Source organism: Streptomyces flavochromogenes (genome assembly GCF_000717595.1).
Lineage (GTDB): Bacteria > Actinomycetota > Actinomycetes > Streptomycetales > Streptomycetaceae > Streptomyces > Streptomyces flavochromogenes.
In genome coordinates, this window is sequence record NZ_JNZO01000042.1 from 1 (window position 1) to 56,392 (window position 56,392).

Annotated in this window: 52 protein-coding genes (1 of these 52 cut by a window edge); 29 read left to right on the forward strand and 23 right to left on the reverse strand. The window is 72.8% G+C overall.

What is annotated here, in order from left to right:
- Positions 1-250: 250 nt before the first annotated feature.
- The 3 genes from IF00_RS0136395 to IF00_RS0136405 form a co-directional block, all read right to left on the reverse strand.
- Positions 251-763, reverse strand: coding sequence for a DUF3291 domain-containing protein (locus IF00_RS0136395; protein ID WP_030325662.1), 513 nt, complete (start codon positions 761-763; stop codon positions 251-253).
- A 32-nt stretch (positions 764-795) separates the two neighbouring features.
- The gene (locus IF00_RS0136400; protein ID WP_037639932.1) at positions 796-1,503 is read right to left on the reverse strand and encodes a helix-turn-helix transcriptional regulator; all 708 of its coding nucleotides are present in this window, start codon (positions 1,501-1,503) and stop codon (positions 796-798) included.
- A 98-nt stretch (positions 1,504-1,601) separates the two neighbouring features.
- Positions 1,602-2,207 (reverse strand): GOLPH3/VPS74 family protein, encoded by a 606-nt coding sequence (locus IF00_RS0136405; RefSeq protein WP_030325665.1) that lies wholly within the window; start codon positions 2,205-2,207, stop codon positions 1,602-1,604.
- A gap of 433 nt (positions 2,208-2,640) precedes the next feature.
- On the opposite strand from IF00_RS0136405, the gene recA reads away from it, so the two are divergent.
- On the forward strand, positions 2,641-3,774 hold the full coding sequence (recA, locus tag IF00_RS0136410; protein WP_030325667.1) for a recombinase RecA: 1,134 nt from the start codon (positions 2,641-2,643) through the stop codon (positions 3,772-3,774).
- Between the two features lie 4 nt (positions 3,775-3,778).
- The gene (recX, locus tag IF00_RS0136415) at positions 3,779-4,345 is read left to right on the forward strand and encodes a recombination regulator RecX (RefSeq protein WP_030325669.1); all 567 of its coding nucleotides are present in this window, start codon (positions 3,779-3,781) and stop codon (positions 4,343-4,345) included.
- Between the two features lie 44 nt (positions 4,346-4,389).
- Here the strand turns inward: recX and IF00_RS0136420 are convergent, their stop codons facing one another.
- The 8 genes from IF00_RS0136420 to IF00_RS0136450 all read right to left on the reverse strand — a co-directional run bounded on the left by IF00_RS0136420 (position 4,390) and on the right by IF00_RS0136450 (position 10,925).
- A complete protein-coding gene (locus IF00_RS0136420; RefSeq protein WP_037639935.1) occupies positions 4,390-4,806 on the reverse strand; it encodes a rhodanese-like domain-containing protein in 417 nt (138 codons plus the stop codon).
- Positions 4,803-5,396 carry a cupin domain-containing protein gene (locus IF00_RS0136425; protein WP_030325673.1) on the reverse strand — a complete coding sequence of 198 codons (594 nt, stop codon included), beginning with the start codon at positions 5,394-5,396 and terminating at the stop codon, positions 4,803-4,805. Before IF00_RS0136425 ends, IF00_RS0136420 begins: the two co-directional genes overlap by 4 nt.
- A 103-nt stretch (positions 5,397-5,499) precedes the next feature.
- On the reverse strand, positions 5,500-5,586 hold the full coding sequence (locus tag IF00_RS48135; RefSeq protein ID WP_311605579.1) for a putative leader peptide: 87 nt from the start codon (positions 5,584-5,586) through the stop codon (positions 5,500-5,502).
- A 32-nt stretch (positions 5,587-5,618) separates the two neighbouring features.
- Entirely contained in the window at positions 5,619-7,388 is a 1,770-nt protein-coding gene (locus IF00_RS0136430; protein ID WP_030325675.1) for an FAD-dependent monooxygenase, read from the reverse strand.
- Positions 7,389-7,581: 193 nt separating this feature from the next.
- A complete protein-coding gene (locus tag IF00_RS0136435; protein WP_030325677.1) occupies positions 7,582-8,472 on the reverse strand; it encodes an amino acid ABC transporter permease in 891 nt (296 codons plus the stop codon).
- A complete protein-coding gene (locus IF00_RS0136440) occupies positions 8,469-9,143 on the reverse strand; it encodes an amino acid ABC transporter permease (protein WP_030325679.1) in 675 nt (224 codons plus the stop codon). Before IF00_RS0136440 ends, IF00_RS0136435 begins: the two co-directional genes overlap by 4 nt.
- A gap of 120 nt (positions 9,144-9,263) precedes the next feature.
- Positions 9,264-10,085, reverse strand: coding sequence for a glutamate ABC transporter substrate-binding protein (locus IF00_RS0136445; RefSeq protein ID WP_030325681.1), 822 nt, complete (start codon positions 10,083-10,085; stop codon positions 9,264-9,266).
- A gap of 54 nt (positions 10,086-10,139) precedes the next feature.
- On the reverse strand, positions 10,140-10,925 hold the full coding sequence (locus IF00_RS0136450; RefSeq protein ID WP_030325683.1) for an amino acid ABC transporter ATP-binding protein: 786 nt from the start codon (positions 10,923-10,925) through the stop codon (positions 10,140-10,142).
- Positions 10,926-11,198: 273 nt separating this feature from the next.
- On the opposite strand from IF00_RS0136450, the gene IF00_RS0136455 reads away from it, so the two are divergent.
- On the forward strand, positions 11,199-11,912 hold the full coding sequence (locus IF00_RS0136455) for a response regulator transcription factor (protein ID WP_030325684.1): 714 nt from the start codon (positions 11,199-11,201) through the stop codon (positions 11,910-11,912).
- Between the two features lie 18 nt (positions 11,913-11,930).
- Positions 11,931-13,364 (forward strand): sensor histidine kinase, encoded by a 1,434-nt coding sequence (locus tag IF00_RS0136460; RefSeq protein ID WP_030325686.1) that lies wholly within the window; start codon positions 11,931-11,933, stop codon positions 13,362-13,364.
- Between the two features lie 168 nt (positions 13,365-13,532).
- Here the strand turns inward: IF00_RS0136460 and IF00_RS0136465 are convergent, their stop codons facing one another.
- The 4 genes from IF00_RS0136465 to IF00_RS0136480 all read right to left on the reverse strand — a co-directional run bounded on the left by IF00_RS0136465 (position 13,533) and on the right by IF00_RS0136480 (position 18,479).
- Positions 13,533-14,531 (reverse strand): TAXI family TRAP transporter solute-binding subunit, encoded by a 999-nt coding sequence (locus IF00_RS0136465; RefSeq protein WP_030325688.1) that lies wholly within the window; start codon positions 14,529-14,531, stop codon positions 13,533-13,535.
- A 320-nt stretch (positions 14,532-14,851) separates the two neighbouring features.
- The gene (locus IF00_RS0136470) at positions 14,852-16,042 is read right to left on the reverse strand and encodes an RCC1 domain-containing protein (protein ID WP_030325689.1); all 1,191 of its coding nucleotides are present in this window, start codon (positions 16,040-16,042) and stop codon (positions 14,852-14,854) included.
- A gap of 24 nt (positions 16,043-16,066) precedes the next feature.
- On the reverse strand, positions 16,067-17,236 hold the full coding sequence (locus tag IF00_RS0136475; protein ID WP_030325690.1) for an RCC1 domain-containing protein: 1,170 nt from the start codon (positions 17,234-17,236) through the stop codon (positions 16,067-16,069).
- Between the two features lie 16 nt (positions 17,237-17,252).
- Positions 17,253-18,479, reverse strand: a complete 1,227-nt coding sequence (locus IF00_RS0136480) for an RCC1-like domain-containing protein (RefSeq protein WP_030325691.1) — start codon at positions 18,477-18,479, stop codon at positions 17,253-17,255.
- A gap of 669 nt (positions 18,480-19,148) precedes the next feature.
- Between IF00_RS0136480 and IF00_RS0136485 the strand changes: the two genes are divergently transcribed.
- From IF00_RS0136485 to IF00_RS0136495, 3 genes are all read left to right on the forward strand, one after another.
- The gene (locus IF00_RS0136485; RefSeq protein WP_030325692.1) at positions 19,149-19,631 is read left to right on the forward strand and encodes a hypothetical protein; all 483 of its coding nucleotides are present in this window, start codon (positions 19,149-19,151) and stop codon (positions 19,629-19,631) included.
- A 61-nt stretch (positions 19,632-19,692) separates the two neighbouring features.
- A complete protein-coding gene (locus IF00_RS0136490; protein ID WP_030325693.1) occupies positions 19,693-20,646 on the forward strand; it encodes a hypothetical protein in 954 nt (317 codons plus the stop codon).
- Positions 20,647-20,665: 19 nt separating this feature from the next.
- Positions 20,666-22,048 carry a hypothetical protein gene (locus IF00_RS0136495; RefSeq protein WP_030325694.1) on the forward strand — a complete coding sequence of 461 codons (1,383 nt, stop codon included), beginning with the start codon at positions 20,666-20,668 and terminating at the stop codon, positions 22,046-22,048.
- 45 nt (positions 22,049-22,093) lie between these two features.
- On the opposite strand, the gene IF00_RS0136500 is transcribed toward IF00_RS0136495, so the two are convergent.
- Positions 22,094-23,827 (reverse strand): glutamate--tRNA ligase, encoded by a 1,734-nt coding sequence (locus IF00_RS0136500; RefSeq protein ID WP_030325696.1) that lies wholly within the window; start codon positions 23,825-23,827, stop codon positions 22,094-22,096.
- A gap of 218 nt (positions 23,828-24,045) precedes the next feature.
- Between IF00_RS0136500 and IF00_RS0136505 the strand changes: the two genes are divergently transcribed.
- The 13 genes from IF00_RS0136505 (at position 24,046) to hemL (ending at position 38,734) form a co-directional block, all read left to right on the forward strand.
- Positions 24,046-25,350 (forward strand): MFS transporter, encoded by a 1,305-nt coding sequence (locus tag IF00_RS0136505; protein ID WP_030325697.1) that lies wholly within the window; start codon positions 24,046-24,048, stop codon positions 25,348-25,350.
- On the forward strand, positions 25,347-26,264 hold the full coding sequence (locus IF00_RS0136510; protein WP_030325699.1) for a TIGR03619 family F420-dependent LLM class oxidoreductase: 918 nt from the start codon (positions 25,347-25,349) through the stop codon (positions 26,262-26,264). The genes IF00_RS0136505 and IF00_RS0136510 overlap by 4 nt, the downstream gene beginning before the upstream one ends.
- Before the next feature lie 32 nt (positions 26,265-26,296).
- Positions 26,297-27,322 (forward strand): LysR family transcriptional regulator, encoded by a 1,026-nt coding sequence (locus IF00_RS0136515; protein ID WP_037639945.1) that lies wholly within the window; start codon positions 26,297-26,299, stop codon positions 27,320-27,322.
- 218 nt (positions 27,323-27,540) lie between these two features.
- Positions 27,541-28,470 (forward strand): DMT family transporter, encoded by a 930-nt coding sequence (locus tag IF00_RS0136520; protein WP_030325703.1) that lies wholly within the window; start codon positions 27,541-27,543, stop codon positions 28,468-28,470.
- Between the two features lie 104 nt (positions 28,471-28,574).
- The gene (locus IF00_RS0136525) at positions 28,575-29,189 is read left to right on the forward strand and encodes a LuxR C-terminal-related transcriptional regulator (protein ID WP_030325704.1); all 615 of its coding nucleotides are present in this window, start codon (positions 28,575-28,577) and stop codon (positions 29,187-29,189) included.
- A gap of 148 nt (positions 29,190-29,337) precedes the next feature.
- Positions 29,338-29,757, forward strand: a complete 420-nt coding sequence (locus tag IF00_RS0136530) for a tautomerase family protein (RefSeq protein ID WP_030325706.1) — start codon at positions 29,338-29,340, stop codon at positions 29,755-29,757.
- Between the two features lie 181 nt (positions 29,758-29,938).
- Positions 29,939-30,766: a maleate cis-trans isomerase family protein gene (locus IF00_RS0136535; protein WP_245234727.1), complete on the forward strand. Its 828-nt coding sequence runs from the start codon at positions 29,939-29,941 to the stop codon at positions 30,764-30,766.
- Positions 30,763-32,043 (forward strand): FAD-dependent oxidoreductase, encoded by a 1,281-nt coding sequence (locus IF00_RS0136540; protein WP_030325709.1) that lies wholly within the window; start codon positions 30,763-30,765, stop codon positions 32,041-32,043. Before IF00_RS0136535 ends, IF00_RS0136540 begins: the two co-directional genes overlap by 4 nt.
- Positions 32,012-32,812 (forward strand): aspartate/glutamate racemase family protein, encoded by an 801-nt coding sequence (locus tag IF00_RS0136545; RefSeq protein WP_030325711.1) that lies wholly within the window; start codon positions 32,012-32,014, stop codon positions 32,810-32,812. The genes IF00_RS0136540 and IF00_RS0136545 overlap by 32 nt, the downstream gene beginning before the upstream one ends.
- 109 nt (positions 32,813-32,921) lie before the next feature.
- Positions 32,922-33,941: a porphobilinogen synthase gene (gene hemB, locus IF00_RS0136550; RefSeq protein ID WP_030325713.1), complete on the forward strand. Its 1,020-nt coding sequence runs from the start codon at positions 32,922-32,924 to the stop codon at positions 33,939-33,941.
- 4 nt (positions 33,942-33,945) lie between these two features.
- Positions 33,946-35,376: a glutamyl-tRNA reductase gene (hemA, locus tag IF00_RS0136555; RefSeq protein WP_030325715.1), complete on the forward strand. Its 1,431-nt coding sequence runs from the start codon at positions 33,946-33,948 to the stop codon at positions 35,374-35,376.
- Positions 35,373-37,436, forward strand: a complete 2,064-nt coding sequence (locus IF00_RS0136560) for an acetate--CoA ligase family protein (RefSeq protein WP_030325717.1) — start codon at positions 35,373-35,375, stop codon at positions 37,434-37,436. Before hemA ends, IF00_RS0136560 begins: the two co-directional genes overlap by 4 nt.
- Positions 37,433-38,734, forward strand: coding sequence for a glutamate-1-semialdehyde 2,1-aminomutase (gene hemL / locus IF00_RS0136565; RefSeq protein WP_030325718.1), 1,302 nt, complete (start codon positions 37,433-37,435; stop codon positions 38,732-38,734). Before IF00_RS0136560 ends, hemL begins: the two co-directional genes overlap by 4 nt.
- Before the next feature lie 142 nt (positions 38,735-38,876).
- On the opposite strand, the gene IF00_RS0136570 is transcribed toward hemL, so the two are convergent.
- Complete coding sequence (locus tag IF00_RS0136570; RefSeq protein WP_030325720.1) at positions 38,877-39,293, reverse strand: organic hydroperoxide resistance protein; 417 nt, start codon at positions 39,291-39,293, stop codon at positions 38,877-38,879.
- A gap of 152 nt (positions 39,294-39,445) precedes the next feature.
- Between IF00_RS0136570 and IF00_RS0136575 the strand changes: the two genes are divergently transcribed.
- On the forward strand, positions 39,446-40,555 hold the full coding sequence (locus IF00_RS0136575; protein WP_030325722.1) for a CaiB/BaiF CoA transferase family protein: 1,110 nt from the start codon (positions 39,446-39,448) through the stop codon (positions 40,553-40,555).
- A gap of 75 nt (positions 40,556-40,630) precedes the next feature.
- Here IF00_RS0136575 and IF00_RS0136580 read toward each other — a convergent pair whose 3' ends face one another.
- The 4 genes from IF00_RS0136580 to IF00_RS0136595 all read right to left on the reverse strand — a co-directional run bounded on the left by IF00_RS0136580 (position 40,631) and on the right by IF00_RS0136595 (position 45,567).
- Positions 40,631-42,847, reverse strand: coding sequence for an MMPL family transporter (locus tag IF00_RS0136580; protein WP_078944994.1), 2,217 nt, complete (start codon positions 42,845-42,847; stop codon positions 40,631-40,633).
- 124 nt (positions 42,848-42,971) lie between these two features.
- On the reverse strand, positions 42,972-43,616 hold the full coding sequence (locus IF00_RS0136585) for a response regulator (protein ID WP_030325726.1): 645 nt from the start codon (positions 43,614-43,616) through the stop codon (positions 42,972-42,974).
- Positions 43,607-44,764, reverse strand: coding sequence for a sensor histidine kinase (locus tag IF00_RS0136590; RefSeq protein ID WP_051820794.1), 1,158 nt, complete (start codon positions 44,762-44,764; stop codon positions 43,607-43,609). The genes IF00_RS0136585 and IF00_RS0136590 overlap by 10 nt, the downstream gene beginning before the upstream one ends.
- Positions 44,765-44,895: 131 nt before the next feature.
- Positions 44,896-45,567 (reverse strand): DedA family protein, encoded by a 672-nt coding sequence (locus IF00_RS0136595; protein ID WP_030325730.1) that lies wholly within the window; start codon positions 45,565-45,567, stop codon positions 44,896-44,898.
- 356 nt (positions 45,568-45,923) lie between these two features.
- On the opposite strand from IF00_RS0136595, the gene miaB reads away from it, so the two are divergent.
- From miaB to IF00_RS0136610, 3 genes are all read left to right on the forward strand, one after another.
- Positions 45,924-47,453, forward strand: a complete 1,530-nt coding sequence (gene miaB / locus IF00_RS0136600) for a tRNA (N6-isopentenyl adenosine(37)-C2)-methylthiotransferase MiaB (protein WP_051820795.1) — start codon at positions 45,924-45,926, stop codon at positions 47,451-47,453.
- 25 nt (positions 47,454-47,478) lie between these two features.
- Positions 47,479-47,757 (forward strand): hypothetical protein, encoded by a 279-nt coding sequence (locus IF00_RS0136605; RefSeq protein ID WP_030325738.1) that lies wholly within the window; start codon positions 47,479-47,481, stop codon positions 47,755-47,757.
- Positions 47,758-47,929: 172 nt separating this feature from the next.
- Entirely contained in the window at positions 47,930-48,679 is a 750-nt protein-coding gene (locus tag IF00_RS0136610; protein ID WP_030325740.1) for a class III extradiol dioxygenase subunit B-like domain-containing protein, read from the forward strand.
- A 97-nt stretch (positions 48,680-48,776) separates the two neighbouring features.
- Here the strand turns inward: IF00_RS0136610 and IF00_RS0136615 are convergent, their stop codons facing one another.
- A complete protein-coding gene (locus tag IF00_RS0136615) occupies positions 48,777-49,187 on the reverse strand; it encodes an antitoxin (RefSeq protein ID WP_030325742.1) in 411 nt (136 codons plus the stop codon).
- 51 nt (positions 49,188-49,238) lie between these two features.
- A complete protein-coding gene (locus IF00_RS0136620; protein ID WP_051820797.1) occupies positions 49,239-49,541 on the reverse strand; it encodes a hypothetical protein in 303 nt (100 codons plus the stop codon).
- Positions 49,542-49,695: 154 nt separating this feature from the next.
- On the opposite strand from IF00_RS0136620, the gene miaA reads away from it, so the two are divergent.
- From miaA to IF00_RS0136645, 5 genes are all read left to right on the forward strand, one after another.
- A complete protein-coding gene (gene miaA / locus IF00_RS0136625; RefSeq protein ID WP_030325746.1) occupies positions 49,696-50,634 on the forward strand; it encodes a tRNA (adenosine(37)-N6)-dimethylallyltransferase MiaA in 939 nt (312 codons plus the stop codon).
- Positions 50,635-50,742: 108 nt separating this feature from the next.
- The gene (locus tag IF00_RS0136630; RefSeq protein WP_030325750.1) at positions 50,743-51,243 is read left to right on the forward strand and encodes a hypothetical protein; all 501 of its coding nucleotides are present in this window, start codon (positions 50,743-50,745) and stop codon (positions 51,241-51,243) included.
- A gap of 89 nt (positions 51,244-51,332) precedes the next feature.
- Positions 51,333-52,211, forward strand: a complete 879-nt coding sequence (dapF, locus tag IF00_RS0136635) for a diaminopimelate epimerase (protein WP_030325752.1) — start codon at positions 51,333-51,335, stop codon at positions 52,209-52,211.
- Positions 52,212-52,414: 203 nt separating this feature from the next.
- Positions 52,415-54,811, forward strand: coding sequence for a RelA/SpoT family protein (locus IF00_RS0136640; protein ID WP_030325753.1), 2,397 nt, complete (start codon positions 52,415-52,417; stop codon positions 54,809-54,811).
- Positions 54,812-55,018: 207 nt separating this feature from the next.
- Positions 55,019-56,392, forward strand: partial view of a M1 family metallopeptidase gene (locus IF00_RS0136645; protein WP_030325759.1) — the 5' portion only. 117 nt of this gene lie beyond the right edge of the window; 1,374 of the gene's 1,491 nt are visible here — the first part of the coding sequence; its start codon is at positions 55,019-55,021; the stop codon falls past the right edge of the window.

Here is a 56,392-nt window from a genome sequence, read left to right on the forward strand (position 1 = left end):
CGTCGGGGGCGGGGGCGGGGGCGGGGGGCGGGCTCGGACCTGGACATGGACCCGAGTCCGGACCACGGCCCTGACCGGGGCCCGGACCACGGCCCTGACCGGGGCCCGGTGCGCGGCCCTGACCAGGGCCGTACGGAGTCCTAGGCGGCCGTGAGGGGAGTGGGCGCCGGAAGAGGCCGTCCACCGGGCGCGGCGCCTCAGCCCGTGTGTCGCGTCAGCGCGTGTGTGACCTCAGCCCGCGTCCGACGCGTCAGCCTGCGTGCGACTTCTCGGCTGCCGCCGCCTCGATGTGCTGGGCGGCCTCGGTGGCGCTGTAGGAGGAGGCGAAGGTGAACGCGCGCGGGGACGGGCCGTTCGCCCGTAGCTCCGCCAGCCGTTCCAGGGCCTCGTCGACGCTCGGGACGTGTCCGGCGGGGACCCACCACAGCACCAGGTGCGACTCGACGTGCCGTGCGAACCATTCGCGGCGCCGCCGCATCACCTCCAGGTGCCCGCTGCGGTAGGCGAAGTCCCACAGGGCCTCCTGGGTCTCCCAGACGGACAGGTTGACGATGACGTCCTCGCCCGCCGGGCGCAGGGCGGTGGCGTCGGCCGCGCCGTCCTCCACCAGCCGCCACACGAAGCCGGGTGTGCCGTCGGCGGCGGCGTTGACCGGATCGAGGAGCTCGACGAACGGCGCGAGGCGCGGGTCGTCGAGGGGGTGGAGGAGCGTGGCGACGTTGAGCTGGGCGAGGTGGGCGACGGCGTGCGGGGATGCGGTCATGGCCTCATCCCAGCACGGCGTGGTTTTCTATGTCAATGATCGTTGTTTTTAGAAGCTTCGACCACCACGCAGCACGCGCCCGGCCGGGCGTCCATGCGGGCGCGTACGGCGCCGTCCACGCCCAGCAGGCCCTCCAGGAGTGCGAGGTTCATGCCGCAGACCAGGGGTGGGAAGCGCTCGGCGACGGCGTGGAAGGGGCAGTTGCGCATACGGAGGGTCGTGCCGGCGGCGCCTTGGGTGCCCTCGGCGCGCTCGGCGTGTTCGGGGGCTTCCAGGTGCGGTTCGTAGCCGCGTGCCGCCAGCGTCTTCATGGCCTCCTCCAGGCCGCCGCAGGGCGCCGCCGAGCCGCGCAGCTCCTCGCCCCGGCGGCGGGCGGCCGCGCACAGCCCGGCGTCGAGCCCGGCCTGCTCGGCCGCCTCGGCGAGCAGCTCGGCGGCGGTGCGGTAGTCGCGGGCCGGCAGGGACACGGACCGCTCGGCCCGCGCACGCGTGTAGACCTTGGCGGGGCGGCCGGCCCCTGGCCCCGAGCGGCCTGTCAGGCGGCGGCTGCCGCTCTCCAGGAGCCCGACGTCGGTCAGCTTGTCCAGGTGGTGCGCGGCGAGCGTGCGCGCCACCCCGGCGGCCTCGGCTGCCTCGTTGCGCCCGACCTCGCGGCCCTGTGCCACCACGTACTCGTACAGGCGGCGCCGTACCGGATCCTGCAGCATGGCGATCGCGTCGATGTCCTGCGTGTCCTCCATTCGGCCATTCTAGGAACAACGCAGGTTGGAGATAGAACGTCTCCACGCCGGGGCCCCGCGCCGTGGGGCCGAGAGCGGGACGGGGGCCGGGGCCGGGATCACGGCCCGCGCCAGATGTTGGCGAAGGCGGTGTTCTCGATGGTCCGCCTCTGGCGTACGGCTTCGAGTTCCATCACCGCGTCGTGGACGACGGCGACCACGGTCGTCACCGCCTCGTCCTCGAGGCCGGACTCGTCGTCGGACCGTCCGCTGTCGATGCCCACGGTCGAGGCGAGGGCGGCCAGGACGGGTTCGTTCTCGTCCCAGCGGTCGGCGGCCCGGCGGCTCGCGGGCGTGTCGGCCGGTTCCAGGCGTTCCGGCCCGAAGGGCAGCAGGCCGCTCCGCTTCCGTGTCAGCTCGCCGGCGCCCTCCAGGGCGGCCCGGTACGCGTCCGCGAGGTCGCGGCCCCGGCGCCACAGCCAGTCCTCGACGAGCTCGTACGGCTCCTGGCGGGAGAGCTCCGCCGCGGCCTCGCCGAGGAGCCGGTCGTCCGGCGCCGACGGCTCGCCCGGCACGATGCGGTCGTCCTCCACGGTGACGGCCCCGGCGCCGAGGAGATCGATCAGCTCGGCTCCCGCGAGTGCGAGCGACAGGTCCCCCTGGCCCACGGAACGGTCCGGCCTCGGGTCCGTGGCGATGATGAACAGGTCTTTCGCCGTGGTCATGAAGGCTCCCCTCGGAGACGTCGACAAAGGTGCGCTCCCGCCCCGCCGGCCGGCCCCGTCCAGGGTCGGTCGGGTGACAGGCGGCTGCCACGATCAGTATCGCCCCCTGCCCGCACGCCCGAAGCCCCTTCGCGGGAACGGGAGTTCCGCCCGGCGGTCGGGCGCGCGTGCCTCTGGTCGTCGCGCTCGGGATTCGGTCGCGCGCTACCGGGGGCCGGTGGTGCCGGGGCGTCGCGACACGTCGGCGTGTCGACCGGCGAGCGTGCTTGACACCAAAATCGAACATCCATTCTCATGGAAGCCCGGCCCCTGGAATCTCGGGCTCGTCGCCGAGTTGTCCACAGGCTGGAGGGGACGTCGGGGCCCATTGTCAGTGGCAGGGGTTAGCGTCTTTCACATGAAGCGATCGACTCAAGCAAACCGGGTGGAACCCATGGCAGGAACCGACCGCGAGAAGGCGCTCGACGCCGCGCTCGCACAGATTGAACGCCAATTCGGCAAGGGCGCCGTGATGCGCATGGGCGACCGCACCCAGGAGCCGATCGAGGTGATCCCGACCGGATCGACCGCCCTCGACATCGCCCTCGGCGTCGGCGGCCTGCCGCGCGGCCGTGTCGTCGAGGTCTACGGCCCGGAGTCCTCCGGCAAGACGACCCTGACCCTGCACGCGGTGGCCAACGCCCAGAAGGCCGGCGGCCAGGTGGCCTTCGTGGACGCCGAGCACGCCCTCGACCCCGAGTACGCCAAGAAGCTCGGCGTCGACATCGACAACCTCATCCTGTCCCAGCCGGACAACGGCGAGCAGGCCCTCGAGATCGTCGACATGCTGGTCCGCTCCGGCGCCCTCGACCTGATCGTCATCGACTCCGTCGCCGCGCTCGTCCCGCGCGCGGAGATCGAGGGCGAGATGGGCGACTCCCACGTCGGCCTCCAGGCCCGACTGATGAGCCAGGCGCTCCGGAAGATCACCAGCGCGCTCAACCAGTCCAAGACCACCGCGATCTTCATCAACCAGCTCCGCGAGAAGATCGGCGTGATGTTCGGCTCGCCGGAGACCACGACCGGTGGCCGCGCCCTGAAGTTCTACGCCTCGGTGCGCCTCGACATCCGCCGTATCGAGACCCTCAAGGACGGCACGGACGCGGTCGGCAACCGCACCCGCGTCAAGGTCGTCAAGAACAAGGTCGCGCCCCCCTTCAAGCAGGCCGAGTTCGACATCCTCTACGGCCAGGGCATCAGCCGCGAGGGCGGTCTGATCGACATGGGCGTGGAGCACGGCTTCGTCCGCAAGGCCGGTGCCTGGTACACGTACGAGGGCGACCAGCTCGGCCAGGGCAAGGAGAACGCCCGTAACTTCCTGAAGGACAACCCCGACCTCGCCGACGAGATCGAGAAGAAGATCAAGGAGAAGCTGGGCGTCGGCGTCCGGCCCGAGGCCGCCAAGGCCGAGACGGCGACGGACGCGGCCGCCGCGGACACCGCCGGCACGGACGACGCCGCCAAGAGCGTCCCGGCACCCGCGAGCAAGACCGCGAAGGCGACCAAGGCCACCGCGGTCAAGAGCTGAACCAGTGACCGGTCGCACCGAATGGCCGGGTGACAGCCCCGACTCGTCGAGGGCCGAGAAGGAGCTGTCACCCCAGGACCCGGCTGAGCGGGCGCGGGCGATCTGCCTGCGCCTGCTCACCGGGAACCCCCGCACGCGCAAGCAGCTCGCCGACGCACTGCGCAAGCGGGAGATCCCCGACGAGGTGGCCGAGGAGGTCCTCTCCCGCTTCGAGGACGTCGGGCTCATCGACGACGCCGCCTTCGCGGGGGCCTGGGTGGAGTCCCGCCACCACGGCCGGGGCCTCGCCCGGCGGGCGCTCGCCCGCGAGCTGCGGACCAAGGGCGTCGAGCCGGCCCTCATCCAGGAGGCGGTGGAGCAGCTCGACTCCGACCAGGAGGAGGCCACCGCGCGGGAGCTCGTCGCCCGCAAGTTGCGCGCCACCCGCGGTCTCGACCGCGACCGGCGCCTGAGACGGCTCGCCGGGATGCTGGCCCGCAAGGGCTATCCCGAGGGCATGGCCCTCCGCGTCGTCCGACAGGCGCTGGAGGCCGAGGGCGAGGACACGGACGGGCTCGACGAGTCCTTCTGATCCCCGGGGGAGATCAGAAGGACACGTCCCGTCCCGTCCGGGGCTCAGCCCCGTGTCGTCGGCAGCAGGACCGGGAGGCCCGCCGCCTTCCAGGCCTGGAAGCCGCCGATGAGGTCGGTCGCCCGGTTCAGGCCCAGGCGGCGCAGGGACTCGGCCGCGAGGGAGGAGGCGTAGCCCTCGTTGCAGAGGACCACCACCAGCAGGTCGTGACCGGTCGCCTCCGGTGCCCGGTGGCTGCCCAGCGGGTCCAGCCGCCACTCCAGTTCGTTGCGCTCCACCACCAGCGCGCCCGGGATCAGACCGTCCCGTTCGCGCAGGGCCGCGTAGCGCGTGTCCACCAGGAGCGCTTGACCCGTCTCGTACGCCTCGTAGGCGGCCCGCGGCTCGATCCGGTCGAGGCCGGACCTGACCCGCTCCAGGAGCTCGTCGATGCCGACGCGGTCGTTGTCGCTGTCGCTCACTGCCAGTCCTCCGGGCGTTCGACCTGCTCGAGGCGGAGCACCGCGCCCGTCCGGCTGAAGCGCCGGATCAGCGGGAGCGGCGGATAGTAGGCGTGCACCGACACCGCGTGGGTGTCGGGGGACCCGTTGAGCACCTCGTGCACATGGTGACGGCCGAAGGCGCGGCCGCCGCCCTCCCCGAGCCGGCGGGAGCGGTCGAGGCCGTCGGCGAGTTCCAGGGTCCTCCAGCCGCTCGCCGGCAGCCGGACCGCCAGCGCGTTCTCGGTCAGGGTGCCGCGCGCGGTGGCGAAGGCGCCCAGTGACTCGGCGTGGTCGTGCCAGCCCGTGCCCGTGCCGGGCGGCCAGCCGATGAGCCAGGCCTCGCTGCCACCGGGGCCTTCGAGCCGTACCCAGGTGCGGCCCTCGGGGTCGAGCGGCAGGGAGTCGACCAGGTCCCGGTCCGCCGCCGTGCGCCGGACGAAGTCGAGCAGGTGGGCCGCCGTCGGTGCGCCGGGGGGCGGGGTGGCGGGAGAGGAGGGGGAGTCGGCTGAGGCGTCGGGGGAGGGCTCGGCCGGGGCACTCAGGGGGCGTGCGGGGGCGGGTTGAGACACGGGTGACCGTCCTGGATTCGCTGAGAGCGCGCGGCGGCAGCGCGGCACACGGGCGTACCTGGACGTACGGCGGTGGCGGGGCGCGCGCGGGGAAGGGGCGAGATCAGCAGGACGGGCGACACACGCAGCCCGCATAGCGGACGAGGTCCATATGGACCCTCCGCCACAGGCGCACATCGGTGTCGGTCACGCTCCGGAGTACACCATGCGCGCCGATGGGAATCAATGGATGTCCGCTGTGCGGTCACTCCCCGTGGACACTCCGGTGGCCCCCACCTTCGCCGCGGACTTCGCTCCGGACTTCGTCCCGGCCTTCGACGCCGCCTTCGTCCCTGCCTCGGCTCGGGGGTCCGTCCCGGTCTCCGGACCCTCCTCCGGCTCGTCGGTCGGCGAGCCGCCCCGGGCCGCGTCGGCGGCAGCGTAGAGCTCCGCAGGGTGGACCCCGGCGAAGGCCGCGACGAGATGACCGTCGGGCCGTACAAGCAGGACGGCGTGGGCGGGGGCACCCGGGTAGGCCTCCGTCACCAGGACCTCGGCCTTCGCCGGGAGGGCGGCGACCGCCTCTTCGAGCCGGGGCATCACCCCGGCGCCGCGCCAGTGCCGCCGGTCCCACACCCCGGTGCCGGGGGCGACCAGGAGGACCAGGAGGCGGCCCTGACCGAGCCGGTCCCGGAGCCGTACGGTCGTGCCGTCGGGGGCGGTCACGCGGACGTCCTCGACCGGGGCCCCCTCCGGGGTCCCGACCGGGGTCCGGCCCTCGGTGTACGGAGGCGCGAGGGGGGAGTGGGGGTACGCCGGGGGCGCGCCGAGCGGGCCGCGCCCCACGTGGCCGTCGGTGAGGAGCGCGTCATGGCCGCGCGTGGCCCCCGGAAGGTACGTCCGCAGGCCGCCACCGCCCCGCAGCACCGGCAGCGACTGGTCGGCGCCGCGCAGCCGGTGGGCGACGGCCGCGCGTCGCTCGCTCTGGTAGCTGTCGAGCAGCCGCTCGGAGGCGCCGTGGTGCCAGGTGTGGGCGAGCTTCCAGGCGAGGTTGTCGACGTCCCGCAACCCTTCGTCGAGGCCCTGGGTGCCGACCGCGCCCAGCAGGTGCGCCGCGTCGCCGGCGAGGAGGACACGGTCGACCCGCCAGCGCCGGGCGAGCCGGTGGTGGAGGGTGTGGACGCCGGTGTCGATGAGTTCGTACGGGGGTGTCACGCCGTCGCACCAGCCGGCCAGGGTCTCGCGGATCCGGGCGACCAGCGCGTCGGGAGTGACGAGGTCGCCCCGGGGCGGCAGCAGCCAGTCGATCCGCCACACCCCGTCGGGCAGCGGGCGGGCGGTGATCTCGTCGGAGGCGCCGCGCCACGACGGCTGACGGTGCAGCAGGGCCTCGCCGGGCCAGGGGAGTTCGGTGCGGAGCGCGGCGACCGCGTGCCGTTCCACGGCCGTACGGCCCGGGAAGCGGATGCCGAGCAGTTTGCGCACGGTCGAGCGGGCGCCGTCGCAGCCGACGAGATGGCTCCCGCGCCACCAGGTGCCCGCCGGGCCCCGGGTGTGGGCGACGACGCCGTCGCGGTCCTGCTCGATGGTGTCGAGCCGGGCCTCGGCGACGAGCCGGATCAGCTTCTGGTGGGCGATGGCGTCGCGCAGCCCGCGCGCGAGGGCGTGCTGCGGGATGTGCAGCGGCGCGGCCGGGGCCGAGGGCGCGGCGGGGTCCTCGGACCACTCCTCCGTACCGCCGAGTCCCAGGTCGAGGGTGAGGTGGCGGACGACCTGGCGGCGGCGCATGCCGCGCCAGCCGACCCAGCGGACACCCTCGTCACGCAGGGTGGTGCAGCCGAGCCGCTCGACCATCGCGGCCATGTCGGCGCGCAGCACGACGCTGCGGGCGGGGCGTGGTTCGTCCTTGCCCGAGCCCTCGTCGAGGACGATGCTGGGCACGCCCTGCGCGGCGAGCGCGAGGGAGAGCGCGAGGCCCACCGGCCCCGCGCCCACGATGATCACCGGGTCCACGGCGCGGCTCCTGAAGGCCGGACGGTCATGGGGGCAGCACATCTGAGTGTGGCACGAGCCCGGTGCTTGATCACAGACCGTATGCAACCCACTGAGGGTGCTTGCGTCAAGCGACGGGGTGGGCGCGGTGCGGCTGACCTGAAGTCAGTACCGCTCCGGCCCACCCCTGTTGTCCCACGGACCCCGGGAGGGGTCAGGCGCCGCTGACGGCGTCGCTCTTCACGTCGGTGGGTCCGCCCTGTGCCGGGATGGCCACCGCGGCGGACTTCCTGCCCCGGCGCAGGCGCCTCTCCAGGCGCCCGGCGAGGTGGGTGACGATCGCGTTGATGATGATGTAGATCAGCGCGATGACGGTGAAGGTGGCGATCGTGTTGGCGCCGTAGTTGGCCGTGATCTGCCGGTTCTGGCTGAGCAGCTCGGCGTATCCGAGCAGCGCGCCGCCGAGCGCCGTGTCCTTGACGATCACGACGAGCTGGCTGACCAGTGCGGGGAGCATGACGGTGACGGCCTGCGGCAGCAGGATGTACGTCATGGTCTGGCCCTTGCGCATGCCGAGCGCCTCGGCCGCGTCGCCCTGGCCGCGGGGCAGCGAGAGCACACCGGCCTTGACGACCTCGGCGATCACGGAGGCGTTGTAGAGCACCAGACCGGTGACGACCGCGTACAGCGGGCGGAAGTCGGAGCTGACCGTCGTGAACTCGCGGTACAGAGCGGCCGCGAACATCATCAGGAGCAGCACCGGGATGGCGCGGAAGAACTCCACGACCGCGCCCACGGGGACCCGCACCCAACGGTGGTCGGAGAGCCGGCCGATGCCGAGGAGGGCTCCGAGGGGCAGCGCGATCAGGATGGACAGCGCGGCGGCCTTGAGGGTCTCCGTCAGGCCGGGCAGCAGATAGGTCGTCCAGACCCGGGAGTCGGTGACGAACGGACTCCACTTGTCCGCGGCCAGCTGGTTCTTGTCGTTGAGGGCCGCCAGGACCCACCACGCCACCAGGGCGAGGACCGCGAGGAAGACGATCGTGAAGAGGACGTTGCGCCGCCTTGCGCGCGGTCCGGGGGTGTCGTACAGGACGGAACTCATCGCTTCACCGCCAGTCGCTTGGCCGCCCAGCCGAGGAACAGGCCGGTGGGAAGGGTGAGAACGATGAACCCGAAGGCGAAGACGGCGAAGACGGCGAAGAGCGCGTCGGCCTCGTTCTCGATCATCTCCTTCATCAGGACGGCCGCCTCCGCGGCGCCGATGGCGGCCGCCACGGTGGTGTTCTTCGTGAGGGCGATGAGGACGTTGGCGAGCGGGGTCACCGCCGCGCGGAACGCCTGCGGGAGGACGACCAGGGTCAGGACCTGGATGAAGTTCAGGCCCAGCGCGCGGGCGGCCTCGGCCTGACCGGGCGGCACGGTGTTGATGCCCGAGCGCAACGCCTCGCAGACGAAGGTGCCGGTGTAGGCGATGAGTCCGAGGATCGCGAGCCGGAAGCCGATGTCCTCGGAGCGGTCCGCGCCGAGCGTGATGTTGAGCGTCTGGTCGAGGCCGAACGAGCAGGCCACGATGACGACGGTCAGCGGGGTGTTCCGGACGAGGTTCACGTATGTGGTGCCGAAGCCCCGCATGAGGGGTACCGGGCTGACTCGCATGGCGGCGAGGGCGGTGCCCCAGATCAGGGAGCCGATCGCCGAGTAGAGGGCGAGCTTCGCCGTCACCCAGAAGGCGCCGAGCAGGTCGTACTGCCCGGAATCAAGAAAGTCGAACACGATGCCCCGCGCTCTCCCCTGGTGGTCGGTCGGTGTGGAGGCCGGTGCGTGGGCAGCGGCCGGTGCCGGTGTGACGGCCGCCGTCGAGCGGGGCGGCCGTCACGGGCCGGGCGGGGTGGTTCAGCCGGCGATCTTCGGCGCGGGGTCGTTCTTGTAGCCCGAGGGGCCGAAGTGCTGCTTGACGAGCTTGTCCCAGGTGCCGTCGGAGACCATCTTCTCCAGGGCCTTGTTGATCTTGCCCTTGAGCTCCGAGTCGCCCTTCTTGACGCCGATGCCGTAGTTCTCGTCGCTCATGGAGAGACCCGCGAGCTTGAACTTGCCCTGGTGCTCCTTCTGCGAGGCGTAGCCCGCGAGGATGGAGGCGTCCGTGGTCAGGGCGTCGACACGCTTGTTCTCCAGACCGGTCAGGCACTCGGAGTAGCCGCCGAGCTGCTGGAGGTCGGCCTTCGGGGCCAGCTTCTCCTTGACGTTCTGCGCGGAGGTCGAGCCGGAGACCGAGCAGAGCTTCTTGGAGTTGAGGTCCTCGACCTTGGTGATCGAGGAGTCGTCGGCGCGCACCAGCAGGTCCTGGTGGGTCACGAAGTACGGGCCGGCGAAGTCGACCTCCTTGAGGCGCTTCTCGTTGATCGAGTAGCTGGCGACGACGAACTTCACGTCACCGTTCTTGATCAGGTTCTCGCGCTCGGCGCTCGGCGCCTGCTTCCAGTTGATCTTGTCCTCGGCGAAGCCGAGCTCCTTGGCGACGTACTTGGCGACGTCGACGTCGAAGCCGGCGTACGTGCCGTCCGGGGTCTTCAGGCCCAGGCCGGGCTGGTCGAACTTGATGCCGACGGTGATCTTGTCACCGTTGCTGCCCGAGTCGGAGCCGCTGCCACAGGCGGTGGCGGTCAGCGCGAGGACGACGGCGGCCGCGGCGGCGGCAGGGGTGCGACGAAGCTTCATCGAGGAATGTCCCTTGGTCTAGAAGTGAGTTGGGAAGAATAGGCCCGAACTCGCTCAGTGGTGAAGGATCTTGGAGAGGAAGTCCTTGGCCCGGTCACTGCGCGGGTTGCTGAAGAACTCCTCGGGCGTCGCCTGTTCGACGATGCGGCCGTCCGCCATGAACACGACCCGATTGGCGGCGGAACGCGCGAAGCCCATCTCGTGGGTGACGACGACCATCGTCATGCCGTCCCGCGCCAGCTGCTGCATGACCTCCAGGACCTCGTTGATCATCTCGGGGTCGAGCGCGGAGGTCGGCTCGTCGAACAGCATGACCTTCGGGCCCATCGCGAGCGCGCGGGCGATCGCCACGCGCTGCTGCTGACCGCCGGAGAGCTGCGCCGGGTACTTGTCCGCCTGGGTGCCGACCCCGACCCTGTCGAGCAGGGCGCGGGCCTTCTCCTCGGCGGCCTTCTTCTCCGTCTTCCGGACCTTGATCTGGCCCAGCATCACGTTCTCGAGGACCGTCATGTGAGCGAAGAGATTGAACGACTGGAAGACCATGCCGACGTCGGAACGCAGGCGAGCGAGCTCCCTGCCCTCCGCCGGCAGCGGCTTGCCGTCGATGGTGATGGTGCCGGAGTCGACGCTCTCCAGCCGGTTGATCGTGCGGCACAGCGTCGACTTGCCGGACCCGGAGGGCCCGATGACGACCACGACTTCGCCGCGGCTGATCGTCAGATCGATGTCCTGGAGGACATGCAGTGCGCCGAAGTGCTTGTTCACGCCGGACAGTACGACCAGGTCGTCCGAGCCCTGCGGGGTGTCCTCGAGACTCTTGGACACTGACTCTCCGCTCATCGGCCTTGCTCCGTCCTCCTCGGTTGGGGAGGACACTAGAGACCCGATGTGACGACCGTCATCACATCTGAGCGGAAATTGAGGATAACGATCCGGCCGCAACCGGACACAGTGTGTGAAGGGGACACCCCAGGCCGTACCGGCTGCATAACGGAAACGCCGCCGTCACAGGGGGACACTTGACTGTGACACCGATGATCGGCGTTCATGCCTTGGTACCACCTGGTACACAGGGAGCCGGTAGCCCGGACCGCGACCACGGAGGAGGTACGTATGCGACTGCTGCTCGTCGAGGACGACGATCATGTCGCCGCCGCCCTCTCCGCGATCCTCGCGAAGCACGGCTTCACGGTGACCCACGCCCGCAACGGCGAGGAGGCGCTCCAGGCCGTGCTGCCCACGGCGCAGGGCGAGCGCCCCTCGTACGGGGTGATCCTGCTGGACCTCGGTCTGCCCGACCAGGACGGCTACCAGGTCTGCGGCCGCATCCGGAAGCTCACCACCACCCCGGTGATCATGGTGACCGCGCGCGGCGACGTACGCTCCCGGATCCACGGGCTCAACCTCGGCGCCGACGACTACGTCGTCAAGCCCTACGACCCCGGTGAGCTCCTCGCCCGCATCCACGCCGTCAGCCGGCGCAACGCGGGCGCGGAGGAGACGGCGGGCGGCGGCGCGGCAGCCGACGGGACCCAGCTGCGGCTCGGCTCCGTCACCATCGAGCTGCCCACCCGCCGGGTCAGCGTCGACGGCGAGAGCGTGCCCCTCACCCGCAAGGAGTTCGACCTGCTCGCCCTCCTCGCGCAGCGCCCCGGAGTCGTCTTCCGCCGCGAACAGATCATCAGCGAGGTCTGGCGCACCAGTTGGGAGGGGACCGGCCGCACCCTGGAGGTGCACGTCGCCTCCCTGCGCTCCAAGCTCCGGATGCCCGCCCTGATCGAGACCGTGCGGGGCGTCGGCTACCGCCTGGTCGCCCCCGCCGCCTAACCGCCGGACGGCCCCTCCGTGCGCACCCGCCTCCTTCCGCTGCTCATCGTGCTGATGGCCGGCGTCCTGCTCGCCCTCGGCTTCCCGCTCGCCGCCAGCCTCGCCGCCTCCGAGCAGCAGCGCGTCGTCGTCGACCGGCTCGACGACGCCGCGCGGTTCGCGGCGCTCGCCCAGTTCGTCAGCCCGACCAGCCCCGGGACCGACGAGCGGCGCACCACCCTCGGCGGCGAACTCGCCAGCTACCACGACGTGTACGGCATTCGGGCCGGCATCTTCTACCGCAACAACCTGCCCATGGCCGCCGCCCCCGAGGACTGGGTCGTCCCGTACGAGGGGGAGGGCCGCCGCGCCTTCAACGAGTCGCTGCTCGGCCGCCGCAGCCACGACCCGCCCCAGGTGTGGCCCTGGCAGGCCCACGCCCGGCTCATCATCGCCTCCCCGGTCGTCCGCGACGGCGACGTCGTCGCGGTCGTCGTCACCGACTCGCCCACCGGACAGCTCCGGCTCCGCATCCTGCGCGGCTGGCTGATGATCTTCGCGGGCGAGTCGCTCGCCATGCTGGTCGCCGTCGGCGCCGCCTTCCGGCTCACCGGCTGGGTCCTGCGGCCCGTCCGCGTCCTCGACTCCGTCACCCACGACATCGCCACCGGCCGGATGAACTCCCGCGTCGCCGCCACCGGCGGACCGCCCGAACTCCGGCGCCTCGCGCTCTCGTTCAACGAGATGGCCGACAACGTCGAGGAGGCCCTCGAACAGCAGCGGGCGTTCGTCGCCGACGCCTCCCACCAGCTGCGCAACCCGCTGGCCGCGCTGCTCCTGCGGATCGAGCTGCTCGCCATGGAGCTGCCCGAGGGGAACGAGGAGATCGCCTCCGTACGGACCGAGGGCAAGCGCCTCTCGCAGGTCCTCGACGACCTCCTCGACCTGGCACTCGCCGAGCACGCCGCGGCCGAGCTGCGGCTCACCGACGTCGGGGCGCTCACCGCCGAGCGGGTCGCGTCCTGGCGGCCGGTCGCCGACGAGAAGGGCGTCGCGCTGACCGGGGAGTGCGGGCCGGTCACGGCCTGGGCCGACTCGGTGGCGCTCTCCAGCGCGCTCGACGCGGTGATCGACAACGCCCTGAAGTTCACCCCGGCCGGGGACGAGGTCACCGTCGACGTCACGGCCCCGCCCGGCGGGGACAGCGTCGCCGTCGTCGTCGCCGACCACGGGCCCGGCCTCACGGACGAGGAGCTGGGACGGATCGGCGACCGCTTCTGGCGCTCGGGCCGACACCAGAACATCAAGGGCTCCGGCCTCGGTCTGTCGATCGCCCGCGTCCTGCTGACGTCGGGCGGCGGCGGCATCGCCTTCGCGCCGAACGAGCCTCACGGGTTGCGGGTGACGGTCACCGTGCCCCGGAACGCCCCGGTGGCACAGCCGGGGAAGGCCTGGACGCCGGGGGAACGGTAGGACGCTGCGGGGCCGGCAGTGCGGTGGGGCGGTGGGCGCCGGCAGGGTGGTGGAGCGCGGTCGGGCGGGGCGGCCAGGGCCGGGAGACGGCCTCCGAGCGGCTCAGGGAGCCCAGGCCTCAGGGACGGAAGAGCTCAGGGAACTCAGGGAGCTCACGAACCAGGGAGCTCAGGGCTTGACCGAGCGGTAGTAGCGGCGTGCGCCCTCGTGGAGCGCCAGGGGCTCGGTGTAGACGGCTGTCCGCAGGTCCACCAGCTGGGCCGGATGGACCAGGCGGCCGATCCGGTCCCGGCTCCCGATCACCGTACGCGTGAAGCCCTCGACCAGGTCGTCGTCGGCCTCCTCGGTCGTGACCAGCAGGTTCGCCACCGCGAGGGTCTCTATCGGCAGGCCGTCCTGCGCCTTGGCGTACGCGTCGGCCGGGATCACCGCCGACCGGTAGTGACGGGTCGAGTCGCCGACGTCGTGGAGCCGGTCGACCAGCGCCGCGTCGAGCGGCAGCAGCCGTACCTCGAAGCGCTCGGACAGCGTCTGCACCGGCTGGGTGGGCAGGCCGCCCGACCAGAAGAAGGCGTCGAGCTCGCCCCGCTCAAGGAGGCCGGGCATGGTGTCGATGCCCGCCGGGACCGGCACGATGTCCCGGTCCGGGGTGAGGCCCGCGGCCGCGAGGACCCGGTCGGCGATCAGCCGTACGCCGGACCTGTCCTGGCCGACGCCGACCCGGAGGTTGCGCAGGTCCTGCACCGTCCGCAGCGGGGAGCCCTTGCGCACCACGATCTGCACGTAGTCGTCGTAGAGCCGGGCGCAGCCGCGCAGCCGCTCCCAGCCGGGCCTGCGCTCCCGCAGGTACTGGGCGACCGCGTCCGCCGTCGCGACGGTGAAGTCGGCCTCGCCGGTGGCCACCCGCTGCACGTTCTGCTGGGAGCCCTCGCTCTCCTTCAGCGTTATCGACACCTCGGGAAGGTCCTGCGAGAGGTCCTGCTTGAGGAGGTCTCCGTACCGCTGGTAGACGCCGGTGGCGACTCCGGTACTGAAGGTGACCGAGCCGCTGGGAGTGGGGGAACCGAAGGGCATCAGCCACCACGCCAGCACCCCGCACACCGCGAGAAGCGCGGTCGCGCCCGCCAGGACACGGCGGCGGGCGGCACGGGAGAGGGAGGCGAACATGCTCGGGATCCTGCCAGGCCGCAGGTGTGTCTGGCCAGGTTCGATCGCGTGAGGTCGCCGGGCCGGGCGCAGTGCCGGGGCCGGGGGTCGCCCCGGGCGGGGACCGTGGCGCCCCGGCGCGAGGCCGGCGGAGGCCGGCGAGGGGCGGGTGCGCCGCCGGGGCGCCCGGTACGGAGCCCGGGAGGACGGTGTGAGGCGGGTACGTGGCCCCGGGGGAGGACCGCGCCGGGCGGGTGTCCGGCCGGAGCGCGGGAGGCGTGAGGCCGCGCGGGCCCGGCGAGGGGGCCGCGCGGCCGTGCCGGGTCGGTGGGCGAACCGGCTCAGTAGGCGAACGCGGATTTGCCCGTCACGGTCGTGGCGACGTGAGTGATGCCACTGCCCGGCGGCAGCGCCGTCACCGTCGAGGTCCCGGTCGTCCCGGTCGTGGAGCCGTCGCCGAGCTGGGCGGCCGCGTTGGCACCCCAGCCGATCACCGAGCCGTCGTCCAGCGCGGCCACCGTGAAGTCGGCGCCGCCCGCGATGCTCTGGACACCCCTGAGGGCGTCCAGGACGACCGGGGTGGTGCGGTTGGCGTTGGTGCCGTCCCCGAGCTGCCGGTCGGTGTTCTTGCCCCAGCCGGCCAGGCTGCCGTCGTCGAGGACGGCGAAGCCGGACGCGGAGGTGGCGAAGATCCTGGCCACGGCGTCGAGGTAGGCCACGTCCACCGGCTTGTTGCTGTCGGCGGTGGCGTCGTTCCCGAGCTGGCCCTCCGCGCCCTTGCCCCAGGCCTTGACGGTGCCGTCGGCGGTGAGCGCGAGGACGTGGTCGCAGCCCACGGCGACGGATTCGACGTCGACGAGCTCGGGGACCTTCTGCGGGGTCTCGCGGGTCGTGTTGTTGCCCGTGCCCAGGCGCCCGTTGTCGCCCTTGCCCCAGGTCCAGACCGTGCCGTCCTGGCGCAGCGCGACGCTGAAGTCGCAGCCGGCACCGACGTCCTTGACCCTGTCCAGGCTCTGTACGGGGATCGGGGTCTTGTAGGGGTTGGTGGTGTCCTGCCCGGTGCCGAGCTGCTTGGAGGCATTGCTGCCCCAGGCGAGGACCCGGCCGCCCTTGACCGCGAGGACGTGGTTGAGGCCGGAGGAGACCTCGCTCACCCCGGAGAGACCCGCGACGGTGGCGGGGAAGCTCTGGGCGGTCGTGGTGCCGTTGCCGAGCTGACCGGTGGTGTTGGCGCCCCAGCTCTTGACGGTGCCGTCCTTGAGGAGGGCGACGGCGAAGGGGTTGGCGGCCGCGGCGGCGCCGCCACCGCCTCCGGAGAGCTCGCGGACGTCGTCGCGGGTGATGCCGATGACGGCGGCGGGGGTCTGCTGGACGAGGACGCTGCCGTTGCCGAGCTGGCCCTGGGCGTTCTCGCCCCAGGCGCGGACCCAGGGGTCGGTGCCGGCGGCGGCGTGGGCGGAGAGGGAGGGGGCGGCGAGGGCGGTGGCCGCCGTGACGGCGGCGAGCAGGGTGATGCGCTTGCTGTGGTGCATGGGGACCTTTCGGGATCTTCCGGGTCAGTAGGCGTAGCTCGACTTGCCGACGGTGGGCGTCGAGACGCGGGTCGCGCCGCTGCCGGCGGGCAGTGCGGCGACCGGGATGGGGGAGTCGGTGGTGGTGGAGTCGCCGAGCTGGCCGGACGCGTTCTCGCCCCAGGCGAGGACGGAGCCGTCGGAGCGGACGGCGACGGTGTGCCGCCAGCCACCGGCCATATCGGTGACCTCGTCCAGACCGGGTACGGGGACCGGGGTGGTGCGGGCGACGGTGGAGCCGTCACCGAGCTGGCCGAAGCCGTTCCAGCCCCAGGCGCGGACCGAGCCGTCGTCGAGCACGGCGAAGCTGTGGTAACCGCAGGCGAAGACCTGGGTCACCCCGCTGAGATGGCGCACCTCGACCGGTGAGGGCCCGGGCTCCATGCCGTCGTTGCCGAGCTGGCCGTTGACGTTGTAGCCCCAGGCCCGCACGGTGCCGTCGGCGAGCCGGGCGAGCGTGTGGTGGCAGCCGGCCGAGATCCCGACGACGTCCGTGAGGCCGGGGACCCGCTGAGGGGTGTTCCGGTCGGTGGTGTCGCCGAGACCGAGCTGGCCGTGGTGGGAGCGGCCCCAGGTCCAGACGGTGCCGTCCTCCCGGAGGGCGACGGCGTGGTGGCAGCCGGCGCTGATGTCCTTCACCTTGTTCAGGCTCTGGACCCGCACCGGGCGGGTGGCCGACACCGTGCCGCCGTCGCCGAGCTGTCCGTAGGTGTTGTCGCCCCAGGAGAGGAGCCGCCCGCCGCGGACGGCGTAGGCGGCGTGGAAGCCGGCGGCGACCTCGGTGACTCCGGAGAGTCCGGCCACGGTGGCAGGGAACGGTCGGCTCGCGAGGGTGCCGTCGCCGAGCTGGCCCGTGAGGTTCCCGCCCCAGGACTGGACCGTGCCGTCGGTGAGGAGCGCAACGGCGAAGGCGTTGTTGGCGTTGCCTCCGCCACCGGACAGCTCACGCACGGAGGCGCGGGCGAGTCCCTGGACGCTCCCGGGGGTCTGCTGGTCGGCCGTGGTGCCGTTGCCGAGCTGGCCGCCGTGGTTCGCGCCCCAGGCCCGTACCCACGGGTCGCGGGGTTCGGCGGCGACGGCGGTTTCGGCGCGGGGCACGATGAGTGCCGCGAGGGCGAGGAGCGCGGGGACACCGCGCACGTACACGTACGTCATGGGAGCTCGCCCCCGATCAGTACGCGTACGTCGTGTTGCCGCCCAGGGAGACGGCCACCGCCTTGATCGCCGAGCCCTCGTTGAGGATCTTCACCGACTCGTACCGCGAGACCGTCGTGCCGTTGCCGAGCTGGCCCTCGCCGTTGTGGCCCCAGGTGAAGACGTCGTCCGCGGTGACCGCGACGCCGTGCCGGGCGCCGGCCGCGAGGTGCTGGACGCCTTCCAGGCGCGGGATCTCGACGGGGGCGGTGCGGTTGGTGCGGGAGACGTTGGCGTCGAAGGCCTCGTCGGCCTCCAGGAGCTGGCCGTACTGGTTGTTGCCCCAGCCCCAGACGTGGCTGTCGCTCGTCTTCACGTAGTTGTGGTGGGCGCCCGCCTCGATGTCCGATACGCCCTCGACCCAGTCGACGTCGACGGGGACGGTGGAGGACTGGGTGGAGGAGTTGCCGAGCTGTCCGTAGAGGTTGTAGCCCCAGGACTTGACCGTGTCGTCGGCGGTCAGGGCGAGGGCGTGGTGGCAGCCCGCGTCGATCTCGACGATGTTCTCCAGGCCCAGGACCTGCCGGGGTACGGCGCTGGTGGCGCGGTTGCCGGTGCCGAGCTGGCCGTGGATGCCGCGGCCCCAGGCGTACACCTTGCCGTTCTCCAGGAGGGCGAGGCTGAAGTCGCAGCCCGCCGAGATCTGCTTGACCTTGGGCATGCCCTGGACGCGGTCGGGGACGGTACGGCTGTCACCGGTGCGGTTGTTGCCGAGCTGGCCGTAGGAGTTGTCCCCCCAGGAGTAGACCTGGCCGGAGGTGTTGAGGGCGAGCCCGTGCCGCCCGCCCGCCGCGATGTCCTTGATGCTGTCGAGGCGGGGGACGGTGGTGGGCACGGTCTGGTTGGCGTTGCCGCCGTTGCCGAGCTGGCCCGAGGAGTTGTGGCCCCAGGACTTGACCGTCTTGTCGGTCCGGGCGAGGACGAAGGAGTCGGACGAGGAGGTGCCGCCCGCCGAGAGCTGGTCGACGTCGCCGCGGAAGAGGCTGGTGACCGAGGCCGGGCTGAGGCTGTCGGCGAGGGTGCCGTTGCCGAGCTGGCCGGTGCGGCCGGCGCCCCAGCTCAGAACGGTCGGATTTCCCTCGTTGGCGGTCGCCACCGGGGCGAAGGCGGGGACGGCGGTCAGGGCGGCGGCCGTGAGGACGGCGGCGGCGAACGGCCGGGGACGCAGTCTCGGGCGCGGGAGTACGGGTCGTGAACGGGACATGGCTCTGCTCTCCTTCGACGGGGACATACGGGAGCGCTGCGCCCGGCGGGTGCCGTCCGCGTCCGCGGGGGTGGGCGGAGGCGTACGGGGGCCGGGCGCGGGTCATGCGAACACGGGGTGCCGGGCCCGTGGGCATGGCACGCCCACGGCCGGTGCGACGGCCGGGACGGGCCGTCGGGCACACGAGAAGACTGTCCGAAAATGATCACGGCAGCGAGCCGGAACAGCTGAAACACCCGTCTGACGGACGTCCGTTCGGGGTGGTGTTCGGGGGGCGCATTCACCCTGGGCGCGTGCTCCGAGAGGGCTTCGGCGGGTGGCTCCGGCGGGCCGCCGAACGGCGGTGTCCGGGGGAGTGAGGGACCCGGCCGCGTACGGCCGTCGGCGCTCTCGTGCACGCTCCCGATTCCCTGCGAACGGGTGGGCCGACAGCTCCGGCCGGTGCCCCGCGAGCGGCCCGCCGCCGCCCTGTCCGAGGGCCGCCGAGTGCGCTCCGCCGAAGCGGTGAGCGGGCCCGGAGGAGCGCGCCGCGCCGTGTGTCCTGCCGTGGCGCCGGGGCCCCGACGGTTAGCGTCTGGATGCGCTCGGTGATCTTGAGGACAGTCCCCTGTCCGCCCCTGGCGTCCCCTTCCGAGCTCACCAAATCACCCCTGTCCCAAGGGAGTTCCCATGCCCGAATGGAAGACGTCGGCACGTCGTGTGCTGACCGCGGCCGTTCTCGCCGCCGCTCTCGCCCTGCCCCTGGCCCCCACCGCGTACGCCGAGGAGTGCCAGCCCGAGGACCAGGCCTGCCTGGACAAGGAGGCCAACGCCAAGGAGGCCAAGGAGATCGAGGAGCAGCAGAAGAAGACCCAGGAGGCGGCCGGCAAGGCCGACAAGGATATCGAGAACGCCGGCAAGAAGTTGGACGAGTGCCCGCCCGGCTCCAGCTCCTGCATGGAGAGACTGGCAGGCAAGGGAGGTCGGGAGGAGGACGGCTTCAAGGACATGAGCAAGACCATCTCCACGTACCGGCCGGAGCCCGCCGACAACGCGTCCCAGGCGGTCGAGTCCACCTGCGCGGCCTTCCCCGCCTCCCTGCCGCAGGGGTCGAGCGACCCGGGACAGTCTCCCTTCCCGGCCACGCAGCTCTGCTCCCTCCTCGGCTCCTGAGTCCCCCGTTCCACTCCTTCCCCGCTCCGCTCCGTCCCACGTCCCGAAGGGTCTCTTCGTCATGCCTCCGCGCCGTCCCCGCGCCCTCCTGCCCGTGCTCGCCCTGAGCCTCGGGCTCGCCGCCACCCTCGCCCCGCCCGCCGTCGCCGTCACCCCAGAGGAGGGGCCCGGCGAGACGCCGGTGGCCCGCGCCGTGACCTCGTCCGGCCGGCCCGCGAAGGTCGCCGACATCCTCGAGTACTGCGGGACCAAGCGTTCCGCCTGCACCTTCCGGATCGACCCCAAGCAGGCTCGCGAGTACGCCACCGCCGTCAAGTCCCTCGGCAACGCGGTCGTCAACTGCACCACGAGCGACATGGGGGTCGACCGGACCGTCACCCTGCGGACCAGCAGCACCGACAACATCGGTGGCGAGATCTCCGGCAAGATCACCGCCGAGGGCACGGTGTCCGCCTCGGGGGAAGTCACCACCAACCTCTCCAACGACATCACGAGCGAGAACAAGACCCCGAACCTCAAGGACGGCCCGACCTCGACGAACGGGACGAAGACCTCGGTCGCCGGCGGCGCGAAGGCGGCGGGTTCGATGAGCGCGAAACTCGCCTTCGAGGCCGCCTTCAAGGCGACGTACTCCAAGTCCTGGACCATCGACAACACCGAGACCACCGTCTACAAATCCACCGTCAAGCCGTACGACATGCTCGTCTTCGGCGCGAGCGCGGCCATGCGGCGCGTGGTCGGCGACCTGGTCACGGACACGGGCAAGAAGATCCTCAACGTGAGCGTGGACAGCCCCTCCATGGTCAACACCAGTAGCTTCGTCGCCCAGACGTACGCCGTCCCCGACCGGCTCTGTGGCCGCAAGCGCCCCGCCGGTGACACCGCCCCCGACGGCGACAACAGCCCTCCCGGCGGTCTGCGGAGCGCCCCCGCGCAGGAGGTGCCGGCCGCACGGGCAGTGCCGCCCGGCGCCGACCCGAAGCGCGAAGTCGTCCTGTCGTCGCACGCCCACTGACGCGGAGGGAGTCCCCACCATGAACCGCTCCCTCTCGGCGCTCACCGTCCTCGGGGCCGCCGGTCTGCTGCTGCCCGTCGTCCCCCTCTCCCCGCTCGCCTCGGCCGCCGCCGCCGAGCAGCCCGTCCCCGTCCTCAACGGCGACTTCGCCGAACCCGTCATGAGGGGCGACGGCCCCACCACCGTCGGAATCGACCACTGGACCGGCCTCAACCAGCGCTATTCGCCCACCGCTTCGGGCCGCACCGACGCCTCCCACGGCGTCGCCCTCCAGAAGGACGGCAACACCCTCCAACAGCGGCTGCGCGGAGTCCGCGCGGGCGCCAAGGTCACCGTGCGGTACGAGGACAGCCCCGCCGTCTCCAAGGAGTGCACCGGGGAACAGGTCGTCGCGGGTCAGCCCTATGCGGTCGTCGGCTCCGGCGGCCCGGTGCAGGAGCTCACCACCGCCGGTGACCCCGACCGCGTGAAGGGCACGCCCGGCAAGGGGCGCTGGACCGGTCGCGCCTACGTCTTCACCGCGAGCGAGAACGAGCCGCTGCTCACCTTCACCTCACGCGTCACCGACTCCCGTACCCATGTGACCTGTTCACCGATGATCGCCCGCATCCGCGCGGTCGAGGTGCCGCCCGACGTGGACAAGACCGTGAACAAGACCGCGCTCGGGACCGCGGAGGCGTACAAGGGCAACGACCGCGAGAGCACCCTCCACAACGCCGCCGCCGCCTGCAACGGCGAGAACGCCTGCACCTTCCGGCCCGACATCCGCACCTCCTTCCGCTACTACGACCGGGCGCGGGTCATCGGCGAGGCCTTCGTCAACTGCACCCGCAACGCGCTGGAGCACTCCCGGCTCCTCTCGTACTCCGAGCGCGGGCACGACAGCATCTCCCAGACCTACGCCGACGCGGGCCTCGCGCTCAACGAGGTGGCCAGGCTGCCCACGTCGGGCGACCGGACGGAGGACGAGAAGCGCATCAAGGAGCGCCCCATGGCCACCCAGTTCGCCCTCGCGTACGAGAAGGTCTGGCAGCGGCCCTGGCAGTGGTTCAGCAGTGACCAGCGGACCGTCGTGGAGAAGATCCAGCCCGGCGAGGTCAGTTGGGTCGAGATGCAGCCGAGCCGCGAGCGGGTCGAGGGCTGGTTCGTCAGCAAGAAGGACGACTACCGCCTGCACGTCGTCGTCGACGGACCCTCGCGTGCCGTGCCCGACCGGCTGCTCCAGCGCACCGGACCCATGTCGGAGGCCGAGAAGCAGCGCTGCGCGGCCGCCCGGCCCATGACCACCACCCCGGTCGACGCGGGCGCGCCCGCCGGCTCCAGCGACAAGGGTCTCCTCAAGAGCCCGGCGCCGACGGCCGCGGGCGTCCGGGCCGGGCTGCGGAGCGTGCCGCTGAACTGACCGGAGCCGGTACGCGCGACCGGACCGATGCGAGCCTGCGCCGCCTCACCCCGCCACGGCGGTGAGGCGGCGCAGCACCTCGTCCCGGCCCAGTGCGCGGGCCACCGCGAACAGGTCGGGGCTGCGGGTGGCGCCGGTGAGCGCGACCCGGACCACGTTCGCGACCTCCCTCGGCGGTCCCGCCCAGCGCTCCGGGTCCCGGCGCCAGGAAGCCGTGTCGGGGGCGTAACCGTGCCGCCCCGCCAGCGCGCGGAGCGCGCCGTACCACTCCTCCGGCGTGGCGTCCCCGCTTCCCTCCCGCGCGGAGTCGACGGCCGGGTCGCCTGTGGGCGCGGCGCCGGACCCGGCGTCGAAGCCGACGGTGAGCCCGTGGGCCAGCGTGGCGGCGAACTCGCCGGCGATCCGGCGCACGAGATCCGGGTCCAGGCCGCCGTAGCGGTCGTCGTCGGCGACCGGAGGCGGGCCGAAGAGCTCCGCGAAGAAGAAGCCGTAGCGGTCGCGGAAGCAGGACCAGCGGTCGAGGTCCTTCCGGGCGGGCGCGCCGTCCGGCCGGCCCGCCGCCACTGCCGCCAGGGCGAGTCCCCGCTGACGCGCGAGGACGGACCCGAGCTCCGGGTCGTACTCCTCCGCCCAGGCGAGGAGCTGGCCGTACAGCTCGTGGGGGGAGAGCGAGGCGATGAACTCCCGGCTCAGGGAGTGCAGTTTGGGCAGATCGAGCAGCGGCCCCGAGGGGCGCATGCCGTCGAGCCGGACGGGCGCGGCGAGCGCCTCGGCCGTGGGGACGTCCATGAGCCGGATGTTGGCGAGACCGCGCAGATAGTGCTGGACGGCGGCCGGCGGATATCCGGCGGACAGGTAGTAGTCCACCGACGCCTCGGGGTCCTTGCGCTTGCTGAGCTTGCGCCGCGAGGGCCCCTCGGCCTTCATGAGGGGCGCCAGATGCGCGTACGCGGGCGGGTCGAAGCCGAGCGCCGCGTGGAGCTGGAGATGGACCGGCGTCGAGGACAGCCACTCCTCGCCGCGTACCACCAGCGACACCCGCATCAGGTGGTCGTCCACGACATGCGCGAAGTGGTAGGTCGGCAGCGGGAGTTCCTCCTGCGACGACTTGAGCAGCACGATGTCGTTGCCGTTGTCCTGCATGGTGACCGCGGCGCGGATCCGGTCCGTGAACCGGACCCGGCCGGGGAACTCGTACGGGCAGCGGAACCGCACGACGTACGGCTCACCGGTGGCGATCCTGCGCGCCGCCTCCCCCGGTGCCAGCGTCCGGCACGGCGCCCACCGGCCGTAGTAGCCGATCGGCGAGCGGCCCGCCCGCTGCTCCTCCGCACTGCGGGCCAGCCGTTCCCTGTCGCAGAAGCAGGGGTACGCACGGTCCCGCCGCAGCAGTTCGCGCACATGGCTGAGATAGACGTCCCGGCGCTCCGACTGGAGGTACGGGCCCCACTCCCCGGCACCGGTCACCCCGCCCTCGTCGGGCGCTAGCCCGAAGGCCGCGAGCAGCCGGGAGAACTCCTCCGCCGCGCCCGCCACTTGGCGTGACCGGTCGGTGTCCTCGATGCGCAGCACGTGCACGCCACCCGACTGGTGGGCCAGGGCGCGCGCCACGGCGGCCGTGTAGAGGCCGCCGATGTGCAGATGTCCGGTGGGGCTCGGGGCGAAGCGCGTCACCTCGGCGCCCTCCGGCAGGGCGCGCGGCCGGAAGCGGCGCTGCCAGTCGGCCGGTTCCGGGAGATCGGGCGGGAACATCGCGTTGATGACGGACAGGTCGAGCACGGTGGACTCCCTCCTGGGGTTCCTCGATCGGTCCACCGTAGGCCGGTGACCGGCCGATTCGAGACGAGAGGGGGCGCGAGGCTGCGGGACTCCGAACCCTCTTCGGCTCTGTGGGCCCCGAGCGGTGCGCACGATCAGTAGCGTGCTGAGGGCCGTTCCGTACGACGCGGGCGGACGCTTCCGTACGACGCGGCGGACGCGGAACGAAAGGGGGTGTCATGGGCGGCACGCGCGCGGTGGCCCTGCTCGCGCTCGGCTCCTTCGCCATGGGGACCGACGCCTACGCGATGGCGGGACTGCTCCCGGACATCGGCGCCGACCTCCATGTCTCCGTCTCCCTCGCCGGTCAGTCCGTCACCGCCTTCACCCTCTGCTACGCCCTGGCCGCGCCCCTGTTCTCGGCCGTCCTCGCCCGCTGGGGGACCCGCACGGTCCTGGTGACGGCGCTCGTGGTCTTCGTCGTCGCCAACGCCGGTACCGCACTGACCGGTTCGTACGCCGGACTCCTCGGCACCCGGGCCCTCGCCGGTGCCGGAGCGGGCCTTTTCACCCCGGCGGCGGCGACCGCGGCCGTCGCGCTCGTACCGCCCGAGCGGCGCGGGCGGGCCCTCGGCCTGGTGCTCGGCGGAATGAGCGCGGGGACGGTCCTCGGCGTGCCGCTCGGGCTGCTCGTGGCGGCCGACGCGGGCTGGCGTACCGCCCTCTGGCTGATCACCGGCCTCGGGGTGGTCGCCCTGGCCGGGGTGGGCACCGCACTTCCGCCGGTACGAGGGGCCGCGGCGCCCTCGCTGCGGGCCCGGTTCGGTGCCCTGACCCGACCCCGCTTCGCCGCGGTCGTCGCCGTCACCTTCACCCAGACCGTCGCCAGCCTCGGGCTCTACACCTATCTGGAACCGGTCCTCCACCGGGTCGCCGACGTCGGCAGCGCCGTGCCGTACCTCTGGGTCTGGGGCATCGGCGGCGTCTGCGGCAGCCTCCTCGCCGGGACCCTCGTCGACCGGACGGGGAGGCCCGCCCTGCTCGCGGTCGCCCTGCTCGGCACCCTCGGCGCCGCCCTGGCCCTGCTGCCGTGGACCGGAACCGTGCCCGGCCTCGTCCTGCTGCCCCTGATCGTGTGGGGAGCGGTCGGCTGGGCCTTCGTCGTACCCCAGCAACATCGACTGCTCGCGCGGGAGGGGGAGGGGGGAGCCGCCGCCGTCGGCCTCAACAGCTCCGCCACCTACCTCGGCGGCGCCGTCGGCTCCGCGCTCGGCGGCCTCGCCCTCGCCCACGGGCTCGACGCCCGCTGGCTCCCGCTCCCCGCCGCCGGGGTCGCGCTCGCGGGAGTCCTCTTCCACCTCACCGCGGTGCGCGCGCTCGCCGGACGCGAGGCCGAGGCCGGGACCGGACACCGTGACGCCGGGCCCGACCGGCGTGATGCCGGCACCGAGCCGCGTGGCGCCGCGACCGACCCACGCGACAGAGACGGGACCGGAGCCGCGGACGCGACCGCGGCCGAGGCCCTGGAAAGGAACACGCCATGAAGTTCGGCGTCAATCTGCCCAACTACGGGCCCGAGGCCACCCCCGACGCCCTCGCCGACTGGGCGCTGCGGGTCGAGTCGATGGGCTACCACTACGCGATGGTCTCCGACCACGTCGCGCTCACCCCGGACGTGCAGCACCTCTTCCCCGCCCCGTTCTACGACCCCTTCGCGACCCTCGCCTGGCTCGCGGGCGTCACCAGGACCGTGGGGCTCGGGACGACGGTGACGATCCTCCCGTACCGGCATCCCGTCCACACCGCCCGCGTCGCCGCCAACATCGACCGGTTCAGCAACGGCCGGCTCGTCTTCGGCGCCGCCGCAGGCTGGGCCGCCCGGGAGTTCGCCGTCCTCGACGTCCCTTACCGCAAGCGCGGGGCGATCAGCGACGAGTACCTCGCCGCGATCAAGGCCTGCTGGGCGACCGAGGTGGCCTCCTTCGACGGCGCCCACGTCTCCTTCCGCGAGGTGCACACCGGGCCGCTGCCCGTGCAACGTCCCGGCCCGCCCGTCTGGGTCGGCGGCCACAGCTACGGCGCGCTCCGGCGGGCCGTCCGGCTCGGTGACGCCTGGCACCCCACCTCCGTCTCCGGCGACTGGCTCCTCGGCGTCGGACTGCCCGCGCTCCGCCAGGTCGCCGAGGAACACGAGCGGCCCGTCCCCGACGTCTGCCCCCGGATCAAACTCCGCGTCACCTCCCGGCCGCTCGGTCCCGGACGGCTGCTCGGAGAGGGCACCCGGGGACAGATCGCCGACGACCTCGGACTCCTCCAGGACCTGGGCGCGCGGGCCGTCGTCCTCGACCCCACCTACCCGGGCGACCGGCGCGAGGAGGGGCGCACCGCCCGGGACCTCGACGTCCTGGAGACACTGGCCAAGGAGGTCATCGACGTGGACGCCGGCTGCGTACGATGACCGAACGGCGGCAGCGGGAGGGGGCGCGCGACGTGACCGATCCGGACCTGCGAAAGCTGCGGGTGCTGAGGGAACTCAGCGAGCGCGGCACCGTCAGCGCGGCCGCCCGGGCCCTGCACCTCACCCCCCAGGCCGTCTCGCAGCAGATCAGCGCCCTGGGACGCGAGTTGGGCGTCCCGCTCACCGAACCGTCCGGACGCCGGCTGCGGCTCACCGGGGCCGCGCGGATCGTGCTGCGGCACGCCGACGCCGTCTTCACCCAGATCGAGCAGATGCGCGCGGAACTCGCCGCCCACCAGAGCGGTGAGCGGGGCGAGGTGGCGGTCGCCGGCTTCTCCACCACCCTCTCGGCCCTCATCCTGCCCGCCGTGGCCCGGCTGCGGGAGACCCGGCCGCTGCTGCGGACCTCGCTGGCCGAGGTCGACCCGCCGGAGAGCTTCTCCCTGCTCCAGCGCGGAGAGACGGATGTCGTCATCTCCGCGGACACGACCCGGCCCGCCGCGGGCCAGGGAGGCACGGGGGGCTCCGGAGGTGAGGAGGGGCGCCTCGAAGGACCGCGTGACGGCCTGTCCGGTGATCCTTCCGACAGCCGCCCCGACAACCGCTCCGAGGGGCGCTCCGACGGGCGGTTCCACCGGGTCGTGCTCTGCGACGACCCCTTCGACATCGCCCTCCCCGCAGGCCACCGGCTCCTCGACAGCGAACGGCTGCTCCTCGCCGACCTGGCCGACGAGACGTGGATCTTCGCCACGACCGGCCTGTGTCATGACATCGGCGTCGCGGCGTGTACGGCCGCCGGTTTCACCCCGCAGGCCTCCCACGCCATCGGCGACTGGGACGCCACGCTCGCGGCGGTGCGGCTCGGCCTCGGGGTCGCACTCGTGCCGCGCCTCGCCAAGCCGGTCCCACGGCCCGAGGTGACGATCCGCCCGTTCAGCGAGCGGGCGCCCTCGCGGACGGTCTTCGCGGCCGTACGCGAGGGCAGCCAGACGTCCCCCGAGATCGCCGCCGTCCTCGACGCGCTGCGGACGGCGGCAAGGGCGGCCGTCGCCGGCTGAGCGGGCACCGTAGGCGGAACCTGGCGCGTCACCACTGACCTGCGGGAACGCGATTCGCCACGTCTGGTGGAAGGTACCGTCCACCAGACGTTGCTGGACCCGTCCGACCGCCGGTGCGAGGCTCGACCCCGTACCGCGGAGAGCTCCGCGCGTCCCCTTCGCCTTTCCTCTTCCAACTCCTTGCCGAGCCTGTCTGCCTCCGGAGAGCGGGAACACCCATGTCCAAAGCCACCTACACGCGGCTGGCCGCACTGAGTCTCATCTGGGGCTCCGTCTTCCTGTGGATCAAGATCGCCGGGTACGGCTTCTCACCCGTGCAGATGGTGCTGATCCGGCTCGCCCTCGGGGCCGTCGTCATCCTCGCCATCGGCTATGCCAAGGGCCTCCGGCTTCCCAGGGAGGCCGCCACCTGGGGCCATCTGACCGTCGCCGCACTGCTCGGCAACGCCATCCCGTGGACCCTCTACGCCGAGGGGGAGATCGACGGATCGAGCAGCGTCGCCGCGGTCGTCAACGGCAGCGCGCCGATCTGGACCCTCGCCGCAGCCCTGCTGCTCGGCCAGGAGAAGCGGGTCTCCGGCTTCAAGGCCGGCGGCGTGCTGCTCGGCCTCGGCGGCACCGCGCTCATCGCCTCACCCTGGAACTCGTCGTCGGCCGGGACCGGTTGGAGCATCCTCTGCTTCGTCCTCGGCTCCATCAGCTTCGGCGCCAGCTTCGCCTACATGGGGAAGTACCTCGTGGGCAGGGGCATTCCGCCTCTGATGCTCGCGGGCGGACAGCTCGGCGCGGCCACCGTCCTCCTCCTGGTCGCCTTCCCCTTCCTGGGGCTCCAGAGCATCACCTGGCGCACCGACTCGGTGATCTCCGTCCTCGTCCTCGGCGTGGTCTGCACCGGCTTCGCCGCACTGCTCAACTTCGAGCTGATCATCAAGGACGGGCCCACCGTGGCCTCCACGGTCACCTATCTGATGACCGCCGTGGCCGTCGTTCTGGGCGCCGTGGTCCTCGACGAGCCCCTCGGCTGGACCGTGTGGCTCGGGGCGGTCGCGGTGCTCGCGGCCACCGGCCTGCTCCGGCGCAAGCCGCGCCCGGCGCCCGAACCGGCGCCCGAGGCCGCCCCCGTACCGACGCCGGCGACGGCCGATTAGCCGCCCATTCCCTCAGGAATTGCCGGGCCGCCGCCCGCAACATTGTGTTCATTCATGGGGCGGGTGATGGGTGGTAGCGTCACGAGTGGAAACACCCGGCCTTTATGGGGGAGTCGTACGTGGCTTATGTGGTCGAACTCGTTTTCCGTGGCAATGAGACGGACCGGTTGAGTTTCGGAGAGGCTCACCGGACCTATTGGAAAAGGATGGCCGCGCGCGGCATCCTGCTCGGCGGCGGACCGTGGCGTGACGGTACCGGAGAACTCCTGGTCTGCGAGGCCAGGGACCGCGGCACCCTCTTACGGGTCCTGTACGCCGATCCCTATGCCCAGGCGCAGGTCATCGGCGAGTTACGGGTCCGTGAATGGAACGCGGTCATGGGGCACGTGGTGCTCGCCGGTCTGGAGCGGTCCACCGGTGGTGCCGGGACCCACGAGCGAATACGCGGGGGCGTCGCTGCGCCCGCCCCGCCGGCCGTCCGTGAGGTGGCCGCCGTACGCGAGGAGGTCGCCGTCCGTGAGGAGCTGACCGCCCACGAGCGGCGCATCGCCACGATGATGCTCGACGGCCTGACCAACAAGCAGATCGCCGAATCGTTCACGGTGTCGACCCGGGCCGTGGAGCTGCACATCACGCGCATCTACCGCAAGCTCGACATCCGCCGGCGCGCCCAACTGGCCGCCGCCATCGACCGGTTCGAGGCGGCGCTGGCCTGCTGATCCTTCCGCCGTGCACACACACCCACAGGCGTCCGCACACAAGCACAAGCGCGAGACATGCGCCTCCGCCCGTGCCTGTGCCTTCCGGCGCCCGTTCGCTCCGCTACCCGTTCCTGTTCCCGTACGTATCCACTTGGGGGAGTTCGTCATGCCGCTTGTCGAGATAACCGTTCCCGAGGGCACCCTCTCCGAGGCCGCCGCGGAGGTCCTGCAGCAGCGGGTCGCCGACTCCGTGCTGACGGCCATGGAACTGCCCCGTACCGACTTCTTCGCCGCCGCCACCTGGGTCTACGTCCGCGAGGCCGCCAAGGGGTTCGCGTCCACGGGGGCCGGCACCGCCCCGGGGGTCCTCGTCGTGGTCACGCCCCTGGAGGGCTTCCTCACCCCCGAGCGCAACGAAGGCCTCTCGGTCGAGGTCACCCGGCACGTCCAGGAGGCGACCACGCCCGACACCGTCGTCTGGCTCGTCGTGAACGAGATCCCGGAGGGGAACTGGGCCGTGAACGGCGGACTGACCCGACGGGCGAAGATCGACGAATTCGTCGCCGAGGCCGCCAGGGCCCACTGAATTCCGCTTCCGCATTTCGGACGCCACGGCGCCGCACCGTATTCACGGTGCGGCGCCCTTCTTTGTCGGGTGGGTGAATCCGGCAGAATCCGGCCACGGGTGCGGAATCCCGTATCGATGTGCGGTCCGTTCCGCTCGTACGGTGATGTCAATGGCACCGACGGATGGGAGTGACTTGTTCATGGCTCTGCATTCGGCGCCGCGACTCGGTGTGGTGGTTCCTTCGGGAAACGCCGCGGCCGAACCCGAGATCGGCAGCCTCGTCAGCCCCTCGTTCAATGTCCACACCTCACGCTTCCCGGTCCTTCCCGGAAAAGACCTCCGCGGCCGGCTGGAGAAGTACAACGACGTACTCCCCGATGTGCTGGGGAATTTCGGCGGCCTGCGTCTCGACGCGGCCGTCGTCTCCTGCACCGGCTCGCACTACCTTCTGGCGCCGGACGGCGACCGGGCCCTCTGTGCGGAGCTCTCCGAGCGCGTGGGAGCCCCCGTGCGGTCGGCGGCGCTCGCCATCCTCGACACGGCGCGGGCGGTGGGCGCCGAGCGGCTCGTCCTGGTCTCGCCGTACGAGCCCTGGCTCACCGAACTGTCCCACGCCTACTGGGAGTCGGCAGGACTCGCCGTCGACCGGGTGGTGAAGATCCGGGCCGGTGCCCGCTTCTCCCCGTACGACGTGACCACCGAGGAGCTCGTCGCGCAGGTGCGTGAGGCCGAACTCCCCGAGGACGCGACGCTGTTGTTCACCGGCACCGGCATGTTCACCTTCGACGCGCTCGCCGAGCTCGGCCGGGACAGCGGGCGCACCCTGCTCACCTCCAACCTGGCGAGCGCCTGGTGGGCCCGGGACGCCCTCGGCCTGCCGGCCGACGGCCCGGACGCGCACCCGCTGCTGCGCCGGCTCGCCGAGCGGACCGGCGCGAGGGCCGGCGTACCGGGTGCCGGTCGCGATGCCGTGCCCGGTCGGGATGCCGACTCGGCCGGTCGCGATGCCGCCGTGGCCGTGTCGTGAGCGGCGATACCGCCTCCCACGGGCCGGTCGCCGTCGTCGGCGCCGGGCCCGTGGGGCTGACCGCCGCGCTCGTCCTCGCCCGGACCGGCGTCCGCGTGACGCTCCTGGAGTCCCGGGAGACACTGGCCGCCGAGTCCCGCGCGTCCACCTTCCACCCCTCCACCCTCGACCTCCTCGACGAGCTCGGCGTCGCCGCCGCGCTGCGCCGCCAGGGCCGTACGGTCGACCGTGTCCAGTGGCGCGACCTGGACGGCGTCGTCCACGCCGAGCTGGACTACTCCGTGCTCGCCGGGCACACCGGCCACCCGTACCGGCTCCATGTCGAACAGGCCCGGCTCACACCGCTGTTGCTCGCCGAGCTGACGGCCACCGGTCTCGCCGACGTACGGTTCGGGACCACCGTCACCGGGGCCGAACACCTCGGCGGCGGGGAGATCGGCGGCGGAGGAACCGGCGGCGGGGTGCGCCTGCGTACCGAGGACGCGGCGGGGCGGGTCACCGTCTCCCGTCACCCCTACGTCCTGGCGGCCGACGGCAGCCGCAGCCCGCTCCGTGAGCTCGCCGGGCTCCCCGGCGCGGCCGAGGAGTACCCGGACTACGCGCTCCGCGTCGTCACCGGGACGCCGCTCGACGAGCTGGTTCCCGGGCTCGCCCCGCTGTCCTACGTCCGTGACGCCCGGGCCTCGTTCAGTGCCCTGGGCATGCCCGACCACTGGCGGCTGATCTTCCGGATCCCGCGCGGGACGGACCGCGACGCCGTGCTCGCGCCCGAAGCCGTCCGGGCCAGGGTCGAGCAGGCCCTGCCGGGCGCCGCCGGGAGGGCCGTCCGGATCGCCGAGGCCCACACCTACCGGCTCGCGCGGTTCCTGCTGCCCCGCTACCGGGCCGGCCGGGTGCTGTTCGCCGGGGACGCGGCCCATCTGACATCCACCGCAGGCGGTCTGAACATGAACTGCGGGATCCACGACGCCGTGGAGACCGGCCGGGCACTCGCCGCCGTCCTGCGGGGCGACGCCCCGGGCGAGGCGGTGCTCGACGCGGCCCTCGAACGGCGCCGATCGGTCGTCGAGACGGCGGTCATCCCGCGCAGCGAGGCCCGGACGGCCGGACTGGACAGCGCGGCCGAACTTCCGTCCCGGCTCGCCTCGTTGCGGCGCACCGCCGCCGACCCCCGCTCGGCCGTCGACTACCTGCTCAAGGCATCACTTCTCGACGTCGCACCACGACCACTGAAAGGTGACGCACATGCGGATCTGGTTTCACAAGCACACCGTTGAGGGACGCCTGCCGCTGCTCGACCAGTGGTACCGCGAGCATCTCGACGCGATCGCCGCACCCGGCACCACCATCGACATCAAGACCCTGCCGGCCGACACCTACCCCGACGCCACGCCGTTCGGGCTCGTCGGCCACCACTCCGCCCAGGTGCTCTTCAGCCGTCACTTCTCCGAGTCCGCGCTCGTCGCGGAGCGGGAGGGCTACGACGCCTGGGTGATCGCCGCCGGCCAGGACCCCGGCCTGCGCGACGCCCGCCACCTCGCCTCCATCCCGACCCTCGGCTACGGCGAGACGGCCTTCTTCCTCTCGGCGCTCACCGGGCAGCGCTTCGGCGTCCTGGGCTTCATGCCGCCCCTGGAGGAGCCCATCCGGGCCAACATCCGGCAGTACCGCCTGGAGTCCTCGCTCAGCTCGTACGAGGTCGTCCCCGGTGGCTGGGACTCCGTGCACCGGTCCCTGGACGGTGACTTCGACCAGTTCGTCGAGGTGTACTCGGCGGCCGCCGAACGTGCCGCGCGGGCCGGGGCCGAGGTCATCATCCCCGCCGAGGGCATCCCCAACGAGATCCTCTGGCACCTCGGCATCCACGAGCTGCACGGCCTGCCCGTCGTCGACCCGGCCGGGCTCGCGGTCAAACTCGCCGAAACCCTGGTCCAGCTGGGGGAGTTGAAGCTGTTCCAGCGCAGCGGGCACGGCTACTGGTTCAGCCGCCCGGACGAGCCCGTCGCCAAGCACCTGGAGCAGGTGTTCCTCGGCGAGGCGCTCTAGGAGATGCCGTGTCCGCCGCCTCGCGCGCCCTCCTCGTCCCGCACCTCACCTCCTCTCCGTACAGCGCCCCTTCTCCGCACGCCGCCACGCCCTCGAAGGAGTCACGCTCATGACGTACGACGCCTACGGCCGCAACACCGCGGCCACCGACCCCGCCGCCCCTTACTACCGCCCCCGCCGGCTGCGCCGCACGCCCGCGCTGCGCCGGTTCGCCGCCGAGACCCGCGTCGGCCCCGCCAACCTCGTCCAGCCCCTCTTCCTCCGCGAAGGCCTCACCGAGGCGCGGGAGATCCCCTCCATGCCGGGCGTCTTCCAGCACACGCGTGACACCCTCCGCAAGGCCGCCGCCGAAGCGGTCGCCAACGGAGTCGGCGGGCTCATCCTCTTCGGCATCCCCGAGCACAAGGACCCCACCGGCACGGGCGCGGTCGACCCGGACGGCATCCTCCAGGTCGCCCTCCGCGACGTCGTCGCCGAGGTCGGCGACTCCTCCGTGATCATCGGCGACATCAACCTCGACGAGTACACCGACCACGGCCACACCGGAGTCCTGGACGCGAACGGCGACGTCGACAACGACGCCAGCATCGAGCTGTACGCCCAGGCCGCCGTCGTCCAGGCCGACGCGGGCGCCCAGATCGTCGCCCCCAGCGGCATGATGGACGGCCAGGTCCGCCGCATCCGCGAGGCGCTCGACCGGGCGGGCCACCAGTCCGTGGCGATCCTCGGCTACTCCGCCAAGTACGCCTCGCACTTCTACGGCCCCTTCCGGGACGCCGTCGAGTCCACCCTTCGCGGCGACCGCAAGGGCTACCAGCAGTTCCCCGGCAACATCCGCGAGTCCCTCCTGGAGGTCTCGCTGGACGTGGCCGAGGGCGCCGACCTGGTGATGGTGAAGCCCGCCCTCGCCTACCTCGACATCGTCCGGCTCATCGCCGACCACGTGCAGGTGCCCGTCGCCGCCTACCAGGTCTCCGGCGAGTACTCGATGGTCGAGGCGGCCGCCGCCAAGGGCTGGATCGACCGCGACCAGGTCGTCCGCGAGAGCCTCGCCTCCATCCACCGCGCGGGCGCCACGCAGATCATCACCTACTGGGCCTCCGAGTTCGCCCAGACGCTGGACCGGTGACCCGGTGAGCCCGTCCTCCACCATGCTGGTCCTCGGCATCAGCCATGCCAGCGCCCCGCTCGACCTCCTGGAGAGACTCGCCGGCACCGACCGGCCCGCCGAGGACCTCGTCTCCGACGTCACCTCCGTCGACGGCATCGACGCCGCCGTCGTCGTCTCCACCTGCAACCGCCTGGAGATCTACGCCGAGACCCGGGGCGGCCCCACCGGCCCCGGGGACGCGGGCGAACCGGCAGGGCTCGGCGAACTGACCGGCCTCGGACGGCTGTTCGCCGAGCACACCGGCGTCGACCACGACGAGATCGCCCCACACCTCTACAGCCACCACGCCGACGGAGCCGTACGCCATCTGTTCGCCGTGGCCTCCGGCCTCGAATCGGTCGTGGTCGGCGAGGACCAGATCCTCGGCCAGGTGAAGCTGGGCCTCGAACGGTCCCAGCGGCTCGACCGGACCGGCCGGGTCCTCGCCAAGGCCGTGCAGACCGCCCTGCGGGTCGGCAAGCGGGCCCGCAACGAGACCGGCCTGAACGAGGCCGGCCGCTCGCTCGCCACCGCGGGACTCGGCTTCTTCGAACGCGAAGTCGGCTCCCTGCACGGCAAGACCGCCCTCGTCATCGGCGCGGGAGCCTTCGCCGGGGTCGTCGTCGCCGCGCTGCGCCGCTCAGGACTCGACCGGGTGCACGTCGCCAACCGCACCCCGGAGAAGGCGCAGCGGCTCGCCGAGACCACCGGGGGAGTCGGGTACGACCTGACGGACCTGCCCACGCTGCTCACCGAGGTGGACGTGGTCGTCGGCGCCACCGCCGCCACCGGCCACCTCGTCTCCGCCCGGGACGTCGAGGAGGCGCTCACCGCCCGGGACGGCCGCGAGCTGTTCCTGCTCGACCTGTCCCTGCCGCACAACATCGCCCCCGGCGCGGCCGAACTGCCCGGCGTCACCTTCGTCGACCTCCGCCGGATCGCGGAGGAGGGCCAGGAGGACGAGATCTCGGCGGCCAGCGTCCAGGCCGCGCACGAGCTGATCGACGCGGAGGTCGAGCAGTTCCGCACCGGACTGCGGCTCGCCGGCGCCAAGCCGGTCCTCACCGCGCTGCGGACCGCCGCCACCGAGGCCGCCGAGGCCGAACTCGACCGGCTCGCACGCCGGTTGGACGGCATCGACGGCATCGACGGAACCGTGCGGCGGGAGATCGACCGCAGCGTACGGCGCATCGTCGACAAGGCCCTGCACCAGCCCACCGTCCTGGTGCGGGAACTGGCGGCCGACCCGGACGGCGCCCGGCACATCGCCGCCTTCACCCGCCTCTTCGCGGCGGCCGACGCCGAGAGCGCCGCCGCGGGCAGCACCCCGAACGACCCCGGCGCACAGAACCGCCCGAACGCGCAGAACGACCCGAACGCACAGAACGAGACGAAGATCGAGGCCATCGCATGAGTGACATCTCGGCTCTCTGGGAAGCCGAATCCATCGCCGTCATCGGCGCCAGCGAGCGCCCCGGCGCCCTGGGCCGCAAGCCGCTCGACTACCTCCTCCGGTACGGCTACAAGGGCCGCATCCTGCCGGTCAACCCGCGCTCACCGGAGATCCTCGGCGTCCCCGCGTACCCCAGCGTGAAGGATGCCCCGGGCCCCGTCGACCTGGCACTGATCATGGTCTCCGCCGAACGGGTCCCCGGCGCCGTCGACGACTGCGTGGCCGCCGGCGTCAAGCTCGCCGTCATCGCCTCCTCCGGCTTCGCCGAGACCGGCGAGGAGGGCGCCCGCCTCCAGGAGGAGATCGTCGCCAAGGCCCGCGCCGGCGGCCTGCGGATCATCGGTCCGAACTGCATCGGCGCCGTCGGGTACGAGAACCGCGTCCTCGCCACCTTCAGCCCCCTCTTCGGCGCCGAGTCCGTGCCCTTCGAGCCCGGCACCCTCGCCTTCGTCAGCCAGAGCGGCGCCCTCGGCTTCGGGGCCGCCAGCCTCGCCCTGGAGCGGGGCCTGCGCCCCGGCTGGGTCGTCAGCACCGGCAACGACGCCGACGTCACCGCCCTCGAAGTCCTGCGCGAGCTCGCCACCGTCCCCGAAGTCACCGGCCTGCTCGGCTACCTGGAGGACACCCCGGACATCGGGACCCTCCGTGAACTGGCCGGCTCCGGCAAGCCCGTGGCCCTCCTCAAGTCGGGCCGCACCGAGGCCGGCGGCCGGGCCGCCGCCTCGCACACCGGCGCCCTCGCCACCGACGACCGCGTCCTGGACGCGGCCCTGCGCGGCCTCGGCATCGTCCGTGTCGACGACATCGACGAACTCCTCGACGTGGCACGGGTCTTCGAGTCCGAGCGGCGCCCCACCGGGAACCGCGTCGCCGTGGTCACCACCTCCGGCGGCTCCGGCATCCTCGCCGCCGACGCCGTCGAGGCCCACGGCCTGGAGCTCAGCAGCCTGGAGCCGCGCAGCAAGGAGGCGCTCGCCGAGATCGTCCCCGCCTTCGGGGCCATCGACAACCCCGTCGACATCACGGCCACGGTCCTCAGCGACCCCTCGCTCTTCGACCGCTCCCTCGACGTCCTGATCGCCGACGACACCGTCGACATCATCGTCGCCGCCTTCTGCGTGATGGCCGGACCCGATGTCGAGAAGGCCGTCAACGCCCTCTCCCGGGCGGCCGAGAAGGGCGGCAAGCCCATCCTCGTCGCCCGCACCGGAGCGGACTTCCTCGCCCCCGACGCCCCGCGCGACCTGCGCGAGGCCGGACTCCCCGAGTACCCGACGCCGGCCCGCGCCCTGCGCGCCGCCGCCGCCCTCTGGGAGGTCAGCCGCCCCCGGACCCTGCCGGACGCCCCGCGCCCCGGAACCGTGCCCGGCCCCGGCGCCGAGGCCACCGAGCCCGAGCTGAAGCGGCTCCTCGCCGAGGCCGGGATCGCGGTGCCGAAGGGCCGGATCGCCGAGAGCGCCGAGGACGCGGTGCGCGCCGTGACCGAGGTCGGCGGTACGGCGGTGCTCAAGGCCGTCGTCCCGGGCCTGCTCCACAAGACCGAGGCGGGGGGAGTGGAGATCGGCGTCACCGCCGACACCGCGCCCGAGGTCCACGCCCGGCTCGCCGCACTCGGCGGCCAGGTCCTCGTCGAGGAGCTGATCGACGGGAAGGGCGAGGGTGTCGAGCTGATCGTCGGCGTCCACACCACCGACCTGGGCCCGGTGCTCACCGCCGGTCTCGGGGGGATCTTCACCGAGGTCCTGGACGACGTCGGCCACCGGCTCCTGCCGCTCGCCCCCGGCGAGGGGGCCGCCCTCCTCGGCGGGCTGCGCGGCGCGAGGATACTCGGCGGTGCGCGGGGGCGGGCCGCGGTGGACATCGAGGCCGCCGCCGAACTCCTCCACAAGGTAGGCGAGTTGGTGCAGGACTGGCCCGCCGGCTTCGCCCTGGATCTCAACCCGGTCCGCGTCCTCCCGACGGGCGCCGTCGTCCTCGACGCGGCCCTCGGCTTCGAAGCTCTCCAGGAGGCCGGGCGATGAGCGGCGCAGGGACGGCGAGCAGAGCGCTCTTCGAGCGGGCCCGCCGGGTCACCCCCGGCGGCGTCAACTCCCCGGTGCGCGCCTTCGGGGCCGTCGGCGGCACCCCGCCCTTCATGGCCTCGGCCCAGGGCCCGTACCTCACCGACGCCGACGGCAACGAGTACGTCGACCTGATCTGCTCCTGGGGCCCGATGATCCTGGGCCACCGGCACCCGGCCGTCGTCGAGGCGGTCACCGGTGCCCTGGCACGCGGCACCTCCTTCGGCGCGCCGTCCACCGGGGAGGTCGAGCTCGCCGAGGAGATCGTCGATCGGGTCGCCCCGGTCGAGCAGGTCCGCCTCGTCAGCTCCGGCACCGAGGCGACGATGTCGGCGATCCGACTCGCCCGCGGCTTCACCGGACGCGGCAAGATCGTGAAGTTCGTCGGCTGCTACCACGGTCACGTGGACGCGCTCCTCGCCTCGGCCGGCTCCGGTCTCGCCACCTTCGCCCTCCCCGACACCCCGGGCGTCACCGGAGCCCAGGCGAGCGACACGATCGTCCTGCCGTACAACGACCTGGCCTCCGTCGAGAAGGTCTTCGCCGAGATCGGCGACGAGATCGCCGCCGTGATCACGGAGGCCGCCCCCGGCAACATGGGCGCCGTGCCGCCGCTGCCCGGCTTCAACGCGGGCCTGAAGGAGATCACTTCACGGCACGGGGCGCTCTTCGTCTCCGACGAGGTGATGACCGGCTTCCGGGCCAGCCGCTCCGGCTGGTACGGCCGGGACGGCGTCGCCCCCGACCTGCTGACCTTCGGCAAGGTCATGGGCGGCGGCTTCCCCGCGGCGGCCTTCGGCGGGCGTGCCGACGTGATGGCCCACCTGGCCCCGGCCGGGCCCGTCTACCAGGCGGGCACGCTCTCGGGGAACCCGGTCGCCACCGCCGCCGGCCTCGCCACCCTCCGGCACAGCACCTCCGAGGTGTACGAGCGGCTCGACGAGGTCTCGGCGACGCTCGGCCGCGAGGTCTCGGCGGCTCTGACCAAGGAGGGCGTGGCGCACCGGGTCCAGTACTCGGGCACGATGTTCTCGGTCTTCTTCACCGAGGACGAGGTCGTCGACTTCGACGGGGTCCGCGCCACGGAGTCGTACCGCTACACGCCCTTCTTCCACGAGCTCCTGCGTCGTGGTGTCTATCTGCCGCCCTCGCCCTTCGAGGCCTGGTTCATCTCGGCCTCGCACGACGACCGGGCGGTGAGCCGGGTGGTCGAGGCACTGCCGGCGGCGGCCGCGGCGGCCGCCGCGGCGACGCCCTGACGTCAGGGCCGTGGGCGAGAGATCGGAAAGCCCCCGTGGCAGGGACCACGGGGGCTTTCCCCTTCGCATCGGGACGGATCCACGTCGGCAGGGATCCGCTTCGGTGGAGATCCACTGCGGTGGAGATCCGCTTCTTGACGGGCTACGAGGCGAGGTTCACCCGCACCTCGACATTCCCCCGGATCGCCTTCGAGTAGGGGCAGCGCCCGTGCGCCGCGTCGGCCAGGCGACGGGCCTCTTCGGCGTCGAATCCGGGGAGTTCGACGGTGAGGACGACCGACAGATGGAATCCGCTCTCCTCCTTGTGGAGCGCCACCTCGGCGAGGACCGTGTCGCCCGTCAGCGCGAGCCTGGACTCGCGTGCGGAGACCCGGAGCGCGCTGTGGAAGCAGGCGGCGTAGCCGGCGGCGAAGAGCTGCTCGGGGTTGGTCGCGGTGCCGGACCCTCCCACGGCCTTGGGACTCGACAGCGGAAGGTCGAGCAGCCCGTCGGAGGAACGCACGGCGCCGTTGCGCCCGTCTCCGGTGGAGGTGACCTCGGCGGTGTAGACGACGGCCATTTCGTCATGCCTTTCGACATCGGGAAAGGGGGAATTCCCTCAGTCTCGGGTGCCGTCGAATTCCGGACGCTACGGATGTCCGCAGTTCCTTCCGGCGCCCTCCGGAATAGCGTGGAAAGCATCACAGACCGTTGGACACGAGGGAGTTGGCCATGGCGGGACCGCTGACCGGAGTGCGCGTACTGGAATTCGCGGGCTCGGCTCCGACGGCGTTCGTCGGAACCGTTCTCTCGGGGCTCGGTGCCGATGTCGTACGGGTCGACCGGGCGCCCGGAGAGGCCGCCGGCCCCGACGCGCCGCGCCCCGCGGAGAACCCGCTCTCCCGCGGCCGCCGTTCGGTCGCCGTGGACCTCAAGAGCCCCGAGGGCGTCGAGCAGGCCCTGTCGCTCGTCGAGCACGCGGACATCCTGGTCGAGGGCTTCCGCCCCGGCGTCGCCGACCGGCTCGGCATCGGGCCGGAGGCGGCCCACGCGCGCAACCCGCGCCTCGTGTACGGGCGGGTCAGCGGCTGGGGCCAGCAGGGCGAGTGGGCGGGGCGCGCCGCCCACGACCTGGCCGTCCTGGCCCTGACCGGGGCGCTGGACGTCGACCCGGCCACCGGGGACCCGGTGCTCCCGCCGACCGCGTACCTCTCCAGCTTCGCCGGCGGCGCCAACGCCCATGTGCAGGGGCTGCTCGCCGCGCTCCACGAGCGGGAGCGCTCGGGCCGGGGCCAGGTCGTCGACACCGCGCTCGCGGACGGCGCCGCCCTGATCTCCACGCTGATCCACCAGTGGCGCGAGGTCCCCGGCAACCACACCGTCACCGACGCCCCGCACTACTCGCTCTACCGGGCCGCCGACGGCCGCCACCTCGCGGTCGCCGCCATCGAGCCCCGGCTCTACCGGAACCTCCTGGAGCAGTTGGGCCTCACGGACGCCGGGGCCCTCGCCGAGGACGGCGGCCTCCCGGACCGCTCCGACCCGGCGGCCTGGCCCGCGCTGCGCGAACTGATCGCGGCCCGTTTCGCGACCCGGGACCGTGAGCACTGGGTGAAGGTCTTCGACGCCGTGGACGCGGGGGTGACCCCGGTCCTCACGGCCGCGGAGGCCGCCGCACACCACCAACTCGCGGCCCGCGGGGCCTTCGTGGGGGTCGGCGACAGCGCCACCCTCCAGCCCGCCCCGCCCTCCCGCTTCGACCGCACCCCCGCCGAGGCCCCGGGCCGCGCGCCCCTCCCCGGCGAACACACGGAGGAGGTCCTCGCCGAGTGGCGGGGGTGAACCCGGCCGAGTGGGGCGGGTGACCGCCTCGCTCGCCGGCATCCCGGAGCGGGCTCCGCCCACCGTCGGCGCCGCCTACCGCCGCTGTTCCCCCACCGGTACCGCCACCGGCGGGCCCGGCTGCCGGACCTCGTCCGAGCCGGCCGCGTGCCGGCCGCGCGTCCCCGGGCCGAGGCCGCCCGGCCACCAGTTCCACCGGCCGAGTGCCGTCATCAGGGCCGGCAGCACGTAGATCCGGATCACCACCGCGTCGAGCAGGATCGCCGCCGCCAGGCCGACGCCCAGCTGCTTGAACTCCACCATGCTGAGCGTGCCGAACACGGCGAACACGGCCACCATGACGATCGCCGCGCCGGTGACGACACCGGCGGAGCGGGTGATGCCGTCGCGGACGGCGTCGCGGACGCCGGCGCCGTCGAGGGCGGCCTCGCGGATCCGGCTCACGACGAACACGTGGTAGTCCATCGAGAGTCCGAAGAGGACCACGAAGAGGAACAGCGGGAGCCAGGAGACGACCGCCCCCGAGCTGTGGAAGTCGAGCACGCCCTCGGCCCAGGTGTGCTGGAAGACCGCGACGAGGACGCCGAAGGAGGCGGCCGCCGACAGCAGGTTCAGGAGGATCGCGGAGAGCGCCACGGCCAGGGAGCGGAAGATGACGGCCATGGTGACGAAGGTCAGCAGCAGGACGAAGCCGACCACCCACGGCATCCGGTCCTTCAGGTGGCCGGTGAAGTCGACCCCCTGGGCGACCTTGCCGCCGACCGCGCCCTCGGCACCCCGGACGGGGGCGATCGCCTCGGGCACCCAGGCCCGCAGCAGTTCGAGGGACTCGCGTGCCCCGTCGCTCCTCGGCGAGTGAGGCGTGCCGACGGCGACGGTGTGCACGCGCTTGTCGGCCGACGCGCGGATCGAGGGCGTGCGGTCGTGGGCGAACAGATCCCGTCCCTCGGTGCGGCTCAGCAGGGCCCTGAGCGCATCCTCGACCTCGCCGGCCCGCCCGGCGGGGGCCCGCACGGCCACCTGGTGCACGGTGCCCTTGCCGGGGAAGGCGGCGGTCAGCCGGTCCATGGCCCGGACGACCGGGATGTCGCGCGACAGATCGTCGGAGCCGGGCTGCTTCAGCCGCATGTCGAGCGCCGGCAGGGCGAGGGCGAGCAGGGCGCCGACGGAGACCACGAGCGTGAGCGCGGGCCGTACGAGCGCGGGGCGCAGAAGCACGGGCCAGAGCCGGGATCCGGTGGAGCGCATGGTGAGCCGCCACAGGAGCGGCACCCTGGGACGGTCGACCCAGCGGCCGAGCTTGGCGAGGAGCGCGGGCAGCACGGTCAGCGAGGCCAGGACGGCGACGGCCACGACGATGATCGACCCGGTGGCCAGGGAGGCGAACGTGGCCTCCTGGGCGAGGTAGAGGCCGGCCATCGAGACCATGACGGTGATGCCGGAGACGACGACCGTGTGCCCCGAGGTCTCGGCGGCGATCTCGATGGCGTCGAGGTGCGAGGCGCCCTTCCGGCGTTCCTCACGCTCCCGCTTCAGATGGAAGAGCGAGTAGTCGACGCCGACGGCCATGCCCAGGAGCAGGATGACGTTGCTGACGGCGCTGGTCTCGGGCAGTACGTGCGAGGCGAGGGCCGACAGGCCGATCGCGGCGCCGACGCTGGACAGGGCGAGCAGGACCGGCACACCGGCGGCGATGATCGCGCCGAAGACGACGAGCAGGATCAGCAGGGTCAGCGGCAGGCTGATCAGCTCGGCCTTCCTGAAGTCCTCGCCGAGGGTCTCGCCGAGCCCCTTGGCGGTGGAGCCGGTGCCGATCTGTTCGATCCTGATGCCCTCGTGGGCCTTCTCGGTGGCCGCGCTCGCGTCGAGCAGCGGCTGGACCCGGGTGTCGGCGTTCTCCGTGTCGCCCTTCATGGTCACCGGGAGCAGCAGCGCCTTGCCGTCGGGGGAGGGGACGGCGGCGCCGACGCTCTCCACCTCGGTGAGGGCCTTCATCCTCCCGGCGAGCTCCGCGGCGGCCTTCCGTGCGGTGGCGAGGTCGAGCGTTCCGTCGCTCGTGGCGGTGATGAGGACGTTCTCCTCGGGCTTCTCGGTGAAATGCCCCGAGGCCGTGATCCGGCCCGCTCGGCCGGACTCGCCGACCCCCGACTCCTCGTCGCTGATCTTCTGTGCTCCGGCGGTTCCGCCGAGGACCAGGCAGAGCGTGACGAAGACCACCCACAGCCCGATGGCGGACCACGGATGCGTGGCACTCCATCGAGCGATCCGTACCGTCGCCGGTTTCCTTCGCATGTGCGGTTCCCTCCCGTTGGCTTCGCGTCTGCGCGACGGGAGAAACGCTATGCACGGCGGAATGACGGGAGTACGAGGTAAACCGGTGCGGTTTCCCGTAACGGCTGGACGGGAATTCCCGGCGCTACGACTCCAGGTAGCGGAGCACCGCGAGGATCCGCCGGCTGTAGCCGGTGGTGTGAGTCAGCTCCAGTTTGTCGAAGACGGTGTTGAGGTTCTTCTCCACCGAACTCAGCGAGATGTGCAGCTTCTGCGCGATGGCCGCGTTCGTGTGCCCCTCCGCGAGCGCCTCCAGGACCGTCCGCTCCCGGGGCGTCAGCGGCGCGAGCGGATCCCCGTGGGTGGTCCGGATGACCAACTGCCGTACGACCTCCGGGTCGATGGCGGCCCCGCCGGCATGGATCCGCTCCAGCGCGTCGAGGAACTCCTCGACCTGCGCCACCCGGTCCTTGAGGAGATAGCCGACCCGCTCGGCGTTGGACGCGAGGAGCTGGGCGGCGTAATGGCGCTCGATGTGCTGCGAGAGCACGAGCACGCTCACCTCCGGCCAGCGCTCACGGATCTCGACGGCCGCCCGCAGCCCCTCGTCCGTATGGGTCGGGGGCATCCGGATGTCGACGACGACGACGTCCGGCCGTCGCTCCTCGACCTCCTTGAGCAGTGTCACCGCGTCCCCGAGCGCCGCCAGGACCTCGTGGCCCTCCTCGGCGAGCAGCCTGACCAGGCCCTCACGCAGCAGGGTCGAGTCTTCGGCAAGGATTACGCGCACGGCAGCTCCGCGGTGATGGTGGTCGGTCCCCCGAGGGGGCTGTGGATGTGCAGCACGCCGTCGAGCGCGGCCACCCGGCTGCGCAACCCGGTCAGGCCGCTGCCGGTCTCGCTCGCGCCGCCCGTGCCGTCGTCCTCGACCCGTACGGTGAGCCGCGCCCCGTCGAGGGCCACGGTCACCGAGATCGCCGAGGCGGAGGAGTGCTTGGCCGCGTTCGTCACGGACTCCGACACCACGAAGTAGGCGGCGGTCTCGACCGGCCGGGGCAGCGGCGCGGCCACCTCGAAACGGGTCCGCAGCGGGATGCCGCTCCGCTCCGCGACGCCGCCGATCGCCTCTTCGAGCCCGAGGCTGTCGAGCGCCGACGGGTACACCCGCCAGGCCACCTCGCGCAGTTCGGTCAGCACGCCCTGGGACTCCTCGTGCGCCTGGAGCAGCAGGGCGTCGGCCTGCTCGGGACGGCGGCCGCGGCGGGCCCGCCCGATCAGCATGGCCAGCGCCACCAGGCGCTGCTGGACCCCGTCGTGGAGATCGCGCTCGATGCGCCGCCGTTCGGCGTCCACGGCCTCGACGACGGCGGCCCGGCTGGCGGCGAGTTCGTCGATACGGCGCTGGAGCAGCTCCCGCTCGGAGGGACCGAAGCACTCACGGGCGATACGGGCGTCGAGCGCGGCCAACGCGTACAGCCCCTGGAGGTCGAGGAAGAGGAGCACGCCGCCGAGCAGGACCTGGGTGAGCAGTTCGTCCCAGTCGAGCGTGCCCCGTCCCGCGCCGTACGCCAGGATGCCGGCCAGGACGGCGCCGAGGACGAGCAGCGCGATCACGACCGCGCAGAGCAGGCCCGCGTAACTGCGGACGGCGAGGTAGCGCAGGATCTTCCGGTCCGAGGCCTTGTAGTGCCCGGGGAAGAGATCGCCGAAGAAGGCGGAGCGGCGGGCCCGTTCGACGGTGACCAGGCGCCGGGCGCCGCCCATCAGGATCCCCAGGGCGCTGGAGCGGGTGCGCGGCCAGAGGAGGAACGGGCCCAGGGCCGTACCGACGACGAGGAAGTAGAAGGCGCCGAGCAGCGCGGTCGCGCAGCCGAGGAGGGTCCCCAGGCCGCGGCGGGGCCAGGACGGGACGGTCGTACGGGTGACGGGCCCGTCCACACCCGTGTCGTTCCCGGTAGCCCCTGCATCCCCGTGCACGGGGCCCGACACTAATGCGCCCGCACAGCCCGGGCAAGATCGCCAGGGCTGTGCGGGAAGCGGTGCCGTACCGGTGGGGCGGGAGTCGCGGGTCACGACGCGCGCCGGTGCTGGGCGGCCCGGCTCCGGCCGCGCAGCCGGACCGCCACGTAGGCCGCCAAGCCGACGACGACCATGACGAGCACCGCCTTCGACAGGACTCCCACGTACGTCTCCACGAGGTCCCAGCGGTCGCCCAGCCAGTAGCCGGCCATCACGAGGACGCTGTTCCAGACGAGGCTGCCGAGCGTGGTGAGCATGACGAAGAGCGGCATCGGCATCCGCTCGACACCGGCGGGCACCGAGATCAGGCTCCGGAAGATCGGCACCATGCGCCCGAGGAAGACGGCCTTGGTGCCGTGCTTGGAGAACCACTCCTCGGTACGGACCAGGTCCGAGGACTTCACCAGGGGCAGCCTCCGCCAGATCGCGTGCATCCGGTCCCGGCCGAAGAGCACCCCGATCCAGTAGAGGGCCACCGCGCCGACCACCGAACCGAGCGTCGTCCAGAACAGTGCGGAGGCCAGGCTCAGCACCCCCTGACCGGCGGCGAAACCGGTCAGCGGCAGGATCACCTCGCTGGGCAGCGGGGGGAAGAGGTTCTCCAGGGCGATGGCGAGCCCGGCTCCCGGGCCGCCCATCGTGTCGACGAGCCCGGCCGCCCAGCCGGCGACGCCGTCGGCGGGCTGCTGGGCGATCGCCATGGTCGTGAGGTCAGGGTTCATGACAGGACTCCAAGCCGGCCGGGAGGGTGCGGGGCGGGTGCTCCGCTCTTCTCCCTCGAACCTAGGAACCGCAGCTCAGCGCCGGTATGAGGGTTCCCGCCCACCCCGGTGCGGTTCCCCGTACGTCCGACCCTGCGGAAAACCGCGGGGTCGCGGGTGCGCGGCCGGCTCCCGGCGGGACCCGGCTCCCCGGTCCTGCTGCCCGGCCCGGCTCCGCGGCGGGACCCGGCTCTCCGGTCCGGCTCCTCGGTCCGGCTCTCCGGTCCGGCTCTCCGGCCCGGCTCTCCGGCCCGGCTCTCCGGCCCGGCTCCTCGGTCCGGCCGGAGGCCCTCCGGGGACCGCCTACCCTTGGACGCATGACGAGCAGCAGCGACCGGAGCACCGCAGTGAGCGTTGACGGCACCAAGACCTATGAGATCCGCACCTACGGGTGCCAGATGAACGTCCACGACTCCGAGCGGCTCTCCGGTCTGCTGGAAGAGGCGGGTTACGTCAAGGCCCCCAAGGGCTCCGACGGGGACGCCGACGTCGTCGTCTTCAACACCTGCGCGGTCCGCGAGAACGCCGACAACAAGCTGTACGGCAACCTCGGCCGGCTCGCCCCGATGAAGACCACGCGCCCCGGCATGCAGATCGCCGTCGGCGGCTGTCTCGCGCAGAAGGACCGCGAGACGATCGTCTCCAAGGCCCCCTGGGTCGACGTGGTCTTCGGCACGCACAACATCGGCAAGCTGCCCGTTCTCCTGGAGCGCGCCCGCGTGCAGGAGGAGGCCCAGATCGAGATCGCCGAGTCGCTGGAGGCCTTCCCCTCGACGCTGCCGACCCGCCGCGAGTCCGCGTACGCCGCCTGGGTCTCGATCTCCGTGGGCTGCAACAACACCTGCACCTTCTGCATCGTCCCCGCCCTGCGCGGCAAGGAGGAGGACCGCCGCCCCGGCGACATCCTCGCCGAGATCGAGGCGCTGGTCGCCGAGGGCGTCTCCGAGATCACCCTGCTCGGCCAGAACGTCAACGCGTACGGCTCCGACCTCGGCGACCGCGAGGCCTTCTCCAAGCTGCTGCGCGCCTGCGGACAGATCGAGGGCCTGGAGCGGGTCCGCTTCACCTCCCCGCACCCCCGCGACTTCACCGACGACGTGATCGCGGCGATGGCCGAGACGCCGAACGTCATGCCGCAGCTCCACATGCCGATGCAGTCGGGCTCGGACACGATCCTCCGGGCGATGCGCCGCTCCTACCGGCAGGAGCGTTTCCTCGGGATCATCGAGAAGGTCCGCGCGGCCATCCCGCACGCCGCCATCTCCACCGACATCATCGTGGGCTTCCCCGGCGAGACCGAGGAGGACTTCGAGCAGACCATGCACGCCGTCCGCGAGGCCCGCTTCGCGAACGCCTTCACCTTCCAGTACTCCAAGCGCCCCGGGACCCCGGCGGCCGACATGGACGGCCAGATCCCCAAGGAGGTCGTGCAGGAGCGCTACATGCGGCTCGTCGCCCTCCAGGAGGAGATCTCCTGGGCGGAGAACAAGAAGCAGGTCGGCCGCACCCTGGAGGTCATGGTCGCCGAGGGCGAGGGCCGCAAGGACGGTGCCACGGACCGCCTCTCGGGCCGCGCCCCCGACAACCGGCTCGTCCACTTCACCAAGCCGGAGGAGGACGTCCGCCCCGGCGACGTCGTGACCGTCGAGATCACGTACGCCGCCCCGCACCACCTGCTCGCCGAGGGCCCCGTCACGTCGGTGCGCCGCACCCGCGCCGGCGACGCCTGGGAGAAGCGCACCACCGCGGCCGCCGCCAAGCCGGCGGGCGTGCTGCTCGGGCTGCCGAAGATCGGGGTCCCGGAGCCGCTCCCGGCGGCCGAGGTCCCGGCCTGCGGCAGCCACTGAAACCGTTCGCCCCCGGGGGGACCGCATGGAGAAGTGGATCGTCTACGCGCAGTACGGGTCGGGTGACTCCTACTTCACCGAGACGGTCTCCCGGGTGACCGGCACCCGGGAGGACGCCCGGGAGGCGCTGCTCGCCGCCACCAGGACATACCGCGAGCCCATGCGGGAGAAGTGGCGCGAGGTGTACCGCATGCCGGGCGGCGACAGCTACCTGGTGATCGTCAAGGGCGCGGTGACGCTGTCCGAGATCACGATGGGCATCGCCGAGCTGGTCCACGACTCGAAGGCCGGGGCTTCCGAGTAGCCGCGCGCCGGGGCGGACGGCGTGTCAGGGCAGGCGGAGAACCCGGTTCCGCGGGCGGAGGCGGACGGCATGTCAGGCACGTGGGAAGCCGGCTCCGCGCGCCGGGGCGGACGGCGTGTCACGGCAGGCGGAGAACCCGGTTCCGCGGGCGGGGCGCAGTAGGCTGCCGATCATGCTTGTCGCCGCCGCCGTCTGCCCCTGCCCGCCGCTCCTCGTGCCCGAGGTCGCGACCGGCGCCGCCCCCGAGCTGGACGCCGCGCGGGCGGCCTGTACGGATGCCGTCGGGCTGCTCGCCGCGGCGCGCCCCGACCGGCTGTACGTCGTCGGGCCGGCCGACGAGGGCGCCCACGGCGTCTTCCCCGCGGGTTCGACCGGCTCCTTCGCGGGCTTCGGCGTCGATCTCTCCGTACGGCTCGGCGACTCCGTACCCCCGGGCGGGGGAGCCGCCGCCGACGGCGCGGGCCGGCCTGCCGCCGACCGCCCCCTGCCCGCCTCCCTCGCCGTCGGCGCCTGGCTGCTGGGCAGGGCAGCGTGGGCCGACGCGCCCATCGAGGGCCTGGGCGTCGAGCCGATGGCGACTCCGGACGTCTGCGCCGGGATCGGCCGCGGCCTCGCCGACTCGGCCGAGCGGGTCGCCCTCCTGGTGATGGGCGACGGCAGTGCCTGCCGGACCGTGAAGGCCCCGGGCTACCTCGACGAACGGGCCGCCGGCTTCGACGCGGAGGCCGCCCGCGCCCTCGGCACGGCCGACGCGGCCGCGCTGCTCGCCCTGGAGCCGGAGCTCGCGTACGAGCTGAAGGCGGCCGGCCGCGCCTCCTGGCAGGTCCTCGCGGGCGCCGCCGAGGACGCGGACCTCGACGGACGGCTGCTCCTCGAGGACGCCCCGTACGGCGTCGGGTACTTCGTGGCCGCCTGGTCCTGAGGCCTCGGCACGGACCCGCGGAAACGGCGGACGGCCGCGGAGCGAGGTGCTCCGCGGCCGTCCGCCGTGCGGAGGGACTGTCGGGTGACGCCGGACGTCAGGCGCTCGGCGGCGGTGTCGTGCCGCCACTGCCGGGCGGGGGGCCTGCGGTCCCGGGGAAGGGGCCGTCGCCGTGCGTGGGGCCTGCGGTCCCGGGGAAGGGGCCGTCGCCGTGCGTGGGGCCTGCGGTCCCGGGGAAGGGGCCGTCGCCGGGCGTGGGGCCTGTCCCGGGGGCGCCCCCGCTCCCCGGCGTGCCGTCGTCCTTGTGACCGATCCGGTCCAGCGCGTCCTTGGCCTTGTCCGTACCGGAATGGATCTTGTCGCTGTACTTGCCCTTGGTCTTCTCGTCGACCAGCTTCGCGGCCTTCTCGATGCCGTGATCGATCTTGCCGCCGTGCTGCTGCGCGAGGTCGGCGACCTTGTCCTTGGCCGGGGCGAGCTTTGCCTTCAGCGAATCCAGGAGACCCATGGGGCACCTTCCCTCCGAGGACCCCCGAGGAGTCCGTCTTCCGCGTGCTGCCTACTGACGTGCACCTTCGCCGGCCTCGTTGTCCGCGGCGGCCTCGGCGGACTGCTGCTTCGGGATCTCGACGACATCCACGACCTCCGAGGAGACCGCTCCGGTCTCCACCTCGTCCGCGTCGACGCCGTCCGCCTCCGCGGTCGCGGCGTTCGCCGTGTCGACCCCGGCTCCGGTCGCCGCCTCCGGGGCGTCCGTTCCGGTCTCCGTCTCCGTGTCGCCGTCCTCCGCCGGAGCGACGGCCCCGGTCTCCGTCTCCTCCGACGGAACCGCGGCCGCATCCTGCTTCTTACGGCGAAACATTGCAAAAACGCCCATATTCACTCCATAGCGTACTCGGATGGGAGGGATTCCGTGATGATCGACGGCCGGAACCTCGCAACAGGCAACGAAGCCGGATGAGGCCCGTCACGTAGCTCATTCGGGGACGGGTCGGGAGGTTTGCGAGACTGGTGCGGTGAGAAGCGCAGCTCCCGCCCCGCGGGTCATCGCCGTCGTCGGCCCCACGGCGGCCGGAAAGTCCGATCTGGGTGTATTCCTCGCCCGGCACCTCGGGGGCGAGGTCGTCAACGCAGACTCCATGCAGCTCTACCGGGGGATGGACATCGGGACCGCCAAACTGACACCGGAGGAACGCGGCGGCGTTCCGCACCACCTCCTCGACATCTGGGACGTGACCGAGGCCGCCAGCGTCGCCGAGTACCAGCGGCTCGCCCGCGCCGAGATCGACCGGCTGCTCGCCGCCGGCCGCACCCCCGTCCTCGTCGGCGGCTCCGGCCTGTACGTACGGGGTGCCGTCGACGCCCTCGAATTCCCCGGCACCGACCCCGCCGTCCGGGCCCGGCTCGAGGCCGAACTCGAGGAGCGCGGACCCGGCGTCCTGCACACCAGGCTCGCCGAAGCGGACCCCGAGGCGGCCCGCGCGATCCTGCCCAGCAACGGGCGCCGGATCGTCCGCGCCCTCGAAGTGATCGAGATCACCGGCAAGCCCTTCACCGCCAACCTCCCGGGTCCCGACTCCGTTTACGACACCGTGCAGATCGGTGTCGACGTGGGCCGCCCCGAGCTCGACGAGCGGATCACCACGCGCGTGGACCGGATGTGGGAGGCCGGCCTCGTCGACGAGGTGCGCACCCTGGAGGCCCAGGGCCTGCGCGAGGGGCGCACCGCGGCCCGCGCCCTCGGCTACCAGCAGGTCCTCGCGGCGCTGGCGGGAGAGTGCACCGAGGACGAGGCGCGCGCCGAGACCGTCCGCGCCACCAAGCGCTTCGCCCGCCGCCAGGACTCGTGGTTCCGCCGCGACCCGCGCGTCCACTGGCTCAGCGGAGCCGCTGAGCACCGGGGGGAACTCCCGGGGCAGGCGCTCTCGTTGGTCGAACGAGCGGTTACAGCCTGATCACGTGATGGCATCGGGACGCTCCGCCCGTCATTTCGGCGGTCGGGAGCGTGCCATCATCGAGCATCGATCGACCAAGTGGAGTCCGAGTGGGGAGGGCGCGTGGCGATGGAGGCCGGCCCTCGCGACAGAGAACAGCACGAATCGGCGCTCGGTGACCCGACGGGTGACACACCGGGTCGTCCGACCGACGACCTGTCGGTCGGTGCCCCGGGGCTGACCCCGGACGGCCCCGACGACGCGGTGGGAACCGCAATCGAGGTGGACGCCGACGAGGTCGAGGTCGAACTGCGTCCCCAGCGCCGGCTGCGGATCTGGCAGCTCGCCCCGATCGTGGGTCTGGCGGCCGTCGGCTCGCTGATGTTCGCGTTCCCGCTCGCCTTCGGTTCGGGGGACGGCGGCGCCGTCCTCGCCATGCTGGGTCTGCTGATCAGCTTCTGCGCGGCGGGCTGGGGCATGATGGCCGCCCGCAAGGTCGGTTACACCTGGCCGGGCCTCCCGCAGCGCGGCTCGGGCGAGCGCCCGAACTGGCGGTACCTCGCGCTCTACATGACAACGATCGCAGCCCTGGTCGCCCTCGCGGTCTGGCGCGTCGCCCGCCTGCGCTGACCGTACGGGCGCGGTCGCCCGGCGGGTCGCACCGACCGCCCTGTGGACGACCGGGCGGTCCACCGGGGCCACCCCGTACAGTTGATCTCGTGACCAGCGCGCAGACCTCACCGCTCCCGCCCCTCCGGTTCCTCAAGGGCCACGGCACCGAGAACGACTTCGTGATCGTCCCCGACGCGGAGAACGCCGTGGACCTGCCCCCGGCCGCCGTCGCGCGCCTCTGCGACCGACGGGCCGGCATCGGTGGCGACGGGCTGCTGCACGTCGTGCGCAGCGCCGCCCACCCCGAGGCCCGGCACATGGCCGACGAGGCCGAGTGGTTCATGGACTACCGGAACGCCGACGGCTCGGTCGCCGAGATGTGCGGGAACGGGGTCCGGGTCTTCGCCCGTTACCTGGAGCACGCCGGGCACGTCACCGCAGGCGAGGTCGCCGTCGCCACCCGCGGCGGGATCAAGCGCGTCCACCTCGACAAGGACGGCTCCGTCACCGTCGCCATGGGGCGCGCGGTCCTGCCCGAGGCCGGCGTCACGGTCACCGTCGACGGCCGCAGCTGGCCCGCGCGCAATGTGAACATGGGCAATCCGCACGCGGTCGCCTTCGTCGAGGACCTCGACCACGCGGGCAACCTGTTCACCGAGCCGCCGTACGCCCCGGCCGCGGTCTACCCGGACGGGGTGAACATCGAGTTCGTCGCCGACCGCGGCCCCCGCCACGTCGCCATGCGGGTCCACGAGCGTGGCGCCGCCGAGACCCGATCCTGCGGCACGGGCGCGTGCGCCGTCGCCGTCGCCACCGCGCGCCGGGACGGCGCCGACCCGGCCGAGAGCGGCACCCCCGTCACGTACACCGTCGACGTGCTCGGCGGGACGCTGGTCATCACCGAGCACCCCGACGGTCGGATCGACATGACGGGCCCCGCCGTGATCGTCGCCGAGGGCACCGTCGACCCCGCCTGGCTCGGCTAGGCCGAGCGCCCGCAGCGGCGCGGGAATCGAAGGAAGCGACGAAATCGAAACAGTCAACGACTGATGTGTCGCTCGAATGGGTGATCCGATTCACGCTGAGCGAGAGGGCGACTGCGCCACGTGGTGGGGTCGGTAGCATCAAGCACCGGCCCCCGGGCACGCCTGGCCCGCCCACCGCCGGTCGACGTTGCCGGAGGTGCCCCATGAGCGCAGAGGCCACCGACCCTGTGAGCGCGGCGGAAGCCGCCGTCACCGATGCGACCGCCCGCAGACGCGGACGCGCCCGAATCGACCTGCGCCGGATCGGCCGCGCCGCGCTGCTCGGCGCCACCGCCGGACCGGCCCCCCGCGACCGGCTGCCCGACGCGATCAGTCATGTCGCCGAGGCGCACCGCGCCCACCATCCCGAGGCCGACCTGTCGGTGCTGCGCCGGGCGTACGTCCTCGCCGAGTCCTCGCACCGCGGCCAGTTCCGCAAGAGCGGCGAGCCGTACATCACCCACCCGCTCGCGGTGACCCTGATCCTCGCCGAACTCGGCGCGGAGACCACCACCCTGACCGCGTCCCTCCTGCACGACACCGTCGAGGACACCGACGTGACGCTCGATCAGGTGCGCCGGGAGTTCGGCGCCGAGGTCGCGTACCTCGTCGACGGCGTCACCAAGGTGGAGAAGATCGACTACGGGGCCGCCGCCGAGCCGGAGACCTTCCGCAAGATGCTCGTCGCCACCGGCAACGACGTCCGGGTGATGTCGATCAAGCTCGCCGACCGACTCCACAACATGCGCACGCTCGGGGTGATGCGGCCCGAGAAACAGGCGAGGATCGCCAAGGTCACCCGGGACGTCCTCATCCCGCTGGCCGAACGACTCGGGGTCCAGGCACTCAAGACCGAGCTGGAGGACCTCGTCTTCGCCATCCTCCACCCCGAGGAGTACGAGACCACCCGCGCGCTCATCGCCGGGAACCCGCACGCGGGCGACGCGCTCGCCGCCGTCGCCGAAAAGGTCTCGGCGGTCCTGCGCGAGGCGGACATCGGCGCCGAAGTCCTCGTCCGCCCGCGGCACTTCGTCTCCGTCCACCGCGTCCGCCTCAAGCGCGGCGAGCTACGGGGCTGCGACTTCGGGAGGCTCCTCGTCCTGGTCTCCGAGGACGCCGACTGCTACGCGGTGCTCGGAGAGCTCCACACCTGTTTCACCCCGGTGATCTCCGAGTTCAAGGACTTCATCGCGGCCCCCAAGTTCAACCTGTACCAGTCCCTGCACACCGCCGTCGCGGCCCCCGACGGCGCCGTGGCCGAGGTCCTCATCCGTACCCACCGGATGCACACGGTCGCGGAGGCGGGTGTCGTCGCCCTCGGCAACCCGCACGTGGGGCAGGAGACGACGGCGCAGGCCGGCGGCACCCCGGACGGAGAAGCGCCGGCCGCAGCGGCCCCCTCGGCGTCGGCGAACGCCGGCCGCCAGGGAACCGCCACCCCACAGGACACCGCCGCACATTCCACGCCCGCCGCACGCGCCACGCCCGGGGACCGCGCACAGCCTGCCGCAAGCGCCACATCGGCCGCGTCCGTCCCCTCGGCCGCACCCGACGCACCTGCCGCGCCTGACGCACCCGCCACGGTCGACCCGTCGGCCGCCGACGACGGCGAACGCGTCGACCCCACCCGCCCGGGCTGGCTCTCCCGGCTCCTCGACTGGCAGCAGGCCGCCCCCGACCCGGACACCTTCTGGACCTCGCTCCGCGCCGACCTCGCCGAGGACGACGAGATCACCGTCTTCCGTGCCGACGGCAGTGCCCCCGGCACGATCAGCCTCCCCGCCGGAGCCAGCTGCGTCGACGCCGCCTACGCCCAGCACGGCGAAGCCGCCCACGCCTGTCTCGGCGCGCGCGTCAACGGGCGCCTCGCGCCCCTCAGCACCGTCCTCGGCGACGGGGACACCGTCCAGCTGCTGCTCGCCCAGGACACCGTCTCCGGTCCGTCCCCCGAGTGGCTCGACCACGCCCGTACCCCCGCGGCCCGGATCGCGATCACCGGCTGGCTCCGGGCCCACCCGGAGAGCGCCGCGCCGCCCGTCGCCACGACCGGCCCCCGGCCGCAGTCCGGCGTCACCGCCGACCACCGCTCCGGCGCGGAACTCCACGCCGACCTGGAGGGCGAGCCCCGCGCCTCCGTCCGTCCGGCCGGCTGCTGCACCCCCGTACCGCCGGACAAGATCACCGGTTTCCGGGTCCGCGGCGGATCCGTCACCGTCCACCGGAACGGCTGCGCGGCCGTCGACACCATGCGCCGGCTCGGCCGCGAACCCGTCGCCGTCCGCTGGGGCGACACCACCCAGGGCCGGGTCACCCTCGTCGCCGAGTCCTTCGGACGGCCCGGCCTCCTCGCCGACCTCACCGAGGCCATCGCCGTCGCCGGGGCCGCCGTCGTCTCCGCGACCGTCGAGCCGCCCAGCGAGCAGCGGGTCCGCCACACGTACACACTCCACCTGCCCGACGTGGCCCGGCTCGCCGCCCTCATGCGGGCCATGCGGGACGTGCCCGGGGTGTACGACGTGAGCCGCGCCCGGCCCCGCTCCCCGGAGCCCCGCCGGGCCTGACCCGCCGGGGAGCGGGGCACGCCCTGCCTCGCTCCCCGGAGCCCCGCCGGGCCCGGCCCGCCGGGACCGGCGGTGCCGCGAGGCGTCGGCCCGGCGCGGCGTGGGACCCGGCCGTGTCCCCCTTCGAGTGGCGGGCGAGCGCGCCGCCCGGGGGAGCGGGCGCGGTCCTGGTAGCCGTAGGGCCAGTCCTCCGGAAAGGCCTGGCCCATGCCGCTCGTCCGAACGCCCCTGCCCCGTGCGCGGTGGCTCCGCTCCGCCGTCCTGGTCGCCGCCTCGGCCGGGCTCGTCGCCGCCGCGCTGCCCGCCCCGGCGCCGCTCGGCATCGGGGACCCGCTCTTCCCCCACCTCGGCAACCCCGGTTACGACGTCCTCTCGTACGCCGTCGACCTCACCTACCCCGGGGCCAACACCGCGCCGCTGGCCGCCGTGACCCGGATCGACGCGCTCGCCACCGACGACCTGGAGCGGCTCAACCTCGACTTCACCCACGGCACCGTCTCCGCCGTCACCGTCGACGGCCTGGCCGCCACGTACACCACAAGCGGCGAGGACCTGGTCGTCACCCCCGCCGTGCCGATCGACGAGGGCGAGTCGATCGAGATCACCGTCACCCACACCAGCGACCCGAGCGGTCCCGCCGACACCGGTGGCTGGGTCCGTACCGGCGACGGTCTCGCCATGGCCAACCAGGCCGACGCCGCCCACCGGGTCTTCCCGTCCAACGACCATCCGTCGGACAAGGCGTACTTCACCTTCCGCGTGACCGCCCCCAGCGGGCTCACCGCCGTCGCCAACGGGCTGCCCACCGGCCGGGTCACCCGGGGCGACACGACGACCTGGACGTACCGCACCAGCCACCCCATGGCCACCGAGCTCGCCCAGGTGTCCATCGGCCGCTCCACCGTCGTGCACCGCTCAGGACCCCACGGCCTGCCGGTGCGGGACGTGGTGCGCACCGCCGACCGGGAGCTGATGGAGCCCTGGCTCCGCAAGACCCCCGGCCATCTGGAGTGGATGGAGCGGAAGGTCGGCCCGTACCCCTTCGAGACGTACGGGGTGCTCGTCGCGGACGCCACCACGGGCTTCGAGCTGGAGACCCAGACCCTGTCGCTCTTCGAGCGCCGCCTCTTCACCGAGCCGGCCTACCCGGAGTGGTACGTCGACTCGGTCATGGTGCACGAGCTGGCCCACCAGTGGTTCGGCGACAGCGTCTCGCCGCGGACCTGGTCCGACCTCTGGCTCAACGAGGGGCACGCCAGCTGGTACGAGGCGCTCTACGCCGAGGAGACCGCGGGCAAGCCCCTGGAGCGGCGCATGAAGGCCGCCTACGCCGCCTCCGACGGGTGGAGGGCCGACGGCGGCCCGCCGGCCGCCCCCGAGCCGCCCTCGCCCGGCCACAAGATCAGCCTCTTCCGGCCCGTGGTCTACGACGGCAGCGCCCTCGTCCTGTACGCGCTCCGCCAGGAGATCGGCACCGAGGCCTTCGGGCACCTGGAGCGGCGCTGGGTCGCCGACCACCGGGACGGCACGGCCACCACCGCCGACTTCGTCGCCCTGGCCGGTGAGATCGCCGGACGCGAC

Excerpts from the sequence above, each read along its gene's own strand:
- IF00_RS0136620 (WP_051820797.1), bottom strand. The coding sequence starts at position 49,541 with ATGTTTCGCCGTAAGAAGCAGGATGCGGCCGCGGTTCCGTCGGAGGAG.
- IF00_RS0136400 (WP_037639932.1), bottom strand. The coding sequence starts at position 1,503 with ATGGAGGACACGCAGGACATCGACGCGATCGCCATGCTGCAGGATCCG.
- IF00_RS0136510 (WP_030325699.1), top strand. The coding sequence starts at position 25,347 with ATGAAGTTCGGCGTCAATCTGCCCAACTACGGGCCCGAGGCCACCCCC.
- IF00_RS0136575 (WP_030325722.1), top strand. The coding sequence starts at position 39,446 with ATGGCGGGACCGCTGACCGGAGTGCGCGTACTGGAATTCGCGGGCTCG.
- IF00_RS0136485 (WP_030325692.1), top strand. The coding sequence starts at position 19,149 with ATGCCCGAATGGAAGACGTCGGCACGTCGTGTGCTGACCGCGGCCGTT.
- IF00_RS0136580 (WP_078944994.1), bottom strand. The coding sequence starts at position 42,847 with ATGCGAAGGAAACCGGCGACGGTACGGATCGCTCGATGGAGTGCCACG.
- IF00_RS0136520 (WP_030325703.1), top strand. The coding sequence starts at position 27,541 with ATGTCCAAAGCCACCTACACGCGGCTGGCCGCACTGAGTCTCATCTGG.
- IF00_RS0136570 (WP_030325720.1), bottom strand. The coding sequence starts at position 39,293 with ATGGCCGTCGTCTACACCGCCGAGGTCACCTCCACCGGAGACGGGCGC.
- IF00_RS0136405 (WP_030325665.1), bottom strand. The coding sequence starts at position 2,207 with ATGACCACGGCGAAAGACCTGTTCATCATCGCCACGGACCCGAGGCCG.
- miaB (WP_051820795.1), top strand. The coding sequence starts at position 45,924 with ATGACGAGCAGCAGCGACCGGAGCACCGCAGTGAGCGTTGACGGCACC.
- IF00_RS0136450 (WP_030325683.1), bottom strand. The coding sequence starts at position 10,925 with ATGAGCGGAGAGTCAGTGTCCAAGAGTCTCGAGGACACCCCGCAGGGC.
- hemL (WP_030325718.1), top strand. The coding sequence starts at position 37,433 with ATGAGCGGCGCAGGGACGGCGAGCAGAGCGCTCTTCGAGCGGGCCCGC.
- IF00_RS0136615 (WP_030325742.1), bottom strand. The coding sequence starts at position 49,187 with ATGGGTCTCCTGGATTCGCTGAAGGCAAAGCTCGCCCCGGCCAAGGAC.
- IF00_RS0136455 (WP_030325684.1), top strand. The coding sequence starts at position 11,199 with ATGCGACTGCTGCTCGTCGAGGACGACGATCATGTCGCCGCCGCCCTC.
- IF00_RS0136480 (WP_030325691.1), bottom strand. The coding sequence starts at position 18,479 with ATGTCCCGTTCACGACCCGTACTCCCGCGCCCGAGACTGCGTCCCCGG.
- hemB (WP_030325713.1), top strand. The coding sequence starts at position 32,922 with ATGACGTACGACGCCTACGGCCGCAACACCGCGGCCACCGACCCCGCC.
- IF00_RS0136490 (WP_030325693.1), top strand. The coding sequence starts at position 19,693 with ATGCCTCCGCGCCGTCCCCGCGCCCTCCTGCCCGTGCTCGCCCTGAGC.
- IF00_RS0136560 (WP_030325717.1), top strand. The coding sequence starts at position 35,373 with ATGAGTGACATCTCGGCTCTCTGGGAAGCCGAATCCATCGCCGTCATC.
- IF00_RS0136595 (WP_030325730.1), bottom strand. The coding sequence starts at position 45,567 with ATGAACCCTGACCTCACGACCATGGCGATCGCCCAGCAGCCCGCCGAC.
- IF00_RS0136610 (WP_030325740.1), top strand. The coding sequence starts at position 47,930 with ATGCTTGTCGCCGCCGCCGTCTGCCCCTGCCCGCCGCTCCTCGTGCCC.
- IF00_RS0136465 (WP_030325688.1), bottom strand. The coding sequence starts at position 14,531 with ATGTTCGCCTCCCTCTCCCGTGCCGCCCGCCGCCGTGTCCTGGCGGGC.
- IF00_RS0136630 (WP_030325750.1), top strand. The coding sequence starts at position 50,743 with ATGGAGGCCGGCCCTCGCGACAGAGAACAGCACGAATCGGCGCTCGGT.
- IF00_RS0136470 (WP_030325689.1), bottom strand. The coding sequence starts at position 16,042 with ATGCACCACAGCAAGCGCATCACCCTGCTCGCCGCCGTCACGGCGGCC.
- IF00_RS0136475 (WP_030325690.1), bottom strand. The coding sequence starts at position 17,236 with ATGACGTACGTGTACGTGCGCGGTGTCCCCGCGCTCCTCGCCCTCGCG.
- IF00_RS0136535 (WP_245234727.1), top strand. The coding sequence starts at position 29,939 with ATGGCTCTGCATTCGGCGCCGCGACTCGGTGTGGTGGTTCCTTCGGGA.
- IF00_RS0136435 (WP_030325677.1), bottom strand. The coding sequence starts at position 8,472 with ATGAGTTCCGTCCTGTACGACACCCCCGGACCGCGCGCAAGGCGGCGC.
- IF00_RS0136530 (WP_030325706.1), top strand. The coding sequence starts at position 29,338 with ATGCCGCTTGTCGAGATAACCGTTCCCGAGGGCACCCTCTCCGAGGCC.
- recA (WP_030325667.1), top strand. The coding sequence starts at position 2,641 with ATGGCAGGAACCGACCGCGAGAAGGCGCTCGACGCCGCGCTCGCACAG.
- IF00_RS0136445 (WP_030325681.1), bottom strand. The coding sequence starts at position 10,085 with ATGAAGCTTCGTCGCACCCCTGCCGCCGCCGCGGCCGCCGTCGTCCTC.
- IF00_RS0136495 (WP_030325694.1), top strand. The coding sequence starts at position 20,666 with ATGAACCGCTCCCTCTCGGCGCTCACCGTCCTCGGGGCCGCCGGTCTG.
- IF00_RS0136395 (WP_030325662.1), bottom strand. The coding sequence starts at position 763 with ATGACCGCATCCCCGCACGCCGTCGCCCACCTCGCCCAGCTCAACGTC.
- IF00_RS0136640 (WP_030325753.1), top strand. The coding sequence starts at position 52,415 with ATGAGCGCAGAGGCCACCGACCCTGTGAGCGCGGCGGAAGCCGCCGTC.
- IF00_RS0136505 (WP_030325697.1), top strand. The coding sequence starts at position 24,046 with ATGGGCGGCACGCGCGCGGTGGCCCTGCTCGCGCTCGGCTCCTTCGCC.
- IF00_RS0136525 (WP_030325704.1), top strand. The coding sequence starts at position 28,575 with ATGGGGGAGTCGTACGTGGCTTATGTGGTCGAACTCGTTTTCCGTGGC.
- IF00_RS0136545 (WP_030325711.1), top strand. The coding sequence starts at position 32,012 with ATGCGGATCTGGTTTCACAAGCACACCGTTGAGGGACGCCTGCCGCTG.
- IF00_RS0136605 (WP_030325738.1), top strand. The coding sequence starts at position 47,479 with ATGGAGAAGTGGATCGTCTACGCGCAGTACGGGTCGGGTGACTCCTAC.